Annotated in this window: 46 protein-coding genes, 1 tRNA gene and 1 pseudogene (1 of these 48 running past the window's edge); 9 read left to right on the plus strand and 39 right to left on the minus strand. The window is 63.7% G+C overall.

Going from position 1 to position 57,671, the window contains the following annotated elements:
- From ACPDIX_RS10675 to ACPDIX_RS10745, 15 genes and pseudogenes are all read right to left on the minus strand, one after another.
- A partial coding sequence (locus ACPDIX_RS10675) for a helix-turn-helix transcriptional regulator (protein ID WP_423431782.1) occupies positions 1–303 on the minus strand: 303 nt, incomplete at its 3' end.
- 664 nt (positions 304–967) lie between these two features.
- Positions 968–1,657: a hypothetical protein gene (locus ACPDIX_RS10680; protein WP_423431912.1), complete on the minus strand. Its 690-nt coding sequence runs from the start codon at positions 1,655–1,657 to the stop codon at positions 968–970.
- Positions 1,658–1,671: 14 nt separating this feature from the next.
- Positions 1,672–1,800: pseudogene (locus ACPDIX_RS10685) on the minus strand (hypothetical protein); the annotation flags it as partial.
- Between the two features lie 785 nt (positions 1,801–2,585).
- A complete protein-coding gene (locus tag ACPDIX_RS10690) occupies positions 2,586–3,449 on the minus strand; it encodes a hypothetical protein (protein WP_423431783.1) in 864 nt (287 codons plus the stop codon).
- A gap of 949 nt (positions 3,450–4,398) precedes the next feature.
- Positions 4,399–4,749, minus strand: a complete 351-nt coding sequence (locus ACPDIX_RS10695) for a helix-turn-helix domain-containing protein (protein ID WP_423431784.1) — start codon at positions 4,747–4,749, stop codon at positions 4,399–4,401.
- A 140-nt stretch (positions 4,750–4,889) separates the two neighbouring features.
- A complete protein-coding gene (locus tag ACPDIX_RS10700; RefSeq protein WP_423431785.1) occupies positions 4,890–5,864 on the minus strand; it encodes a hypothetical protein in 975 nt (324 codons plus the stop codon).
- A gap of 927 nt (positions 5,865–6,791) precedes the next feature.
- A complete protein-coding gene (locus ACPDIX_RS10705; protein ID WP_423431786.1) occupies positions 6,792–7,583 on the minus strand; it encodes a hypothetical protein in 792 nt (263 codons plus the stop codon).
- A 2,503-nt stretch (positions 7,584–10,086) separates the two neighbouring features.
- Complete coding sequence (locus ACPDIX_RS10710; RefSeq protein ID WP_423431787.1) at positions 10,087–11,175, minus strand: hypothetical protein; 1,089 nt, start codon at positions 11,173–11,175, stop codon at positions 10,087–10,089.
- A 369-nt stretch (positions 11,176–11,544) separates the two neighbouring features.
- Positions 11,545–11,964 (minus strand): hypothetical protein, encoded by a 420-nt coding sequence (locus ACPDIX_RS10715; RefSeq protein ID WP_423431788.1) that lies wholly within the window; start codon positions 11,962–11,964, stop codon positions 11,545–11,547.
- 289 nt (positions 11,965–12,253) lie between these two features.
- Positions 12,254–12,568, minus strand: a complete 315-nt coding sequence (locus ACPDIX_RS10720) for a helix-turn-helix domain-containing protein (protein ID WP_423431789.1) — start codon at positions 12,566–12,568, stop codon at positions 12,254–12,256.
- A gap of 761 nt (positions 12,569–13,329) precedes the next feature.
- Positions 13,330–13,668, minus strand: coding sequence for a transposase (locus tag ACPDIX_RS10725; protein WP_423431790.1), 339 nt, complete (start codon positions 13,666–13,668; stop codon positions 13,330–13,332).
- A gap of 78 nt (positions 13,669–13,746) precedes the next feature.
- Positions 13,747–14,031, minus strand: a complete 285-nt coding sequence (locus ACPDIX_RS10730; RefSeq protein WP_423431791.1) for a transposase — start codon at positions 14,029–14,031, stop codon at positions 13,747–13,749.
- 229 nt (positions 14,032–14,260) lie between these two features.
- On the minus strand, positions 14,261–14,389 hold the full coding sequence (locus ACPDIX_RS10735; RefSeq protein ID WP_423431792.1) for a hypothetical protein: 129 nt from the start codon (positions 14,387–14,389) through the stop codon (positions 14,261–14,263).
- A gap of 1,244 nt (positions 14,390–15,633) precedes the next feature.
- A complete protein-coding gene (locus tag ACPDIX_RS10740; RefSeq protein WP_423431793.1) occupies positions 15,634–16,809 on the minus strand; it encodes a hypothetical protein in 1,176 nt (391 codons plus the stop codon).
- A gap of 44 nt (positions 16,810–16,853) precedes the next feature.
- Entirely contained in the window at positions 16,854–17,282 is a 429-nt protein-coding gene (locus ACPDIX_RS10745) for a MauE/DoxX family redox-associated membrane protein (protein ID WP_423431794.1), read from the minus strand.
- Positions 17,283–18,151: 869 nt separating this feature from the next.
- Between ACPDIX_RS10745 and ACPDIX_RS10750 the strand changes: the two genes are divergently transcribed.
- Positions 18,152–18,526, plus strand: coding sequence for a hypothetical protein (locus tag ACPDIX_RS10750; RefSeq protein WP_423431795.1), 375 nt, complete (start codon positions 18,152–18,154; stop codon positions 18,524–18,526).
- 970 nt (positions 18,527–19,496) lie between these two features.
- On the opposite strand, the gene ACPDIX_RS10755 is transcribed toward ACPDIX_RS10750, so the two are convergent.
- The 7 genes from ACPDIX_RS10755 to ACPDIX_RS10785 form a co-directional block, all read right to left on the minus strand.
- Positions 19,497–20,528, minus strand: coding sequence for a hypothetical protein (locus ACPDIX_RS10755; RefSeq protein WP_423431796.1), 1,032 nt, complete (start codon positions 20,526–20,528; stop codon positions 19,497–19,499).
- Positions 20,529–20,852: 324 nt separating this feature from the next.
- Positions 20,853–21,167, minus strand: a complete 315-nt coding sequence (locus ACPDIX_RS10760) for a hypothetical protein (protein ID WP_423431797.1) — start codon at positions 21,165–21,167, stop codon at positions 20,853–20,855.
- Positions 21,168–21,463: 296 nt separating this feature from the next.
- Positions 21,464–21,784, minus strand: a complete 321-nt coding sequence (locus tag ACPDIX_RS10765; protein ID WP_423431798.1) for a helix-turn-helix transcriptional regulator — start codon at positions 21,782–21,784, stop codon at positions 21,464–21,466.
- 937 nt (positions 21,785–22,721) lie between these two features.
- Positions 22,722–22,916 carry a hypothetical protein gene (locus ACPDIX_RS10770; protein ID WP_423431799.1) on the minus strand — a complete coding sequence of 65 codons (195 nt, stop codon included), beginning with the start codon at positions 22,914–22,916 and terminating at the stop codon, positions 22,722–22,724.
- Between the two features lie 381 nt (positions 22,917–23,297).
- A complete protein-coding gene (locus ACPDIX_RS10775; protein ID WP_423431800.1) occupies positions 23,298–24,476 on the minus strand; it encodes a hypothetical protein in 1,179 nt (392 codons plus the stop codon).
- A 44-nt stretch (positions 24,477–24,520) separates the two neighbouring features.
- Positions 24,521–25,039: a hypothetical protein gene (locus tag ACPDIX_RS10780; protein WP_423431801.1), complete on the minus strand. Its 519-nt coding sequence runs from the start codon at positions 25,037–25,039 to the stop codon at positions 24,521–24,523.
- Between the two features lie 205 nt (positions 25,040–25,244).
- A complete protein-coding gene (locus ACPDIX_RS10785; RefSeq protein ID WP_423431802.1) occupies positions 25,245–25,346 on the minus strand; it encodes a hypothetical protein in 102 nt (33 codons plus the stop codon).
- Between the two features lie 1,252 nt (positions 25,347–26,598).
- On the opposite strand from ACPDIX_RS10785, the gene csm6 reads away from it, so the two are divergent.
- A complete protein-coding gene (gene csm6, locus ACPDIX_RS10790; RefSeq protein ID WP_423431803.1) occupies positions 26,599–27,768 on the plus strand; it encodes a CRISPR-associated ring nuclease Csm6 in 1,170 nt (389 codons plus the stop codon).
- Positions 27,769–28,023: 255 nt separating this feature from the next.
- On the opposite strand, the gene uxaC is transcribed toward csm6, so the two are convergent.
- On the minus strand, positions 28,024–29,478 hold the full coding sequence (gene uxaC, locus ACPDIX_RS10795) for a glucuronate isomerase (RefSeq protein WP_423431804.1): 1,455 nt from the start codon (positions 29,476–29,478) through the stop codon (positions 28,024–28,026).
- A 197-nt stretch (positions 29,479–29,675) separates the two neighbouring features.
- Here uxaC and ACPDIX_RS10800 point away from each other — a divergent pair, with 197 nt between their 5' ends.
- The 5 genes from ACPDIX_RS10800 (at position 29,676) to ACPDIX_RS10820 (ending at position 39,197) form a co-directional block, all read left to right on the plus strand.
- Complete coding sequence (locus ACPDIX_RS10800; RefSeq protein WP_423431805.1) at positions 29,676–32,690, plus strand: sensor histidine kinase; 3,015 nt, start codon at positions 29,676–29,678, stop codon at positions 32,688–32,690.
- Positions 32,687–33,328, plus strand: a complete 642-nt coding sequence (locus tag ACPDIX_RS10805) for a response regulator (RefSeq protein ID WP_423431806.1) — start codon at positions 32,687–32,689, stop codon at positions 33,326–33,328. The genes ACPDIX_RS10800 and ACPDIX_RS10805 overlap by 4 nt, the downstream gene beginning before the upstream one ends.
- 187 nt (positions 33,329–33,515) lie before the next feature.
- Positions 33,516–35,681: a sugar-binding domain-containing protein gene (locus ACPDIX_RS10810; RefSeq protein WP_423431807.1), complete on the plus strand. Its 2,166-nt coding sequence runs from the start codon at positions 33,516–33,518 to the stop codon at positions 35,679–35,681.
- Complete coding sequence (locus tag ACPDIX_RS10815; RefSeq protein WP_423431808.1) at positions 35,678–36,721, plus strand: radical SAM protein; 1,044 nt, start codon at positions 35,678–35,680, stop codon at positions 36,719–36,721. The genes ACPDIX_RS10810 and ACPDIX_RS10815 overlap by 4 nt, the downstream gene beginning before the upstream one ends.
- 109 nt (positions 36,722–36,830) lie before the next feature.
- A complete protein-coding gene (locus tag ACPDIX_RS10820; RefSeq protein ID WP_423431809.1) occupies positions 36,831–39,197 on the plus strand; it encodes a glycoside hydrolase in 2,367 nt (788 codons plus the stop codon).
- Positions 39,198–39,234: 37 nt separating this feature from the next.
- On the opposite strand, the gene ACPDIX_RS10825 is transcribed toward ACPDIX_RS10820, so the two are convergent.
- From ACPDIX_RS10825 to ACPDIX_RS10865, 9 genes are all read right to left on the minus strand, one after another.
- A complete protein-coding gene (locus ACPDIX_RS10825; protein ID WP_423431810.1) occupies positions 39,235–40,017 on the minus strand; it encodes a 3-keto-disaccharide hydrolase in 783 nt (260 codons plus the stop codon).
- A gap of 235 nt (positions 40,018–40,252) precedes the next feature.
- Positions 40,253–40,546, minus strand: coding sequence for a putative quinol monooxygenase (locus ACPDIX_RS10830; protein WP_423431811.1), 294 nt, complete (start codon positions 40,544–40,546; stop codon positions 40,253–40,255).
- A gap of 48 nt (positions 40,547–40,594) precedes the next feature.
- Positions 40,595–41,314, minus strand: coding sequence for an orotidine-5'-phosphate decarboxylase (gene pyrF, locus ACPDIX_RS10835; protein WP_423431812.1), 720 nt, complete (start codon positions 41,312–41,314; stop codon positions 40,595–40,597).
- Positions 41,315–41,478: 164 nt separating this feature from the next.
- Positions 41,479–42,039 (minus strand): hypothetical protein, encoded by a 561-nt coding sequence (locus ACPDIX_RS10840; protein ID WP_423431813.1) that lies wholly within the window; start codon positions 42,037–42,039, stop codon positions 41,479–41,481.
- 1 nt (position 42,040) lies between these two features.
- Positions 42,041–42,466, minus strand: a complete 426-nt coding sequence (locus ACPDIX_RS10845; protein WP_423431814.1) for an ExbD/TolR family protein — start codon at positions 42,464–42,466, stop codon at positions 42,041–42,043.
- A gap of 6 nt (positions 42,467–42,472) precedes the next feature.
- Positions 42,473–43,165: a MotA/TolQ/ExbB proton channel family protein gene (locus ACPDIX_RS10850; RefSeq protein ID WP_423431815.1), complete on the minus strand. Its 693-nt coding sequence runs from the start codon at positions 43,163–43,165 to the stop codon at positions 42,473–42,475.
- Positions 43,166–43,174: 9 nt separating this feature from the next.
- Entirely contained in the window at positions 43,175–44,035 is an 861-nt protein-coding gene (locus ACPDIX_RS10855; protein ID WP_423431816.1) for a TonB family protein, read from the minus strand.
- Positions 44,036–44,166: 131 nt separating this feature from the next.
- Positions 44,167–45,510, minus strand: coding sequence for a PepSY-associated TM helix domain-containing protein (locus ACPDIX_RS10860; protein WP_423431817.1), 1,344 nt, complete (start codon positions 45,508–45,510; stop codon positions 44,167–44,169).
- Positions 45,511–45,619: 109 nt separating this feature from the next.
- Positions 45,620–48,010 carry a TonB-dependent siderophore receptor gene (locus ACPDIX_RS10865; protein ID WP_423431818.1) on the minus strand — a complete coding sequence of 797 codons (2,391 nt, stop codon included), beginning with the start codon at positions 48,008–48,010 and terminating at the stop codon, positions 45,620–45,622.
- Between the two features lie 303 nt (positions 48,011–48,313).
- Here ACPDIX_RS10865 and ACPDIX_RS10870 point away from each other — a divergent pair, with 303 nt between their 5' ends.
- Positions 48,314–49,525, plus strand: a complete 1,212-nt coding sequence (locus tag ACPDIX_RS10870) for an MFS transporter (protein ID WP_423431819.1) — start codon at positions 48,314–48,316, stop codon at positions 49,523–49,525.
- Positions 49,526–49,533: 8 nt separating this feature from the next.
- Here the strand turns inward: ACPDIX_RS10870 and ACPDIX_RS10875 are convergent, their stop codons facing one another.
- Genes ACPDIX_RS10875 through ACPDIX_RS10905 form a run of 7 tightly spaced genes read right to left on the minus strand, consistent with a single transcriptional unit; the run spans position 49,534 to position 57,257 of the window.
- Positions 49,534–50,031, minus strand: coding sequence for a FixH family protein (locus ACPDIX_RS10875; protein WP_423431820.1), 498 nt, complete (start codon positions 50,029–50,031; stop codon positions 49,534–49,536).
- A complete protein-coding gene (gene ccoG, locus ACPDIX_RS10880; RefSeq protein ID WP_423431821.1) occupies positions 50,028–51,521 on the minus strand; it encodes a cytochrome c oxidase accessory protein CcoG in 1,494 nt (497 codons plus the stop codon). The genes ACPDIX_RS10875 and ccoG overlap by 4 nt, the downstream gene beginning before the upstream one ends.
- Before the next feature lie 12 nt (positions 51,522–51,533).
- The gene (locus ACPDIX_RS10885; protein WP_423431822.1) at positions 51,534–52,118 is read right to left on the minus strand and encodes a cbb3-type cytochrome c oxidase N-terminal domain-containing protein; all 585 of its coding nucleotides are present in this window, start codon (positions 52,116–52,118) and stop codon (positions 51,534–51,536) included.
- Complete coding sequence (locus tag ACPDIX_RS10890; protein ID WP_423431823.1) at positions 52,115–52,309, minus strand: cbb3-type cytochrome c oxidase subunit 3; 195 nt, start codon at positions 52,307–52,309, stop codon at positions 52,115–52,117. The genes ACPDIX_RS10885 and ACPDIX_RS10890 overlap by 4 nt, the downstream gene beginning before the upstream one ends.
- Positions 52,310–52,322: 13 nt before the next feature.
- Complete coding sequence (gene ccoN / locus ACPDIX_RS10895; RefSeq protein ID WP_423431824.1) at positions 52,323–54,494, minus strand: cytochrome-c oxidase, cbb3-type subunit I; 2,172 nt, start codon at positions 54,492–54,494, stop codon at positions 52,323–52,325.
- Positions 54,481–54,693 carry a cbb3-type cytochrome oxidase assembly protein CcoS gene (ccoS, locus tag ACPDIX_RS10900; RefSeq protein ID WP_423431825.1) on the minus strand — a complete coding sequence of 71 codons (213 nt, stop codon included), beginning with the start codon at positions 54,691–54,693 and terminating at the stop codon, positions 54,481–54,483. The genes ccoN and ccoS overlap by 14 nt, the downstream gene beginning before the upstream one ends.
- Positions 54,690–57,257 carry a heavy metal translocating P-type ATPase gene (locus tag ACPDIX_RS10905; RefSeq protein WP_423431826.1) on the minus strand — a complete coding sequence of 856 codons (2,568 nt, stop codon included), beginning with the start codon at positions 57,255–57,257 and terminating at the stop codon, positions 54,690–54,692. The genes ccoS and ACPDIX_RS10905 overlap by 4 nt, the downstream gene beginning before the upstream one ends.
- 405 nt (positions 57,258–57,662) lie before the next feature.
- Between ACPDIX_RS10905 and ACPDIX_RS10910 the strand changes: the two genes are divergently transcribed.
- Positions 57,663–57,671 (plus strand) — tRNA-Val (locus tag ACPDIX_RS10910) (it continues 67 nt past the right edge of the window).

The following is a 57,671-nucleotide window of genomic DNA, read 5'->3' on the forward strand; positions in this document are numbered from 1 at the left end:
CTCCCTTTCCTCACCCGGCGACCGACCCCACCACAACCGATACGCACGACAAAACGCCGACACACTCCCATACCCCAACCGACCGGCCACCTCCCCAACCCGCCGACCATCCTTCAACCACCGCCGCGCCAATTCCATCCGCTTCCTCCGCAGCCACTCCCGTAACCTCCCCCTCTCCAACACCGCAAACCGCCGCTCCAGCGTCCGCTCGCTGACCAGCAGAACAGCCGCCATCGCCTTCACACAGAAACCGCAACCCATCGCCAACTCCAACCACTGCCTTTCCCCACCAGGCAACTTCACGCCAGCCGCTCCACCTGTCCTCCGCCGGCCTTTGCTCATGCTCCGACCTCACGATCATCGCCCGGCCATCAGGCCCCCGCCACACTCCCGGCTCACAAGGGTTCACCTCCTCTTTTACCTCCCTCATGAATTTCCTCAATGGCCAAAATTGGCCATCCCCCTCACACCAGCTTTCTCTATTCACCATTTCGTTCGCTCCCGGACGACTGCCACGAGTCGGCAGCCCGAAACTGAGCAGTAGCACGAAAACCCTGACTGCCGTCGGTCTTCTGTGCCTGCTCACATCTTGCCAAACGCGTCAGTCTCCACACCAACCCGCCCCAGCCCCCAGGCACTGCCCGACTTCAAACGCTGAACCAATAGCCTCGTCAGTACGCGGCTCACAACAAGGCTTCTCCAAGCGCTGCGGTGATCCACCGTTTGCCGAGCCGCGCACGGAGCTGACAGCGCCTCACAGGACAGCCACCATCGGTCACAATAGAACCTGTCCCTAGACGGGTTTTGTACGTCGCTACAAGGCGTGGCAGGAGTGGGTGAAGTGAAGATGAGACACCTGAGACGAAGCGCCCCAGGGCATCGCAGGGAAGGGAAAGCGCCTTGTCATGGCTGTGAACACCCCACCCAGACAAAGCGTCCCCGCCGGCCGGCGGCCGGAACAGCTGCATCAACGGGAAGGCGAGAAGAGCCCTTTTGCCGGCTCAGCCCAACACCTGCCGCACCAACAGAAACGCGCAGGCCATCCGCAAATACGCCTCAAACGCCCGGCTCGACTTCTCCCACCGGATGCACAGCCGCCGAAAATGCCGCAGCCGGGTCTGCCTGCCGGCAGGCAGGCCACCGTACGCTCCACCACCCACCGCCGACGATACCGCCGCAGCGACCGGCCGTCCTGCGTGCGATCCTCCGGCCGACAACTGCTCCGGTGCGACGCCATCAGCTCCATGCCTGGAGCCGCAAACGCCCGGTCCCGTGCATCGCTCTCCCAGGCCTTGTCGCCCACCACCCGCTCCGGAACCTCCTTCGTCAACATGAAATCGAACCACCCCTGCGCCAGAGTCGACTCATACGGCCGGGCCGAAAAGCTCTGCACCGCAATCGGCAATCCCCGGGCGTCCATGGCAATGAGGATCTTCACCCCCTTGCCCACCTTCGTGCGCCCGATCCCGTCGCCTCCACCATGTGCCGGACAGAACGCCACATCCGGAAAGCATTCATACAGCCGATACTCTCCGCGCTCCTCCACCAGTTGCCCGGCCTCCTGCAACATCCGTTCGAATACACCCTCCCGCCCCCAGCGCTGGAAGGCATGTGGACGGCACTCTTGGAGCCGAATTGCCGGGGCAGGTCTTTCCATTTGGCTCCGTTGTCCGGCAACCAGAAGATCCCGGCCAGCGCCTTGCGCTTGTCGGTTCGGGGACGGCCGCCCCTGGGGTTCGTGGGAGGATCGGGAATGCGTGCGTAGAGCCAATCCAGCAACCTGTCTCTACGCTTCACCACGACACCATGTTACCACGTCAGGCATATGTGTGTTCCGATAGCTTGTACAGTGACCACACCTGTTTACGCATCACAGCGACACACGATGATTTCTTGATACGTTCAATTCATGGACGCGCTGCGCACTGAAACCGCACGCAGATATAGCTCAGCGCTGAACATCTTCTCTCAGATGTCCAGTGACGACTACATGACCCTCATATGCCTCGCCACGCACGCCCAGATCATAACGCACCTTCCATGCCGATGTCTAGGCGTCGTACATGTCCCCCCAACCTAAGCCTCTCTTCTGTTAGCTGCCATGCCAGCATCAAAGACCCATTTACGCGCCCTGCAACCCGATTGGTACATTTCTTCTCACGTGTTTCCGTCAGTTCCAGTAGCACTTGTAGCCGCCGAAAGCGCAGCTCGCGTTGGCCTGGGCCTCACAAGAACCGCTCACGCCCAGCCTGAACCCCAGCCTGACGTCGATAGGGCGACAGCTTCCGCTCTGCTGTGTGGCTACATATCCCGCTGTGCATGAATCCCATGGATTTCCTTGCTTACATTTTTGATACCGATAGATTGTGCGTATGCACGTGCCGGCTTGATTCCCATGACCGCAGGTACTTTGATCAACGACGTAGCTGTCTCCCCATCCATCGGGCCTGAGCCCATTGGGCGGATCAGCACTCATGACGCTCCACACAGCAACTGCTGCCAGCAGTGTGGCGCTTGTTGTGACCAGTTTCGTTTGCTTGCTCGTCATACGACTCCTCCTTTTTGGCTTTTCCTTTCACCCCTTTTCAACCCCGACCACCCCAACATCTGCCACACCGGCACACGGCGACGCATGCGCCCACTGCCAGCCCGACCATGCTCCATATTATCAAGGCACGCACAAAACTTTTGTGCTCGGAGCTTTTGTCGGGCTCAGATGAGCGCAAGGCAACCAGCGCAGGGCTCCCCGAGAACGGCACACCGAGTCTACCATCAAGAACATACCCGGCGCGACCCCGCATCTGAGGCCGTTCATCATTCACAGCTACCTCGCAGTCTTTAAGCCAGCGCGGCCCGGGAATCGTCGTCCCTTCGACCTCCCAACTGTTCGTTATCCAACCCTGAACGCTGTACATCGCAAACACGTCGTCTGGCGATGTCGGCCCTTCGATTTCATTCTTCGCCAGCGCGCGTCGATATTGAAATGATCGCACCCTCCTGCCATTCCCCTCCACTGTCAGGCTCGCAGCAACAAAGCCACTGCGATAAGCCGCGGCTACAAGCCTTCTCTCACCGCCCAGATGTGGCATCTTTTGCCACCCTGGAGCAACCCACCGCCATTCGTACACGTCCTCGCGCATTCGGCGCATCTCCTGCCGCACCTCAGACGGATCATAGTCCCCTTCGCCGTCATACACGCCTCGGATGGGAAACACCTTCTCGTGCCCGTGAAGCAGCTCGGTCTGTTCGGAAAGTACTGCCAGCAAAAGAACCTGAATGGCGGGATCGACCAGCCTTGTTGGAAAACGGCCCGGATACATCAGAGCAACGCCCTTTCCACCCTGCCAGCGCAGGACCCCATCCTGGTGATGCAAAGGAACCATTGCCTCAAACACATCAACGCCATCACTTCCTACACAATAGTAGGTTGTACTGACATCCCGTTGCACAAATGCCTCGATGACGTAATGTCGCCCCAGCCACCCGACGCGACACGGTGTGGGTATGGATCGATATCGCACCCTGTTCCAATCCCCGTCCAAATGGCCTACCCATTGAAGGTATCCCTCCACGCCCCCGCCACCGGAGCCCGTACTCCCACCAGCTCGGACGGTCGTTAAGCACACCGCTAGCACAATCAGTGAGCCACGGTGCAACCATTTCCACGCCGCCCACCTCATACATCCGGTCAGTAATGTTGACATGATCCGCCTTCCATTTTCCAACTTCAACGACCGGACCCCTTGCGTTGGGCCATCGCTTTCATGTCTGGGAAACATGCGAAGAGTTCGCCCTTCACATTTCCTTTCAGGACAAAACATCCTGCCGCAGACATTCTTGATCCAGACGTCCTCTCGCGCGCTCGCGAGGATCCCGCCAACAACTGCTCAGCTGGGGCTTTCCTCATTTTAACACAAGCGCTCGCATGTTCACACCTGAGTTCCTCGGATTCGTTACAGCATGTCGGATCATGACGCGCAATCGCATTTCCGAATCACGAGCCACCATCCGGAACGCCCGACCAGTTCAACTGTTAACTGCACCTCTCACACGGGAAACAGTCACCTGCCAACTGGCTACCTGGCCTCCGTGGATTACACCTCTGTTGACATTACCCACCCCTTCAGCAACCACACTTGCAGCCTATTCCTCAACAATCCCTGTCCTGTCTCTTCCCTCTTTTTTTACCTCAGCACCCAAGCCTCATCCTCGATCCTCGACAAGCTTCAACTCCGCGCTCACCCCTCGCCAAAAGGGCCTCTCCCACGGCCCCCAGGCACCCCTTTCATTGGATTTCTATCTCTTCTTTACCTCCAGACACAGGCCCGGCCAAGAAAAAAATGTTTGCATTTTCCGACATTCCCACGCCCCTGGTTCCTGCCGCCCGGGCGGTTTTCTTCAGCGCGCCCGCTCCCTTTCCTCACACGGCGACCGACCCCACCGCCGCCGGTACGCACGACAAAACGCCGACACACTCCCATACCCCAGCCGACCGGCCACCTCTTTAACAAAAGTGCCCTCCCTCAGCCACCGCCGCCCCACTTCCATCCGCGTCCTCCGCAGCCACTCCCACAGCCTTTCCTTCACTTCCCGCCTGAACCTCCTCCGCAACGTCCGCTCGCCAACCTCCAGAACAGCCGCCATCGCCTTCACACGGAAACCGCACCTCATCGCCAACTCCAACCACTCCTCTTCCCCTTCAGGCAGCCTGACGCCCACCATCCCCTTCCGGCTCCGCCGGACTTTCATGCCTGTGCAACCTCAGTGCCTTCTCCCCGAAGCCCTCCCTCGCCGCGCTAAAGATCCACACCGGCTGTCCTGCCACATAAAACCATGAAAGCTCCGGCGGGCTCGGGAATGTCTCGTCTCCAGAGGACGGCGCAGGCCGATCAGGAGCAACCCGGCCGGTTTCTCGATGTGCGCACCAGGTACCAGAGACCCGCGCCCGACATCGCCGTCAGGGCCAGAATCACGACCCACCGCCGATAAGCAGGCGTGCCGGGAACCCGTTTGACCGGCAGAAAGCCAGCCATCTCCTGCAGACGCGGACTGCTCACCGGTTCCCATATGTCGTCCCTGACGGGGTATATCAGGGGCTCCTCGCCCCGCGTCCGCCAAAAACGCCAATCCCGCGCGACCACCTCGGCCGGACGCAACCGCCAGGATGGCGTGCCTTGATTCCATCGCTCCCAGCGGACCACCCTGAACCACGCATCCAACGCCACCCTGAGCTCATCGGCCTTCCTGGCTCCCAGTCGCGGAACGAACCGTCTCAGCACCGCCGACTGCGGCCGCACCAGCTGCCCGTCACGCACGGTCTCCTGGACCTCGTACTCCATGGCCAAATACCCTCGATCCCTCGGGGGCGCAAGTCGAACGACCTTTCCGCTGGCATCGAGGCCCGTCTCGTTATACCGAAGCTTCAAGCCGCACACCCATGCACCCCCCGGCTCACAATCCCTGCGATCCACCTCGAACTCCACGCACCGGTACTCCGGGGACACCTCCCAGTCGCACCATTGCAACCGCCCGGGGCCGATTTCGCCCAAGTCGGGCTGCGGACAAAGCGCCAACCAGGCCACAAATAACGCGTTCTCGTACGGTCGTGGATACGGGGTCGGAGCCACGTGGGCTTCCAGGCGGATGGCGGAAGTGGGCTTTGGCAATGTCGTCAGCGGCTCCCCTGCAAGCAGCCTTCGCACACCTCCAGGAATCGTCATGTAGTTGTACACCAAACCCTTCACCAAGTCGGGGCTGGTATAGGCGGCCTCCACGAGCCACCAGCCATTACTGTACCAAAACTCCACCCGGCCCTCCTGCACCATGTTGCGATCCTCCCGGGTTACTGGCAGGCTCGCTTCCATTCGCACCTCCGCAAGGGCATGGAACGGGGGAACGTCAACCGATGCAGCACCCCTCGCCTCCGACCCGGTGAGAACCCATGCCACTGCGCAGACGAACCAGCCGTGAGAATGCTGTCTCATACGCACCTCTTGCTTGCCGTTTCACAGCTCACGCGCACAGAGGGTGTCACGGCAGAGGGCCGCAACCGCGGCGGTGACCGGCCCGGAGGCCACACACCTCCCGGCCCGTCGCCGAATGGCAGCCATCGGTTCCGTGGACCCTTTGCGCCTGCTCAGATGTTCGGACAATAACCACACTGCTCGCCGTACAGATACGCCTGCCGGCACGTCCCGTTTGTCATTGTCACCGAATGGATCGGAGGACGGCAAGTACAGTTCAGGTTGTCATCCACATATGGCGTCAGCCACGTGTAGATAATGGTTAGCGGCGCCTGATACATATGGCATCCCGTTTTTCCACATTCACCATCGCGCGAGTCACAGTACATTACGTTGGGCGGAGTGGATCTGATTTGCGTGCAGCTGTTGGCACACGATGCGTCCTGCCATGGCCCACAGCGCATGCCATCGACAACAACATAGCACGTCGCCATCGCGCTCCACAGAATGAACATGCACGCCACTCTCGCCAGCCCCCTGGCCTTCGGATTCCCTCTCTCCTTCGTCCTCCTTTCTCTTCGGCTGATTCCTCACGGTTTCTCCATGTTCGCCCCATCCCGGCAGCTACAGCACAGCAAGGGATGGGGAGAACAACATCCGTGCCCGATGTACGCACTCCATCCGGCACACGACGGTCGGTCGGTCCAGTTGCCCTGTCCACGCATGCCCGCTCCATGGCCGGCTGCCACAGACCTCCATTCCCGGCGGTGCCGGTGTTTCCATTTGCACATTCGCTCGCAAACCATTTTTTCAAGCGGCGGTGCCCGGTTAAAAGATCAGGTCATAATTATGCGCCTGAAAGAACGTGCACAAGCAGATCGGCATCCAGTCTTCCAGCGTTGGATCCCAGTACCCAATCAACACGAGCGGTGTCGCAGGGCCATGCTCATTCGTGTTGAATCTGACATTCATTTCCAATCTGAAATATCGCAACACGCCATTTTTCTGCAAAAGCTCCTCGGGCGAAGGCTCATATATCACCGCTCCCTCCCAGCATGACACCCCCAGGCCGGGAAACGTCCCGGCGGACGGCTGACGCAACGAGAGCCCCAGGTCGGGCCTCACGACAAACGACACTTTAATGCTCTGCTTACCGACGCCGGCGATTCTGTTCGTGCCGTTCCACATGTCCCATGCGAAGCGGAGGATATCTTCCTCGGATGTCAATGTGACACCCTTCTCAAGGGCAGCTTGTTTTGCGGCGGCTGCCAAGCGCTCGCCAACCTTGAACGGCGGCCGAACGCGGAATTTTTTGTACTCCTCGAACTGCCCGGACGAATAACAGGCGTAGAACTGTGCCACGCACGCCAGAAGCTTTCGCTGCTCGTCGGCCGTCAGTTTGTTTACATCTGACACGATCTGGTGTTCAACGATTTCCTTGAACAGCGCCACATCCAAAGGTTGGGTTGCGACTTTGGAAAACGACTCCAAGATGTGCGTCGCAAGCGCAATGTGCTCCTGTGACCGGGCGGTCTCCTTTTTCGTCCCAACCCGCCAGATGACCAGAACGGCAAGCGCAAGCGTGCTTCCGATAAAGAGAGCAGACGACAATCGCCTCATAACGTGTGTGCGTTGTCACCCTGTCGTCCCTGCGCCCATTCCGTGCCGCGGGGAGGATGACGTTGCCTTTGCAGCAGTGCTTTTCTGCCGGTGGCTGCAGCTACACTCGTCGGTCATGACAGCTTCCCCAGGCGAACGTCACCTCTATGTAGCCGGTATTCCCGCTACAGATGAAACCATGCCACCGCGAGCAGATTGTCACGCAATAGGCGCTGCCGCAGTTCTGGCCGTCCGGACAGGTCCATGTGAACGTTTTTGTCGGATTACTGCTGCAGGGATCCTGAACCGGCCCGCAGTTCACGTCGGCTTTTGCACTTGCGATGCCCAGTAGTCCAAGTAGAATCAACAAGATTGTTTTTTTTATTTTCTCTGCATGTTTGTGTTGTTTCCTTGTTCGAGATGGTTTGCATCCGCCCGCGCAGGACCTGCTGCTGAGCAGCATTACCTGTCCCAAAGCCGCTTAGTGACGTTGTTGACGTCCTCATTGTTGAATCGTTCCATTCCTTGCGTCCACACTCATGGATGGGCCTGGGTTGAGGTCCCGGTATGTTTCCGTCAAGCTCGTGACCAGCCGCCCGAGCACGGATGAACGAATCGCGCAGGACGGACTGTTCTGGCTGTTGGGCAACGGAGCCACACGCAACGATCTGCCGCGAGGGTTCGGCTCCAAAGGCGTTGCATACCGGCTTTTCCAACGGCTGGTGTGGGGGGGCCCGTTTTCGGAGTTTCGTCGCTCCAGGCACTCAAACTGGTGCGACACCAAGCAAAGCGCCGGCTTCATGAGCGTCCTCCGGATGCGGCCCTCTGTCCGGCACGGGGCGCATGACACAGCCAACCGGGCAAAGCAGCGCGGATGCGGACTGCTGCAGACCCACCAGAATCGCCCATTCCCCTGCAGAGTTGCCCGGCCTGACTTCCAGACTGCCGCGTCCGACCTCACTGGCCCCCGTTCAACACTCTCGGCGTCGGGACTAATGGCTCATCCTCGATCCTCGACAAGCTTCAACTCCGCGCTCACCCCTCGCCAACAGGGCGTCTCCCACGCCCCCTGGCACCACCTTCATTGGCTTTCTGCTCCAGTTCTTACCTCCAAACACCTACTGCGCCAAGAAAAAAAAAGTGTGCATTTTCCGACATTCCCACGTCCCTGGTCCCTGCCGCCCGGGCGGTTTTCTTCAGCGCGCCCGCTCCCTCTCCTCACCCGGCGACCGTCCTTACCACAACCGATACGCACGACAAAACGCCGACACACTCCCCTACCCCGGCCGACCGGCCACCTCCCCAACCCGCCGACCATCCTTCAACCACCGCCGCGCCAATTCCATCCGCTTCCTCCGCAGCCACTCCCACAGCCTCTCACTCCCCCACATCGCAACGAGCGCAATCGGGCTGCCCGGCACAACCGAAGGACCGAATGCGACTCTGCTTCCCTGAGCTCGCTACCGCAGTCACGCTCTCACCTGCGCACCGGCTTCTACAGAACGCTCCGTATGACCACATGCTCCGCCAAAAGGTTCTGTATCCAGCACCCTGGCGAACACTAGGGGCAATGATGTGACAACCTAACCATCCTCGGTCCACCGGGCTCGACTCTGGCGTCCTAACGGCGTCCGGCACACTCATCAGCAAGCCCACCGAAGGACACCGCTTTTTCGCTTTCCTGCCGACGTAGCAGCCTTCACATCGGCCGCTGCGCCCGAAACGCTTATCCGCCCGACGCTCATCATCATCCGCTCGCGTCGCCAAACACGGCCCTTTGTGCCTATAGGCGCACTCGACTGGCGGAGCACACCACCCACATTTCCCACCGCTGCGCACCCGCCGGGGCGCAGGCTACTACAGCAGACGATGATATCCCTAGCTCCCTTCGCACTTCATGCGCAGAATGAATGCCACCACGCCGCACCAACTGCACTCATTTCGCTGCCAGGCGTGCAGTTCCAGTGGCGTGGCCGGCCCGCAAACATCATCGCCTTAATCGCCTGCCGGTGCGCCACCTCCTTCCAGCTTCCTGTCTGACACCACACCCGCACACGTTATTGCCAAACAACGCCACGCATGCACTGCAAGAACCACGACATCTTGCCACCGTTCAGCCAGTGTTATCCGCACTGCTGCGACCCGGGTTTCAGTGGTCCGAGCAGCCATGTGTCACTGCACAGGCACCCTACCAGGAATCGCCTGCAATCCGCCGTATCCAGTCTCGAAAAGCACGGTGTGCTGGGTGCCGGGCATGTGCTCATGCCTTCCACACAATCATTGCATCCCGGGTACACGAGCCGGTAGCAGCCTCCCATGCATCCGCCGGGAATCCGGTAACAATCAATCTTCACCGTATCCGGACGCGGCATGCACGCCTCTCTGCCGTGGGCCCCGCGTACCCACGCCAGCATGAACAACGCTGACAGCATGCCAACCCACAGTCCGACAATGTGTTTTTCCATCGTTTTCATATTTGTCCTCCAGACCATTTGTCACCTGATGTGGCTTTGTAGCAACGCGGTTAGCGTCTTCTCACGCTCGAGGGTTTATACGTCAACCAGGCCATACACAACATAACGATCATTGCCATAATGATGACCAGCCTCACAAGGTTGGTGTTTCTTACACGTTCGGAGTGTCTTACCAGACCCGACATGGCCGCTTTCTTTTCCTCCAGAATGGCACGCAGTCCCGCGTCGCTGGCAGCCGGCCAGACCCTATTCGTAATAATGTACCCAATGTACTCCACCTCACCATGCGGATCATAAAGCCGGTAATCCGTCACGCCCAAACGCCCATCAATGATCGGCGGCCCTGCGTGTGTAACGCGCTCTGTTATACCAAGGACGCGGCCGCTTATGCGCAGCCGCGGTCGATCTGGAGGCTGCTCCTGCGTCTCACCATGGAAAGCAAGGCTGTACTTCTCGAGTACAAAGCGCCCGGGCAGCCACACACTTCCCACCGGTCGCCAGTCCTCGGCCCGATACGCACCGCCAACCTGGCCAACCTTGACTTTGTCCAGAAGAGCCACCGAATTCCGCCACACTAGTGACCTTACCAATTGCGGATGTTGTGCCGCGCGGCGCATTCGGTTCTTGTCCACCACGAATCGCACAGCTACAGGGACCCGGTAGCTCTCATTTGTAAAGCTGCCCTCGATCCTGTAAATGTGCGCAAGCGGTTCGCTATCGGCAGGAGCCCACGAAGCCGACAGTTCGGCATCACCCTCGACGAATCTGCTGCCGGACGCGTAGGCGAACCACACAGCTTGCGCCCAGGGATCCACGTGCGCTAGGGAGCCGTGCCGCGCCACAATGCCTGCGCCATTCCTTGCCCTGGGATGCTGCAGAACGGTAAACACATCGATCCCATCGCTACCGTACTCGATCCAATAGTTGGGCCCGAACGTGGTCATAATATACCAGTAGCGATTTGACACAGCCACGCGGAACAACACATCCGAAGGCACTTCCTTGTCCGGCTCCGGCAGGACATTTCCCTCATCATCGTACATCTCTCTGGATACCACGCCCTCTACCTCAAACACTGCTTCTGCCCGCAGCGGCATGCAGTTGATCATGAGCGCAACAAGGCTCGCCACCATGGCCATCCCGTTTCTGTACATGGGCGCCCACCGTGACCACGAATGATTATGTGCGTAAACGCGGCATGTTAACCGGGCCTTTGCCCATGTTTCCGCAACCATTGCAGCTTCATGGCTACACATCCAATACCGCCAGGCGTCGACTGGAATGATGCGTGACAGCATCGATGTCTTCAATGCTTCATTGGAATGTGTCCTTCTCGCAGCCATTGTTCAGGCCGCTGCGCCGTTACTGGGTCTGGATCCACCCGCTTGCAGGTTGAGCAGGCGAACGCCGACAGCTAACATCCACATCTTCATGCCCGCTCCTTTGCTTTCCGGATTTCCGGTGCGCCACACCTGCCACTCAACGTGCTGAACCGTCGCTTTCGGCGCTCACAGGCACGTCGTGCCCTCTTCGAATGGCTTGTCTGACAAACCCACCCAACAGCTACGAAAGCAAGCCCTGATTATCTGTCGCTCCTTTTGCCGTAGCATTTCCCTCATGCCTGTAACATGCCCCGCACACCCGAACGGACCCTCCCAATTTATCCACCACAAGCCCATCCGATACAACCCAACATTCCCGGCCAACCAGCCCACCAACACACAACTCAACCGCTCCCGCCGCCCCACCAAACACACACCCGCCACCACCAACTCCACCAAACCCACTCCCAACATCAACTGCCGAAACGTCAACCCAAACAACGGATCCCGCCCCCCCGACACCCGCGCCTCACCCATCGCACTCCACAACTTCGCCAAACCCGTCACCAACAACACCACTCCCGCACTCCTCACAAACCACTTCACCCACCCCCCTCCCCTCAGACGCCCCCGCAAACCCCCAACCCCCGCCGCCTGCAATCTCCGGCCTCCAACATTCTCAACTCCGCCACCCATGGCTCATCCCCGATCCTCCACAAGCTTCAACTCCGCGCCCACCCCTCGCCAGCAGGGCGCCTCCCACGCCCCCCTGGCACCCATTTCATTGGCTTTCTGCTCCAGTTCTTACCTCCAAACACCTGCTGCGCCAAGAAAAAAAAGTGTGCATTTTCCAACATTCCCACGCCCCTGGTTGCTGCCGCCCGGGCGGCTTTCTTCAGCGCGCCCGCTCCCTTTCCTCACCCGGCGACCGAGCCCAACACCGCCGGTACGCACGACAAAACGCCGACACACTCCCATACCCCAGCCGACCGGCCACCTCCCCAACCCGCCGACCATCCTTCAACCACCGCCGCGCCCATTCCATCCGCTTCCTCCGCAGCCACTCCCACAGCCTTTCCTTCACTTCCAGCCTGAACCCCCTCCGCAACATCCGCTCGCAAATCTCCAGAACAGCCGCCATCGCCTTCACACCGAAGCCGCACCTCATCGCCAACTCCAACCACTCACCCTCCCCAACAGGCAACTTCACCCCAGCCACTCCATCTGTCCTCCGCCGGCCTTTCCTCATACTCCGACCTCACATCCATCCCACGCCAATCAGCGCGTGCCACACAAGGGTTCGTCTCCTCTTTTACCTCCCCCACCAACACCCGCAATGGCCAACATTGGCCATCCCCCTCTCACCAGCTTTCCGTATTCACCAGTTGGTTCGCTCCCGGACGACTGCCACGGGTCGGCAGCCCGAAACTGAGCAGTAGCACGAAAACCCTGACTGCCGTCGGTGCTCTGTGCCTGCTCATGTCTTGCCAAACCCGTCAGTCCCCACACCCACCCGCCCCAGCTCCAGGCACTGCCCGACTTCAAACGCTGAACCAATAGCCTCGGCAGTACCCGGTTCGCGACAAGGCTTCTCCAAGCGCTTCGGCGCTCCAGCGTTTGCCTCGCGGCGCATGGAGCTGACAGGACCCCACAGGACAGCCAGCATCGGTCACAATAGAACCCATCCCTAAACCGCTTTTGTACGTCGCTTCCCGGCGTGGCAGGAGTGGGTGTAGTGAAAATGAGACGGCCCACACGAAGCGCCGGAGGGCATCGCAGGGAAGGGAAAGCGACTTGTCATGGCTGTGAACGCCCCACCCGGACAAAGAATCCCCGGTGGCCGAAACGGAACAGCTGCATCAACCGGAGGGCAAGAAGAGCCCTTTTGCCGGCTAGGCCCGGGACTTGCCCGACCGGCAAGAACGCGCAGGCCATCTGCAAATACCCCTCACACGCCCGGCTCGACTTCTCTTACCGGATGCACAGCCGCCGAAACTGCAGCAGCCGGGCCACCGTACGCTCCACCACCCACCGCCGACGATACCGCCGCAGCGACCGGCCGTCCTGCGTGCGATTCTCCGGCCGACGACTGCTCCGGTGCGGCGCAATCAGCTCCATGCCTCGCGCCGCAAACGCCCGGTCCAGTGCATCGCTCTCCCAGGCCTTCTCGCCCACCACCCGCTCCGGAGCCTCCTTCGTCAGCATGAAATCGAACCACCCCTGTGTCAGAGTCGACTCATGCGGCCGGGCCGAACAGCCCTGCACCGCAATCGGCAATCCCCGGGCGTCCACGGCAATGAGGATCTTCACCCCCTTGCCCACCTTCGTGCGCCCGATCCCGTCGCCTCCACCACGTGCCGGACAGAACGCCGCATCCGGAAAGCATTCCTACAGCCGATACTCTCCGCGCTCCTCCACCAGTTGCCCGGCCTCCTGCAACAGCCGTTCGAATACTCCCTCCCGCCCCCAGCGCTGGAAGGCTTGGTGGACGGCACTCTTGGAGCCGAATCGCCGGGGCAGGTCTTTCCATTTGGCTCCGTTGTCCAGCAACCAGAAGATCCCGGCCGGAGCCTCGCGCTTGTCGGTTCGAGGGCGGCCGCCCCTGGGGTTCTCGGGAGGATCCGGAATGCGTGCGCGAAACCAATCCAACAGCCAGTCTGTAAGTTTCAGCACGACTGCAGGATGACTAAGTCACAAATACTTGTCAATGGTTGTCGGATGGGTTCTAGTGACACATGTACCTGAGGATTTTGCGCCTCGCATCGGCCTTGGGGGTGACGATGCACCCGCGCCATGCGATCCCGCTGACGTTTGGGAAACCACATCTCGGTCTGATTGAGCCACGAACAATACGTCGCGCTATCGTGCTTGTGCACGTTCGGGCGTTGCTTGAGGAACCCGGTCACCCGCCTGGTCGGCGGCCCGGGATGTTATCTACAATGATGTGAATCTCTCGTTGCATGGGCTGGGAGACAACGATATCCGTCAGAAAGGCCACGAACGCGGTGCTGGTGTGTAGCTCGGCCGTCATGCCACCGACCGTCCCGTTTTCCGTGTCCCGTGCCTGAATCGTCCTGTTCTCATCGGCCGAGTGGACGGTGCCATGGACGCGCGGCCGTACAATACAGGCCCAGAGTCTCAGCGACTTCGCCGCTAACGTCTGGATCTGCGCTGGCTTAGTATCCACCCATCTAATGGCCTTGGCGGCCGGCTTTGCCCGAGACGCGGGCCACCCGCATGCACATCGTGCCAAGCTGCCCGGCGAGCGATCGCGTGTTCCACTGCGTCGATCCGTCCGCTGGTTTGCGGTGTAGCGTCCGGTCGATGATACGCGCATCACATCGTTCCGATCTGATCACGGGTCGGGTCGTCGTCCTTGGTGGAGGGCATACAAGCCTCCGAGCCGTTGACCCGTGAAGTGGGCCCGTCAACCACGAACGCTGTTGACGCGCCAGCCAATCGTCAAACGAACTCTCGACCCCTCCGATCCAACCGCACGATCCACGACGTTACCAAGGGGTTGCACCTGTTCCGCCGGAGCCTTTCGGCTCCACGCGCTACGTGTGCGCGCGCAGCGCCCGGGTGCACTGTCCACAAAACGCCGTGCCTTGATGCCCTCACCGACTCACTTAGCCGTCACGTGCCAATGTTGCATTGGACCAGATGAGCGATCACACCACCACTGGTTGCTTTTCCTGCTCTTCGTTCCAACTGACACGACATCCGCTCGCCGCACGCCGTCTCGTGCCGATCCCCAGCTCGGGCATGCGCGCATACGCTAGTTGCATGTTTGCGCACCAGGGTATTCCTTTCTTGTCCAACTCCCACCACAGACACAGCCACCTCCGGCCACCTTGACGCACCCTGTCGACAACAAAACCGCGACACATGGCACACTCGGTGGATTGCACGTATCCTTACCTTGCACGCAATCGTTACATCCATTCCATTGTAACCGATAGCACCCTCCCGTGCAGCCAGTTCCTGCGGGCCTACACGTGTTATTGAACACCGTGTATGCTCGAGCCACGCATGCTTCTTCGCCTGGCGTACCCCGGATGTAAAAAGCAGTCAGCATGCCACCCAGAACTGCCATTATCGTGATAATCCCAGTGCACCTCATCGTTTGTTTCCACATATGTCACTCCTTTCCTCTGACTTTTTGCACGCTTTCGCCTACTCTCCGCGCAGCCACGCTGCTGCACAGACATTCTCCCGAGACAATGGCTCGCTCTGCATGATCAGCTCGGTTTCTTCTTTTCACAGAATCTTCTCTCACAGCATCCTTTTCCAACGGCTTCGCAGCATCCACCACCCTACCGCCATGCTTGTCAGCATCATTGCACCGAACATCACCATCCGCCAAGCAACTGCCGACCTCTCCCCGCCCTGTTCCCTCAGTCCCGGATACCCATCCAAGGTCCGCCGCCGCTGTTCAAACGCCGCCCACACAGCAGGATTATTAGTAGCCGGCCAGACACCGTTGGTTACGCGATACTGAACGTATTCAAGGCCCACCCGCAAATCGTGAAGCCGGAAATCAGTCACGCCCTGTTTTCCTCGAAGCAATGGCGGGCCCACATGTCCCACAGCGGCTGCCACGTTCGTAATGTGCCCGGTGTAACGGAGAAATACGCCGTTGTTCCCCAAAAGAGGTTGCCGCTCGTCACCCCGCCACCTGTGATACATGATCTCGAGCTCGAACCGCGAGGGCACCTGTACTTCGCCGACACGTCGCCAATCCCATGCACGGTACACCGCCCCGGTGGTGCCCGGCTTCAGTTGCGCAAGCCTTGCAACATCCTCCTTCAACACCTTCGGCGGCCACAATTGCGGATGCTGCGCCGCCTGCTGAAGCCTGCGCTCGACCACCTCAAACCACACGAACGCCGGCAACCGGTACTCCTCATTCGTAAAACTTCCCTTTAGCTCGTACACGTGGGCAAAGGGGTCCCAAGCAGTCATTTCCCACGGTACTGCCAGATCCCGGCCGTCGTTGGTCAAGAAGTACTTTCCGGAGCAGAAAGCGAACCACAGCAGTCCGCATTCATGCATCACATTCTGGGGCGTCACGCCCGGTGTCACCGCAGCCGGCGCTCCGTGCGGTTCGGGAAAGTAGTGAATGCGATAAACATCCTTGCCGTCACACCCAATCTCCTGCCAGTGGTCAGGGCCGTACTGCAGCGATATAAACCACTGGCCATTTGACACACACACAAGAAACGGAACTACATCCGGATATTCCACAGGAGTCACTCTCGGGTCGAGTGCCTTCACGACCTTTGCAATCTCCTTCGGGTCGCGACGGAGAACCGAACCATCCGGTGCATATTCCTCCACACGGACCACTCCCTGCAGCTGGAAGGCTACCGTCCCGACAGCAGCCCCGCTCTCCACCAGACCCGCGAGTGCCACGGCCGCAATCCAACCACCACAACGTCGCCAGCTCATAACACGCGCCACACTTCCGCAGCTCCCCTGTTGGCATCTCCTGCTCATCCTTGCCCAACCCCGCTTCCTCGACCATGCCACAGCCCCGCCAGCGCACCCACAAGCAAATACCCCAGAACAAACTTCATGACCAGATCAGCTGCCGTAGGCGACACACCCAGCGCGTCCGTCAAGTGACCCAGACACCCACAGGGCCGCTTCCAGCCCATCCACCACAGCCCCAGCCGGTACAACGCAAAGTTCCCAGACAACCAGCCCACCAACACCAAACTCAACTTCTCCCGCTGCCCCACCAAACACACACCCGCCACCACCAACTCCACCAAACCCACACCCAACATCAACCGCCCAAACGTCAACCCAAACAACGGATCCCGCACCCCCAACACCCGCGCCTCACCCATCGCACTCCACAACTTCGCCAATCCCGTCAACAACAACACCACCCCCGCACTCCTCACGAACCACCTCACCCACCCACCTCTCCCCAAACGCCCCCGCAAACCCCCAACCCCCGCCGCCTGCAATCCCCGGCCTCCAACATTCTCAACTCCGCCACCCATGGCTCATCCCCGATCCTCCACAAGCTCCAACTCCGCGCCCACCCCTCGCCAGCAGGGCATCTCCCACGCCCCCCTGGCACCCATTTCATTGGCTTTCTGCTCCTGTTCCTACCTCTCAGACACATCTCCAGCCAAGCATAAAAAACTTGCATTTTCGGACATTCCGACGCACCTGGTTCCTGCCGCCCGGGCGGTTTTCTTCAGCGCGCCCGCTCCCTTTCCTCACACGGCGACCGACCCCACCATCGCCGGTACGCACGACAAAACGCCGACACACTCCCATACCCCAGCCGACCGGCCACCTCCCCAACCTGCCGGCCACCCCTCGACCCCGGTCGCGCCACCATTCGTGTCTCCCACCGCTCCTCCAAGGCTGTATGCCCGACGGGCAAATCAGTTCACCCCTCAGTTCGAACGGCAGGCCTTTCGGTCCGCGGCCGCCTTCCCCATCCCGCCGTGTGGAGGTCCCCCCGGCACCGCACTCGCCGTCCATTTTCGCTTCTTGAACTCCCGCAGACACCAAGCGCCGACCCGCCGCTATGGCTCCAACTGGCCCTCCGACCCCGCCTTCCGGGCCGCTTTCACCCCCAAGCCACCGGTCCAGCTCCTCAGTCCGATCCACCAGCCGGACGCGCCTCCCGCTCCCCCACCTCCGCCACAACCGTCTCCGCCCTGTGCCGAGCCACGCCGCCTACATATTAGGCCTGCTTCATCTCACTGCACGGACGTCTTCCAAAAAGAGCCTGATCCGACCGCCCCCTTTCTCGCTGCACCGGAGCATGAACCGAACCTCAACGGCCTCTGAAAAGCCCTGCATGCGTCGGGTGCGCGTCCGGCTGATCGAAGAAAGCGAACGCCTCCGCTTCGACAAGCTGCCCCAAAAGCCTCACTCTATGCACAGCGCCCGCCTGGTCAGACGCTGCCTCCGCCAAGTGACCGGGCTCGACTACCACTGGGTGGCCCGGCTGAGCTTCAGCGGGGCGGATCCGCACGTCAAAGCCCGGGATCAGAAGATCGGCCGGACTCCGCGCCAACGGGTCCGGCGACTGCTTCTGGCGGTCAACGACAGCCATTTCCCGGTCCCGGCCCATGCGGGAAGCCAAGCGTGTGCATGTGATACCGACCTTGAGGAATGTGCTGCCGGGACTTTTTGAGCTGCAGAAGCGCCGTGGCCGGTACGTGGGCACGGAGTTTTCCGGCCCGGCGGCACCGGCTGACGATGGATCGGATGATCCGGTTGATCATCCGACGGCCATGGGGCGCCAGGGAGCTTTGGAGGCGGCAAGCTGCGGTCGGAGGGGCCGCTGATGCGCCCCCTCTGGGATGCCTCGTACCGGACCCGCCAGCCGCCTCTGGCTGGGCTTGCGGCCCCGGGACATGCGGGTTGCCGCCACGCCAGGTTTCACCAGAGGTTTGTCATCGGAGCGCCCGGCGCTCCCGGCCGCCTGTGGCCCAGGCGAATGGCACGGAGCTCCTCAATCTCCGCTTTGTACGCTTCACAGTTGCAACATCGCCGTTGCGACACCCGCTGCCGGCACCTCTGGATCTCCTTCGTGCCGCCCTTCAACACGGCACAAGATGGGCTCATTCGGATCCTCACGGCATATTTCGGAGTAGCGCAATGGCAAATACTGCTGCCAGGACGAATCATAGGACGTCCACACGCACGTGCCTTCACTGCATGTTCCGCGTGTGAACAAGACGATTCGAGCCGGCACCATTGTGATTTCTGGCACACACCGATGGCACGGGGCACACCCACCACAAAATACGGGAAAGTCCGCAAAATAAATACTGCACTGCTCCCCCGGGTTTATAGGAACGCCACCCATGGGAGTACATCGGAGGCAGTATATTGTCAATGCGTACGACTCAGCCCGGTGGCTACATGGAACTGCACCCAGTCCGATTGCTGCAATAAACGCAAGCGTTGCGTTTTTGATCATCCTGCTCCATTGTCCACGCTGTTGCCAGCATGCGCGACTCGGTATGTAGCTTTTCATCTCTGTCCTCCGTGTATTTTATTCAGCTGCCATTTGTTTGCCGGCAACCTTTGCACGGCGCCTGACAAGTGGCACAACAATGATCGTTCCGTTTGTTGCTTTTGGTTGTTTTCTTCAGCTTTCACGGTTGGCCACCTTTACGTTCTTCGCTCCGTTTACCAAGTTTGTACAGCAGAACACCCAGCGTTAGGCATGCCACCACCAGAAACATTAGGCCCCGTCTGACATCCGGCGACGACTCTTGCAAAGGCTCCACAATTCCGGCATACGCCCGCCTGGCGATTTCCAACCGGTTCGACCACGTGCGGATCGTTCGTTCATATACGGGCATGGCCATGACTTCGGCTACGTCCGGCCAACGGTTGGTGGAAAAGTATATCACGCACACGGGGTGGTTGGACCACGCAAACCGCCAGTCTGACACGGCACCACCTCCTGCACGCGGCGGCGGTACCAAGATCTCCTCATTGAACTCTGCAAACGTTTTCGCGACGATCTCGACGGTGTACGCCACCTCGGGCGACCCCACAGCCATCAGCGCGCCGGGGCCACCGCCACCGCCGGGCAAAGGTCGAAGCCTGTAGATCTCCAACTTCGACCGCTTGGGCAGGCGATATCCGCCGCCGTCCGTGCTCTCCTCCACCTCGTAAACGATGTTCGTATATCCCTTGTCGTAGGGACGGGGAAACACCTGACCAGTCTCGATCACGCCCAATGCATGTGGGATGCGGATCATCCCATCATGCTTGCTCACAAAACGAACGGGAAGCTTCGGCTCGTCCGGACTCGTTTGCCACCATGACAACTGCCTGTACTCCAATCCCGGTCCCGCCCACAGCATCGCCGGAAAACCCGACACCACGGAATCTGTCACGGGCACAGCAATCGGGCGTCCCGGCTGGTCCGACAGGTATCCACTTGAACAATAGGCGAGCCATATGGAACCGAGCAGGGGGTCATGATTGGGAATCGGCAGGGGCAGGATCAGCGCGTTGCTGTACTTCGGGCCATAGCGTTCGACCTGATAAAGCCCCTGCCTGCTGGCCGCCACGTGAATGCTGGGAGCGTCGGCCCGTGGTCCCGACTCATCCAGCGGCACTGCATCAATCCGCCACCGCCCATCCTGAACCGCGACCCGAAATTCGTATCGCATGCTCACACGGCCATTGCTTTCGCGTCTGGTCGCCACGCCGTTCACTTCAAATCCCGCCTCTGTTCGGCACGCCACGAGACACAGCAAAGCTGCTGTTGCGCGGCTCAATCCCGTCTTTCTGCAAGCAGTCATGGGCCCACAGTGCAGACGCCCTTCCTTCCCCTCTGCTGTATGGCATCGGGCCGTGAATGTGTGAATAAAAGTGCAACAGCGCCCGGACCGTCGCACAGAACGTGCCTCATCCGGATAACCGGTTTGTATCCGCCTCATCGTCCATTACTGAAGACCGGAGCACGCCACAAGAGCCGGGTGTACCGAGCCGGGTCACTCCGATCGGGCAACCGGCATGGACCGCACGGGCCGCTTCCAGCCCAGCCACCACAGCCCCATCCGGTACAACGCAAAGTTCCCAGACAACCAGCCCACCAACACCAAACTCAACCGCTCCCGCTGCCCCACCAAACACACACCCGCCACCACCAACTCCACCAAACCCACACCCAACATCAACTGCCCAAACGTCAACCCAAACAACGGATCCCGCACCCCCAACACCCGCGCCTCCCCCACCGCACTCCACAACTTCGCCAATCCCGTCAACAACAACACCACCCCCGCACTCCTCACAAACCACCTCACCCACCCACCTCTCCCCAAACGCCCCCGCAAACCCCCGCCCCACACCGCCTCCACCGCACCCCCCCTCAACCTTTTGTACCTCAGCCGCCATGGCCCAGCCTCCATCCCCTGTCAGGTCGTGACACCACCCGATCACCAAACCCTTTCCATCAAAGCCTCCCCCCGACCTCAGGCGCCCTGCTCCCCTGGATTTCCAGTTCTACTCATCGCCGCGTGGACGCTCCCTGCCAAGGAAAAAAAGTTTGCATTTTCGGACATTCCCATGCCCCTGGTTCCTGCCGCCCGGGCGGTTTTCTTCAGCGCGCCCGCTCCCTTTCCTCACCCGGCGACCGACCCCACCTCCGCCGGTACGCACGACAAAACGCCGACACACTCCCATACCCCAGCCGACCAGCCACCTCCCCAACCCGCCCACCATCCTTCGACCACCGCCGCGCCACCACCATCCGCTCCTTCCCCAGCCAATCACGCAGCATCCCCATCCCCTCCCGCTCAAACCACCCCTCCAACGTCCGCTCGCTCACCCTCAACTCCCCGGCCATCCCTTCCACACAAAACCCATACCGCAGGCCCAACTCCAACCACCGTTCCCCTGCCTCGGCCAGCCTTGCCCTCAACCGCCTACCCCTCTTGCCCCACACCCTCATGCCCCACACGCCGCTCCTCTCCCACGCGAGCGCCCACCACGCACCTCTCCGGCGCCCCCCTCTCTCACCAATCCCCAGGCCCATTCACATGCCCTCCCAATCAGTCGTTCACGCGCTTTCCTTACCGCCTCAAGCCCCTTCCACCCAACCCGCCAGAACCGGCAATGGCCAGAATTGACCATCCCGCCCGGCATCCCCACCCCCACACCACCGCGCTTCCCGACAGGCCACAGGCGGGCCACAAACCCCTGTCACACCGCTTATCGAACCGTCCGTGATAGACTCTGCGTTCCATGCCTGCTAGAGCGACTTGGATCCGACGACCCAACGTGGGTAGAGCAGAATGAGAATTAAGACCGCGCTTGGCGCGGCGAGCCTGCCGATTGCGTTGCATAGCTGCTTGGTGTGGACGCACAACTCCACCACGAGGACCGGCTTCATCCCTCTCATCCCAAATCCGGAGCTTCCAGAACAAGTCCGGACACAAGGGCTGTGCCGACGACGCACCGACTCAACCAGTCCAAACTCATGCGCGAACCCCCTGCGCAGTTTCAGCCTCTTCGCCGGCCGCAGAATCATACGCCTGCCGGCCGATCCGGCGGTCTCACTGGTGACGGATGGTGGAGTGTACGGCGGCCCGGCTACAGCACTTCCGGCCGCTTTACATCCGCCGGGAGAAATCAACCCGGGGGCTTGCTGCGTACTTGCGAACGGACTGCACGTTCTTGCCGGTGGGGCAAGTGCTCACCCCGGTCGCAAACGGATCGCACCCATGCCTGCCTAAATGGGGCCGGAGCAGTTGCGCCCACCGGCAGGCGCTTCGCACTTCTTGCGGCATGGCAGCGGCATCCACGCAAGCTCCACTCTCCAAGGCCGCCTCCCACCTGCAGCTTTAATACCATCTACATCAAGCCGCACCACTCTGCCAGAACTTGGACCGGCCCATGGTAAGAGCCTGAAGGATGGCTTCTAGTCGCAGATTTGCGCGCCGGCCGTGATCTTCGTGGTCCAATTGCCGGCACAGATGCACCCACCTCCAGCGACCTTCACGCACGTCGTTGAGGAGAATACCACCCAACACTGTGATATCGGCGGATTGCAACTCGAGCTACCCTGAATACAATCATTGCAGTTGTCGTACCGCAATCGATAGCACCCGCCGGTGCATTCGTCGGGTCCCAGCGAGCGGCAGGTCTTTCTGAACATGGTCCAGTCTCGCGCAACACATTGTTCTTCTCCTGCCCCGCTCGTGCTACGCACATACCACACGCTGCCGCAGAGAACCAGCATAATAGCAACAGCTCCGAGGTACCGGCTTTTACTTTCCTGCCTCCTCGTCTTCATGTCAACTGCTCCTTTCTCAACTACCATGCAGCCGAGGTGTTTCACGTCCCGTTTCGGCTCGCCCGCCCCGCCTTGAAAAACCGGGCCATGCGGTCAAGCGGCCGAAACACCATACTGTCCCTCCTGCCCACTTGGTTTATTAAACCCGTGATCGTGTACGTCCGACCCACAACCACGCCCCGATACCCAGGTTCGCGGCGATTATCGCCGCGATCACAGCCACACCCCGCATACCCGCCGGCGTGGTCCGTCCACGAATGCCCGTCTCACGGAGGCTCATCAATTCGAAGCGTCGGCGCTCGAACCTGGTCCACACGGTCGGATCGTTCGTGGTCAACCAGACTCTGTTGGTTATGGGGTAGGACACGTATTCAAGGCCCACCTCCCGATCCTGCAGCCGCCAGTCTGTAACGACGAGTTTTCCCAGAACAGGTGGCGGGCCCACATGTCCCACAGCGGCTGCCACGTTCGTAATGTGCCCGGTGTAACGGAGAAATACGCCGTTGTCCCCCAAAGGAGGTTGCCGCTCGTCACCCCGCCACCTGTGATACATGATCTCGAGCTCGAACCGCGAGGGCACCTGTACTTCGCCGACACGTCGCCAATCCCATGCACGGTACACCGCCCCGGTGGTGCCCGGCTTCAGTTGCGCAAGCCTTGCAACATCCTCCTTCAACACCTTCGGCGGCCACAATTGTGGATGTTGCGCCGCCTGCTGAAGCCTGCGCTCGACCACCTCAAACCACACGAACGCCGGCAACCGGTACTCCTCATTCGTAAAACTTCCCTTTAGCTCGTACACGTGGGCGAACGGGTCCATCGTCGGCAAACCCCAGGGCGCGGCCAGATCACGGCGGTCCTCCCTGGCAAAATACTTTCCGGAGCACAACGCAAACCACAGTACACCAGCCTCCATCTCCATGTGCTGCGGCGTGACGCCTGCGCTCACCCCTGCGATGTCCGCCCCGCGGACGTGTGGAAAATATGTAATCGCAAACGTATCCCGGCCGTCGCAGCCATACTCGTACCATTGGTTCGAACCGTACTGGACGCGTATGTACCACCAGTCATTAGAAATGCACACGAGGAACGGGACTGCCTTGGGATACAGCGGCGGTATTACTGTCGGGTCGAGTGCCTTCACGACCTTTGCAATCTCCTTCGGGTCGCGACGGAGAACCGTACCATCCGGTGCATATTCCTCCACACGGACCACTCCCTGCAGCTGGAAGGCTACCGTCCCGACAGCAGCCCCGCTCTCCACCAGACCCGCGAGTGCCACGGCCGCAATCCAACCACCACAACGTCGCCAGCTCATAACACGCGCCACACTTCCGCAGCTCCCCTGTTGGCATCTCCTCCTCATCCTTGCCCAACCCCGCTTCCTCGACCATGCCACAGCCCCGCCACCGCACCCACAGGCAAATACACCAGAACACACTTCATAACCAGATCAGCTGCCGTAGGCGACACACCCAGCGCGTCCGTCAAGTGACCCAGACACCCGCAGGGCCGCACCCAGCCCAGCCACCACAGCCCCAACCGGTTCAACGCAAAGTTCCCGGCCAACCAGCCCACCAACACCAAACTCAACTTCTCCCGCTGCCCCACCAAACACACACCCGCCACCACCAACTCCACCAAACCCACACCCAACATCAACTGCCCAAACGTCAACCCAAACAACGGATCCCGCACCTCCAACACCCGCGCCTCCCCCACCGCACTCCACAACTTCGCCAATCCCGTCACCAACAACACCACCCCCGCACTCCTCACAAACCACCTCACCCACCCACCTCTCCCCAGACGCCCCCGCAAACCCCCGCCCCACACCGCCTCCACCGCACACCCCTCAACCTTTTGTTCCTCAGCCGCCATGGCCCAGCCTCCATCCCCTGTCAGGTCGTGACACCGCCCAATCACCAAGCCCTTTCCATCAAAGCCTCCCCCCGCCCTCAGGCGCCCTGCTCCCCTGGATTTCCACTTCTACTCATCGCCGCGTGGACGCTCCCTGCCAAGCATAAAAAGTTTGCATTGTCGGACATTCCCACGCACCTGGTTCCTGCCGCCCGGGCGGTTTTCTTCAGCGCGCCCGCTCCCTCTTCTCACCCGGCGACCGACCCCACCACCGCCGGTACGCACGACAAAACGCCGACACACTCCCATACCCCAACCGACCGGCCACCTGCCCAAGCCTACTGCCTTACCCTCAGGCGGTTCCGAGCTCGTGCCGGTCGGACTTTACATGGCGCGCCGGGCACGGCTTCTGCTATTTGCGCCCGGCACCTCGGCTCGCCGGCCGGCGGCACAGGCCGCACGCATGGCTAACGGCCGGACCAAGGCCGGTACCTGCGCCCCTGCCGGGGCCGTCGAGTGAACGATTGTGCCGGTTTGCCTGCAGAGCATTGCCCGCGGATGGTTTTCCCGTCTGGCTGCGCGTTCTGACTTTTGCGCCGCCCGGTGACCCGGACCGCACCCGCACCGTGCAGACGTGTTCATTCATTGCCTGCCAGGGTCCCTGATCCCGGCTTCGTGTCTGCGCCTGTGCTTCTTTTCATGTGTCAACCGGCTGCGGTCCGGTTTCAGAACCGGTCGTCAGGTGCGCATCCCACTGCGCTGCCGCATCGGCGCGGGCGGCCGGGGCCCCCGCGGGCTTGACTCCCAAACTCCCTCGTTGGGATGATTGCAAGACTTCCACGCTCTTCCGTCAGGCCGGCTCAGTGCTCTGTTGGGTCGGGAGTATCTGGTTGGAGTCCTTCGAAGAGCTCGAAAGCGAGGTGGCGGCGCGATGTTCTCAGCCGGGCGCGGGGATGCCGAAGGCCATTGTGTGTGAGCTGAGGGCCATGGGTATCGAGGCGCAAGGTGACCGGGTCTCCGGTTTCGAACGCTGGGACGGCCTTTTTCAAAGGGGGTCAGGGTTGAGGAGTTGAATCCACGCGAGCGCCGGGCGGGAGGCGTGCGGGTCCCTGATCAGGTGGGAGAACTTCGGAGTGAACCTGTGGTCGGGCGGCGGGGTCGTGGTGCGGGGTGCGGATCCTGCGGGGCTTTTCAGGATTCGGCGCGGCGTCGGTCAAGTGGCTCCATCCTCCGGGTGGCGGGTCGGTGCGACGAGCCAAGGTTGGGAGCGGTCGAGCTGTTGGACCTCCACGGAGGTCCAAGGGCTTTTCCCTCGGGCGTGACATGGTCCAGACTGGGCTGCGGCAACCCGGCGGGTGGTCGGTGCCCGGCCTGGAGGCTGTGCGGCCCGGCCACCAGCAGGGGCGGCAGCTCCGGGCCGCAGGCCGGGTTTGTGCTTGTGACAAGGTTGTGTGAAGGCCATGGAGGAAGGAGGAACCATGAAAAGGGTTGGGAAAGCCGCGAAGGACCGCGCGTCCGATTCCGGGAAGGAATCTGCACCAGGAGCGAAGCAGGCACAGAAGATGCGAGGGAGAAGTGAGATGGAGGACTGCGAGCCGGATGATCGGGAGGTGGTATTGCTGGCGGTGACGGGGAGGTCGCCGGCGGTGCTGACGGAGACGATTTGGGCGCTGTCACATCCAGCGGATGGTTCGCCGCCGGTCGTGCCGCATCGGGTGGTGGTGGTGACGACGGTGGAGGGCCGGCGCGAGTTGGAGCGAGTGTTCCAGCCGTCGCAGGTGCTTGGGGGCATCAGCCCCTGGGAGGCGTTGCGGCAGTCGTTGGAGAGGGAGGGATTGCCGGTGACGGGCCGGCTCCGTTTTGGCCGGACGGGAGACGACATCCGGGTGATCACGCGGGTGAATCCGGCAAAGCAGGAGAGCGAGGAATTGTCGGACATTCGTTCGGGCGAGGACAACGACGCTGCGGCGGATTTTCTGCTGGATCAGGTGCGCGGAGTGGTGGAGAACCCGGACACAGGATTGATCGCGTCCATTGCCGGCGGGCGCAAGACGATGAGCGCGTTGTTGTATGCGTGCATGACGTTGGTGGCGCGGGAGACGGACGCGGTGGCTCACGTGTTGGTCTCGGAGCCCTATGAGGGGCTGGCGGAGTTCTGGTTTCCGGGCCAGCCCGGCGGGTTCCCGGCCGATGCCGCGGGCCGGCGGCATGATCCGGCTGCGGCCCGGGTGGAGCTGGCATGGGTTCCTTTCGTGGCGTTGCGGGAGCTGTTTGCGCGGGAGCTGGGGCGGAAGCCCGGCACGTTCACGCGTTTGGTGGAGATGTGCCGGGGGCAGATTCGGCGTCGGGCGGCCGAGGGGCTTCGGATCGCGCTGGACACTCAGAGGGCGGAGTTGGAGGTCAACGGGGTCCGGCTGGGTTTGGCGCCCACGGAGATGCTGGTGTTCCTGTTCCTTGCGCAGCGGGCCAAGCAGCGGGAGCCGGCGTTCGGGTCGTACAAGGACGCGGTGGGGGAGCTGAACGCCTTCCGGAATGAAGGGCGCATGCAGGCCGGCGGCCGGACGGGGAGCTGGTGGCAGGCGGCGTCGTTGGCTGCGGAGTGGGATGAACACGACCTGGCGCGGGCGGTGGGTTTTTTGCGGCAGAAACTGCGCGGGGCCGGAGGGGAGGCGGCCATTCTGGCCCAGTGTCTGCCGGTCAAGGGCCGATGTTCCCTGGACGTGGAGGGGGCGTTGATTCACATCAAGTGAGACGGAGGCTGGCGGTCTTGTGACGAGGGGAGAGGATCCGGGTGCTGGGCTCGCGAGGGCAGGACCCTTGGTCTGGCGAGGGCTGCGCCCTGTGCCTTGGGCTGCCGGGGAGGGGTTGGCGCTGGAGGGGTCGTGCGGGACCGTGTGAAGGGACACGCCGGGGGAGCATCCCGAAGTCGGGCTTGGTGGAGTGGCAGCGGGAGGTTCGGGACGGATCCGCCGTTTCCGAGCGGCGCAGCGCGGGGGAACGGCGGTTCAGTTGCCGCATTTTCCGGCCCGTCGTTTTGGCGGGGACTCGGGCAGGAGGGATTCGAATCCGAAGAAGGAGCGCGCGTTGGCGTAGCAGAGGTTGCGGATGAGGGGGGCGAGGAGTTTGTCATCGTTCGGGATTTCGCCGTTTTCGACGTCGCGGCCGACGAGGTTGCAGAGGACGCGGCGATAGTATTCGTGGCGCGGATAACTCATGAAGGAGCGGGAGTCGGTGACCATGCCGACGAAGCGGGTCAGGAGGCCGAGGTTGGAGAGGGTGTTGAGTTGCCATTCCATGCCCTCTTTTTGGTCGAGAAACCACCAGGCCGGGCCGAACTGGATTTTGCCCGGGATGCGGCCGTCCATGAAGTTGCCGAGCATGGTACCGAAGACGTAGTTATCGGCGGGATTGAGGTTGTAGAGGATGGTACGGGGGAGGCTCTGCTCCTGATCGAGGCGGTCGAGGAAGAGGGCCAGGTTGCGTGCCTGCGGGAAATCGCCGATGGAATCGAATCCGGTGTCGGGGCCGAGTTCTCGGAACCTGCGGGTGTTGTTGTTGCGCATGGCGCCGAGGTGGAGCTGCATGACCCAGTTTTTTGCGGCGTTGAGGCGGCCGATGTGGAGCATGACATGGGTGGCGAAGGCGTCGCGTTCGTCCGGGCTGACGGGCCGGCCGGCGCGGGCTTTGCGGAAGATGGTGCGCAACCGGGTTTCCGTGGTGAAGGTGGCGAAGGCGCATTCGAGTCCGTGGTCCGTGGCGCGGCAACCGAGTTCGGCGAAGGCGTCGTGACGGCGTTCGAGTGCGTGGAGGAAATGGTCCCAGGAGGCGATGTCCACATTTGCCGCGGCGGCCAGTTGGTCCACCCATGCGTTCCAGGGTTGGGTTTGGTGGATGTTGAGGGCCTTGTCCGGGCGGAAGGTGGGCACGACTTTGAAGGGGAGTTCTTCGCGGGCGAGGGACTTGTGGTGGCGGAGGTCGTCGGTCGGGTCGTCGGTGGTGGCGACGAGCTGGACGTCGAATTTTTGGAGGATGCCGCGTGCGGAGAGTTGGGGTCTGGCGAGGCACTCATTGGCGCGTTTCCAGATGTCGGGTGCGGTATGTTCGTTGAGGAGGCAATTGATGCCGAAGTAACGTTTGAGTTCGAGGTGGGTCCAGTGGAAGAGGGGGTTGCGGAGGGTGTGGGGGACGGTGCGGGCCCAGGCGAGGAATTTTTCGTAGGGCGGCGCGTCGCCGGTGCAGTAGCGTTCGTCCACGCCGTTGGAGCGCATGGCGCGCCATTTGTAATGGTCGCCTTCAAGCCAGATTTCGAAGAGGTTCTGGAAGCGGCGGTCCTCGGCCAGGTCGCGGGGTGGCAGGTGGCAGTGAAAATCGAGGATGGGTTCCGGCTCGGCGTACTCGTGGTAGAGCCGGCGCGCGGTGCGCGTGGTCAACAAGAAGTCCTCGTGAATGAAGCCCTTCATGGTTTCCAGCAAAGCGCAGGGTTTGTGCCGGCGGCAAGGTGCAAATTGTGCACGAAGACCCCGGTTTTTTGCACGGGACCGGGAGGCGCCGGAGGGTGGAAGTGGCGTGCAGTTGCCAGAGAGTCCGGGTCGGGGCTAGGCTGGCAGCAGAGGCGTGCCGGCCGGGCGCCGGCACGACGGGGCCAGTTGGGCAGAACATGGGATCCGGACGTTTTTGGGCGGTGTGCTGCGTGTGGGTGGCGGGACTGGGTGTCCTGTCCGGGGCGGCGCCGCGCGGTCCGGTGGAGATGACGGTCCGCGTGTGGCGGCCGGAGGACGGGCTGCCGGATCGGACGGTGACGGCGGTGTGGCAGACGCGGGACGGCTATTTGTGGGTGGGCACGCCCAAAGGTCTGGCGCGGTTCGACGGGGTGCGGTTCCGGGCGGTGAGGCCGTGGGGGAGCGAAGCCGGGGAGCCGTTGGCGGTGACGGTCTTGTGCGAGGATGGGCAGGGACGTTTGTGGGTGGGGACGCAAGGTTCGGGCTTGTTCGTCTGGGAGGGGGAAGGCCTGCGACCGGTGGCGCTGCCGGTTGCGCCCTCGGTGCCCATTCACACGGTGACGGCGATGGACAACGGGACGGTGTGGGTGGGCACGGGAGCCGGGCTGGTGGAATGGCGGAACGGGCGGAGTCACCTGTTCAGCGTGGCCGACGGACTGCCGCACGACACCGTCAGCCAGGTGTCTTTGGCAAGGAACGGGGATCTTTGGATTACGACGGCCGGGGGGATCTGCCAGTTGCAGGGGGGACGGATCCGGCCGGTGCGGTTCGAGGCGGAGAGCACGGGGCGGAGTCCGGAGTTTCTCGGTGTGTACGAGGACCGGCAGGGCAACCTGTGGGCGTTCGGGGACACGTATCTGGTGAATCTGACCGAGGGCAAGCGGGTGAATTACTTCCGGAGCGGCGATGTGACGTCGGTCCGGATCTGGACGTTGTGGGAGGGGCGGGACGGTCGGTTGTGGATCGGCACCAGCGGGCAGGGATTGTTTTACTTCACGGGTGAACGGTTCGTGCCGCTGACGTTGCGATCCGGGACGCTTCCGAACGATGTGCGCGCGCTGTGCGAGGACCGGGCGGGGAACCTGTGGTTGGGCACGGGCAATTCGGGACTGGTATGCCTGAGTCCGGCGCGTGTGTGGTTGCATGGCGCGGAGTCAGGTTTGCCGTCGGGTCCGGCGATCCTGGTGGCCTCGCATCCCTCGGGCCGGCTCTGGGCGGGTGTGGAGGGGCATGGTCTGTGGATGCGGAGTGGCGACACCTTTCAACCGGCCGGTGGGTGGTGGCGGGGTGCGGTGAGGAATCTGGTCAGTGCAGTGGCTTTTGAGGGGCCGGATGTGATGTGGGTGGGCACGGCCGGTGCGGGGCTGTACGAGGTGCGGCCGGATCGTGTGATCCGGTACGGCACGGCCGACGGACTGGTTTCGGATGACATTGGGCTGGTGGGGACCGATCCGGCCGGGGGACTGTGGGTGGCTCCGCGTTCGGGAGGGCTCCAACATTGGAACCCGGGAGATCCGGCTGGGGCTGCGGAAACGGCTCCTGTTCCGCAGGAGCGGGTGACGGCGTTGCTGGTGGAGGGCCAGGAGGTGTGGGTGGGGACCGAGAGTGGCCGGCTGTGGCGCCGCCGGGGCGGGGTGTGGCGCGAGATTGAGCCGGGGCCGTGGTCGGAGCCGGTGGCTATTCGGTCGTTTTGCCGGGGTGCGGGGGAACGGCTGTGGGTGGGCACGGATCGGGGCCTGGTCTGCTGGACCGGGCGCCGTTGGTTGGTGCGGTCGTGGGCGGACGCGGATTGGGTTCCGGTACGTGGGTTGCAGATGGATGCACAGGGCGGGCTGTGGTGGAGTACGGGGACGTCGGTTTACCAGTTGCCGCCGGCGGCGGTGCGCCGCTGGGGGGATGGCGATTTGAAGGTGCGTCCGCGCCGCTGGCTGGTGCCGAGGAGTCGTTCCGAGGGGTCTTTGCGGTGGGGTTGGCCGCAGTCGGTGACGGGACCGGACGGACGCATCTGGTTTGCCACCGAGTCCGGCCTGGTAAGTGTGCAGGCGGAGGAGGTTCCGGAAGAGTTTCCCGCACCTGCGGTCTGGATCGAGAGTCTGGTGGTCAACGGGGAGGCCTGGCCCGTACCGCGTCCGCCGCCCGGGGAGTCGAGAGTCAACGGGGCGGGTCACTTGCGATTGCCGGCCAGCTTGCGTTCGCTGATGGTGGAGTTCACGGCGCCCCTGCCGGCCGGAGGGGAGCGAGTCCGGTTTCAGCACCGGTTGGATGGTTTCGACGTGGACTGGGTGGACGACGGTCCGGAGCGGCGCGTCCGGTATGGTCGGTTGCCCGGGGGACATTACCGGCTGCAGATCCGTGCGCGGAGCGAGGATGGCAGTTGGGAAAGCGAGGTGACGGAGCTGCGGTTGCTGGTGCCCACGCCGTTCTGGCGGAGTTTCTGGGGGATGATGTTGTGGGCGGTGTTGTTGGCTGGGAGCGTGGCCGGGGTGGTGCGCTGGCTTTCCCACCGGCGCCTGCGTCGGCAGTTGGAGCATCTGGCGCAGCAGGAGGCCATGCACAAGGAACGGATGCGGATTGCGCGCGACATGCACGATGAACTGGGTTCCAAGCTGACGCGGATCTCCTTTCTGAGCGAGCGTGCGCTGCTGGAGACCAAGGGCACCGAGGCCACGGCGGGCAAGCTGCAGGCCATTGCGGACACCTCGCGTGCGTTGTTGCAGGCGTTGGACGAGATCGTTTGGGCGGTCAATCCCAGCAATGACAGTCTCGAACATCTGGTGTCCTACCTGGCGCAGTATGCCACGGAGTACTTTCAGGGCACGCCGGTGGAATGCCAGTTGCGGCTTCCGCGCCAGGTGCCGCACGTGCCGTTGACGGCCGAGGTCCGGCACGAGGTTTTCCTTGCTTGCGAGGAAGCGCTGAGCAACGTGCTCAAGCACGCTCGTGCCACGCGGGTGCATCTGGAGATGCAGGCGCTCAACGGTTCGCTCATCATTCGTGTGGAGGACGACGGTCAGGGGTTCGAACCCGCGGCGTCCTCCCACCCCGGCCAGGACGGCCTGCGGAACATGCAGCGTCGCATGAGCGACATCGGCGGGTACTGCCGTGTCACGGCCCGGCCGGGCCTGGGAACCGTGGTGGAGCTGGGTTTCCCGCTTCCCCGAGCAGACGCATGAAGACGCGATCGGACATCATTCGAGTGGCGATTGTGGACGATGAGGCCGAGCTTCGAGAGCAGATTGCCGCCTACATTGACGCAGCAGAGGGGTTCCACTGCGTTCGCGCCTGCGCCAGCGGGGAGGAGGCGCTGGCCTGTCTGCCGGAGGACCGGCCGGACGTGGTGTTGATGGACATCAACCTCGGCAGCATGGACGGCATCGAGTGCGTACAGCGGCTGAAACCGCTGCTGCCGGAGGCGCAGATCGTGATGCTCACCGTGTTCGAGGACACCGACCGGATCTTCCGGGCGCTGGCGGCAGGGGCCACGGGGTACCTGTTGAAACGGCTGGCGCCTCCCCGGCTCCTCGACGCGATCCGCGAAGTGCACGGCGGCGGCTCGCCCATGTCGGCGCCCATCGCGCGCAAGATCGTGACCTCCTTCCAACAACCGCCGCCGCGACCGGACCCGGCGTCGGAATTGTCGCCGCGCGAGCGCGAGGTGTTGGAAGGGCTGGCCGAGGGGCGGGCGTACAAGGAGATCGCGGACAAACTGGGAGTGAGCATCCACACGGTTCGCAACTACATCCGGCGCATTTATGAGAAACTGCATGTCCGCTCCCGCACGGAAGCGGTGGCCAAATACCTGCGCCGCTAGGAAGAAGGGTTTGGATCGGGCCCGGCGGAGAAGGATTGCCCCGGTGAAAAAGCGGGGCAGAGGCCGGGCGTTTGTTGCGGCGTGGTGTGCGCTTCCATCGGTGGCGGGTTGGCTGGTGGCCGCCTCGCATGCGGAGGGCCAGCCACAGACGGACACGGCCGCCTCCTGGAGGATCGTTCCGGGCAGCATGACCACTCGATGGGCCGAGGAGGTGAGCCCGGACCGGGTCTGGGCCGAGTACCCGCGGCCCACCATGGTGCGACCCGACTGGCAAAACCTCAACGGGCTGTGGTCGTATGCCGTGAAGCCGGTTTCGCAGGCCGAACCACCCGCGGCCTGGGACGGGCGGATTTTGGTGCCCTTTCCCATCGAATCACCTTTGAGCGGGGTGGGCCGGCGCCTGCGCCCGGACGAGCGACTCTGGTACCGGCGCACGTTTCGCGTCCCGGATTCGTGGCGGGAGCGGAGGCTGCGACTGCACTTCGGGGCGGTGGACTGGTGGTGCCGGGTATGGGTCAACGGGGTTTTTGTGGGCGAACACCGGGGGGGTTACGATCCCTTCACGTTCGACATCACCCGGGCCGTGCGGTTTCAGGATGAGAACGAGCTTTTGGTGGCGGTACAGGATCCCACGGAAGGGGGTCAGCCCCGTGGCAAACAGGCGCATCGGAATGAAGGGATTTTTTACACGCCGGCGTCCGGCATCTGGCAGACGGTGTGGTTGGAGCCGGTGCCGCAGCTCTGTATCAACCGACTGGTGCTCCGGCCAGAATTGAACGGGCTGCGCCTGCGTGTGGACCCTTCAGGGTCGGACGATGAGTTGGGAGTGGTGGCGGTGGCCCGGGCGGAGGGACGGGAAGTGGCTCGTGTCACCGGGCCGGCGGCTCGCGAGCTGTGGCTCCGGATTTCCGAGCCGCGTCACTGGTCGCCGGAAGACCCGTTTCTTTACGACCTGGAGGTGGCGCTGGTCCGGCGGGGCGAACCGCTGGATCGTGTGACCAGCTATTTCGGGTTGCGGACGGTGACGCTCCGAACGGGAGAAGACGGCCGGGCCCGCATCGCGCTGAACGGTCGCACGATCTTTCAGCTTGGGACGCTCGATCAGGGTTACTGGCCCGACGGCATTTACACGCCGCCCAGTGACGAGGCCATCCGGCACGACCTGCAGTTTCTCAAGAATGTGGGGTTCAACCTGGCCCGCAAACACGTCAAGGTGGAGTCGGAACGGTGGTATTACTGGTGTGACCGACTCGGGCTGCTGGTCTGGCAGGACATGCCGAGCGGCGAGAATCATTCGCCGGAGACGCGGCTGCAGTTCGAGGTGGAACTCCAGCGCATGATCGAGGCCCGGCGGAATCATCCCTCCATCATCGTCTGGGTGCTGTTCAATGAGGGCTGGGGCCAGTACGACACGGAGCGTCTGACGGCCTGGGTGAAGGAACTGGATCCCGACCGCCTGGTGAGCAATGCCAGCGGATGGACGGACCGGCAGGTGGGTGATCTGGTGGACGTGCACAGTTATCCGGGGCCGGTCTCGCCGCCCCCGGAGCCGGCCCGTGCGGCGGTGTTGGGTGAGTTTGGCGGGCTCGGCCTGGCGGTTCCCGGGCACACGTGGTCCACGCAGTTCTGGGGGTACGTCATGCTGCCGGATGCCGCGGCCCTGGCTGCGCGGTACCAACGTCTGCTCCAGCAGGTGTGGCAGCTCCACCGCGTCAGCGGCCTGAGCGCCGCCGTCTACACTCAGACGACCGACGTGGAAACCGAATGCAACGGCCTGCTCACCTACGACCGTGCGCTGAGCAAGCTCGATCCGGCCTTTCTGCTGCGCGTCAACCGGGATCCGTCGGCACCCTGGCCGGGGCGGTTCCTTTCGCCACCCGCATTCCTCGAGCCGGTTACGTGGCGGTACCGAATCACCAGCCCGCCCGAAGGTTGGTATGACCCGGGTTACAACGACGCCGACTGGGCCGAGGGATCCGGCGGGTTCGGCACCTACGGGACTCCTGGGGCCTTTGTGCAGACGACCTGGTCGGGGCCGGACCTGTGGTTGCGCAGGGTGTTCACCTGTCCGGATCCGGTGCCCGAAAACGTGCAACTGCTGGTCCACCACGACGAGGATGCCACGGTCTGGATCAACGGGGTGCTGATTGCCCAACTGAAGGGTTACACGACGGATTATGTGGCGGTACCGCTGGGCGCCGAGGCACGGGCGGCCCTGCGCCCGGGCACCAACGTGCTGGCGGTCCATTGTCATCAAACCCGCGGCGGGCAGTATATTGATGTGGCGTTGTGGATGCCGAACGGGGAGGCCGGGAACCCGGGCCCTGCAGAACCGGGATTGAACGAGCCATGAAGGACCAACCCGCGGTGGATCGGGAGCAGAATCCATCGGCGCGCGGCTGCGCGGCGGGCACCGGGCCCGCGGCGCCCGCACAGCCTGCCGCGCAGCGACCGAGTCGGCCGCGAACATGGCCGGCCTATCTGGAACTGGCGCAGAGCGGCGAGCTGCGTCGCCGGGCCGAGCAGGCCAGGTCGGCACTGGCCGTGTGCCGCGTTTGTCCGCGCCGGTGTGAGGTGAATCGCCTGGCAGGGGAGGTGGGTTTCTGCGGAATCGGGCGTCTGGCCCGTGTGGCGTCCGCGTTTCCGCACTTTGGTGAGGAAGATTGCCTGCGCGGCTGGCAGGGGTCGGGCACGATCTTCCTCGGCGGCTGCAATCTTCGTTGCGTGTTTTGTCAGAACCACGACATCAGCCATCGGCCGGCCGGGGATTTGTTGAACGCCGGGGAGCTGGCCGCGGTGATGCTCCGGTTACAGGCGGCCGGTTGTCACAACATCAACTGGGTTACCCCCTCGCACGTCGTGCCCCAGTTGCTCGAGGCCCTTGCGCTGGCGGCGGAGACGGGGCTTCGACTGCCCATCGTGTACAACAGCAGCGGGTACGATTCGGTGGAGACCCTGCAGTGGCTGGATGGCGTGGTGGACATCTACATGCCTGATTTCAAGTTCTGGTCTCCGGAGGCGGCCCGGCGGCTGGCGCACGCGCCGGATTATCCGGAGAGGACGCGGGCTGCGATTCGGGAGATGCACCGTCAGGTTGGAGATCTCCAGTTCGACGAACACGGATTGGCCCGGCGCGGCCTGTTGGTCCGGCACCTTGTCATGCCCGGGAACCTGGCCGGAACGGCTGAGATCGCCGGGTGGCTGGTGCGGGAGATCTCGCCTCACACGTACATCAATCTCATGGACCAGTACCATCCGGCCGGTCGTGTTTTGGGTCCGGCTGGTGCAAGGCTCTACCCGGAGTTGCAGCGGCGGATCACCCGGGCCGAGTGGCGTCGGGCGCGCGAGGTCGCCGAGCAGGCAGGCCTATACCGATTCGACCATCGGGCCTGAAAGGTTCTGCCGGGTGCTGTGAGGCTGGCGATTGCTGCAAGTGGAGTGCCCGGCGGTCTGTTCCGGTAGTTGGCGGGCCTGTCGATCGGGGTTGAAGAGGAGTGTGGGGATGAGCGTCCGAGCCCGTATGAAGAAGCGCGCACGGTTTGCCGGTTTTCTGGTGCTATTGTGGCTGGCCGGGTTCCCTTGCATCTCTGCTGTCAGCCTGACCAACGGCGGTTTCGAAGCCGGTCTGACCGGTTGGCGGCCGCTTTGGACGCGTGATGCCGGTGTCGGCCGCCTTTCTCTGGACAACCACGTGGTGCACTCGGGCCGGGCAGCTGCGCGGGTGGAGCACACGGGCACGCGGGACTGGGCCCTGGAACCGGAGCTACGGTTGGCGGTTGTGCCCGGCCAGGTGGTCGGGCTGCAGGTCTGGGTGCGAAAGTCCGGGTCGGGAACCGCCCTGGTCTGTGCCTCGCTCCGGGACGCCAATGGACAGGTACAGGATTGGACGTACGGCGCCCGGCCGATCGAAGAGGCCGATTCGTGGCAGTTCATCCGCATCCGATGGGTCGTGCCGGAGGGCATCACGGAGCTGCAGCCCCGGTTCATTGGCACCGGACCGGTCACGGTGTGGATCGACGACGTTGTGTGGGAGCCAACGGTTGCGTCCACGCGCCAACCTGATCCCAGGCTGCCGGCGGTTCTCCGGTGGGAAAACGAAGTCCTCTCGATCACCATCCACACATCGCAAGCCACGCTGCAGGTGCAGGATCGGCGGACCGGCATGGTCTGGCGGCAGATTCCCTTGCACCGTGAGATGCGGGTGCTCCAGGTCCGCGCGTTGGGCGGCGGTTGCGAACTCGAACTGGAAGATCTGCGCCGGGATCATGCCCTGCGGATGACCGTGCGCAGCGTGCCGGGGGAGCCGGAACTCATCGTGGAGCTGAGTGGCTCCGGCCCGCTGGAAGACGGACCGCTGCGCTTTCCGCATCCGTTTGAAAGCCGGCCGGGGCAATACCTGGTGCTGCCCATGAACGAGGGCATCTCCTATCCGGTGGAGGACCCGGACGTGGAGCTGTTCCGACTGGTGGCCTACGGCGGACACGGCATCTGCATGGCGTTCTGGGGAGTCACGGACGGGACGGCCGGGCATGCGGCGATACTGGAGACACCGGACGACGCCGCCATACGCCTCCATCGGATTGAAGGTCGTCTTGTGGTGGCCCCGGAATGGGAAGCGCAACGAGGCCGGTACGGCTATCCGCGGCGCATCCGGTACGTCTTTTTCGACCGTGGCGGCCACGTGGCCATGGCCAAACGATACCGGAGGCACGCACAGGAGACCGGCCGGTTTCGAACATTGGAGGAGAAACGCCGGCTGAACCCGCATGTGGACCTGCTCGTGGGCGCGGTGAACGTCTGGTGCTGGGATCGCGATCCGGTCCGACTGGTGCGGGAGATGCAGGCAGCCGGCATCGAACGCATCCTGTGGAGCCAGGGACAATCCCCCGAAACCATTCGACAACTGAACGAGCTGGGTGTTCTGGCGGGACGGTACGACATTTATCAAGACGTGATGGATCCTGCGCAGTTTCCCCGGCTGCGGCACATTCATCCCGACTGGCCCGGAGGAGCGTGGCCGGCGGATCTGGTCCGCGACAGGCAAGGCCGCTGGATCCCGGGCTGGGAGGTGGAAACTCGCGACGGAACGCGCATTCCGTGCGGGGTGCTGTGTGACAGCCGGGCACTTTCACATGCCCGACCGCGCATCAGCGCCGAGTTGCGCACGCATGCTTACCGGGCCCGTTTCATTGACACCGCCACGGCCAGCCCCTGGCGCGAGTGTTATGATCCTTCCCATCCCATGACGCGGCCCGAAAGCCGCCGGCACCGTCTCGAATTACTCCGCTTCACAAGTGAAGAAATGCGCCTTGTGACCGGGTCAGAAACCGGTCACGACGCCGCCGTGCCCTGGGTCCACTACTTCGAAGGCATGCTCAGTCTCGCACCCTATCGCGTGCCCGACGCCGGGCGCAACATGAGCCGGATCTGGACCGAAGTCCCACCGCGGGTGCGCCGCTACCAGCTCGGCTGGCAATATCGTCTGCCGTTGTGGGAACTGGTCTATCATGATTGTGTGGTGGCCCACTGGTATTGGGGCGACTACAGCAACAAGCTGCCCGCCCTGTGGGATCTGCGGGACCTCTTCAACCTCCTGTACGGCACGCCGCCGATGTTCATGTTCGACCGGAAACTCTGGGCGGAACAAAAAGAACGCTTCGTCCAATCCTATCGCACGGTGTGTCCGGTCGTGCGTCGCGTCGGGTACCAGGAGATGACGGACCATCGTTTCCTCACGCCCGACCGGTCCGTCCAGCAAACCCGCTTCGGGAACGGGATCGCCATCACCGTCAACTTCGGCGACTCGACGTGGCGGGCGCCGGACGGCCGGCTGGTGCCCGCGCGCGGTTACCGGATCGAACCCGAATGAGCGGAGCGGTTTCCCGCGCCGCGCCGGCAGTCCTGCTTCAGGGCAGGTGCAACGCCCGCACCCGGATGTTTCGGAAGGCCACCGGACCGTGATCGCCCTGCAGCATCAGGGGACCGACCGGTTTTTCGTCCTCGAACAAGGCCGAGCGTGTGGGCCCGTGGACCACGACGTTCTCGTGCACCACCTGACCATTGTGCAACACCCGGACGAACCGGGCCGGTTCGATTTTCCGTCCCTCCGCATCGAACCGGGGCGCGCGGAACAGGATGTCGAACGACTGCCACCGGCCCGCAGGCAGGCTGGCGTTCACCTTCGGAGAATGACCTTCCACCTCACGGCCGTTCACCCAACGGGGATAAATCCCGCCGCACTCGATCCCGGGATACTTGTCCCGCTCCACGCCGTGACTGTCGTAGATCTGCACCTCGTACCGGCCCATGACATAGACGCCGGAGTTCGAACGCCGGGCCAGGCAGAATTCCACGTGGATTTCCGCATCCCCGAACTCCTCCTCCGACACCAGGTGCACCGTGCGGCCGTTCGGACCGTTCCAGGCCACACCCGATCCCTCCCGGGGCCGCAACCGCCGGGGATCCGCCGGATCCAACTCCACGTCGCCCACCACCTGCCACTCTCCCGTGGGTGCACGCCAGCCGGTGAAATCTCGTCCATTGAACAACTCCCGCCATGAAGCGGACGTTTCCTCGGCGGCCCGACAGCAAACCGGACCCCAGAAAACTGATTCCGGCGTCGTCCCTGCCAGCAAACCTGCGAGCACCAGCGGCCCCAGCGGGGCATGCATCCTCCATGATGGTTTCATCGAGATCCTCCAGAGATCGTTTGCGCTGCGCCCTTTGATGCGGATTGGTTCTAACTCGCGGACCTGACCGAATGCAAGCTCTCCGGTCGGCTCCAGCCGCGGCCTCCGCCACTGCGGCGGCCTGGCACGCGCTTCCAAGGCGGCGGCCGGCGGGATCGGGAACCCGCCCCCGGGCGTCCCCACCAGCCAGGCCGCGCTTTCCACGGCCCTGCTTCGCAGGTCGTCCCAGGCGGCTTCAGTCCACCTGCTCCCAAAAGGTGAGTTCCGGCTCACCTTCGACCAGCTCCGGCACACGGGCCAGAAACGCCTGGAGATGCGGTCGGCGCAGATGTTCTTCCAAGTGTGCCCGGTCGGTCCAAATCTCGTAGAACAGAAACCGGCCGGGGCGATCCTGCGACCGGTGCAAATCGTACCGGATACAGCCGGGTTCCCGGCGTGTGGGAGCGATGAGGTCCCGGAGTGCCTGTTCCAGTTCGGTTTCCCGACCGCGTCGGGCCTGTATCGAGGCGATCACGATCAACGGTTTCATGAGTGTTTCACGAGCAAAGCGCACGCATGTGGGACGCGCGGGCCGGCCTTACGACCTCCTGTCCTTTGGCAATGAAGCAAGGATCTTCTCCGCCGCCTCGCGCGGGTTGGGCGAGGCGGTGATGGGGCGTCCGATGACCAGCCAATCCGCCCCGGCCTCCAGGGCCTCTGCCGGGGTGAGGGTCCGGCGCTGGTCGCCGGGATCACTACCCTCCGGGCGGATCCCCGGCGTGACCAACTGCATGCGTGTCGGCAGCACCTGACGCAGGCCGGCCACTTCGAGCGGCGAACAGACCAGTCCGCGCAATCCGGCGCGTACAGCCAGCGAGGCCAGCCGTTCCACCTGCCGGCCCACGTGATCGTCGCAGCCCACCTCGGCCAGCGCAGCTCCATCCAGGCTGGTGAGGACGGTCACCCCCAGGACCAAAGGTGCCGTGCGCCCGGTCTGGGAGGCGGTGTGTTGGGCGGATTGTTCGGCCGCCTGCAACATGGCCAGGCCGCCGCTGGTGTGAACGGTCAACATCTGGACGTCCAACCGGACCGCCGCCGCCACGGCACGACTGACCGTGTGGGGAATGTCGTGGAATTTCAGGTCCAGGAAGACGGAGGCGCCCGTGGCCCGGATGCTCCGCACGAGGTCCGGTCCCGCCGCCGTAAACAGCTCACTGCCCACCTTGAATCCTCCCACCACCGGCGCCAGTTCGCGTACGAGCGACAGTGCCTGTTCGGCTGTGGGGACGTCAAGGGCCACCAGGATCGGGTTGCGCATGCCTGCAGTATCCGTACCCGTCGGCGACCAGACAATCGCCAAATCCCTCGCCTGACGACCGACGCGGATGAACGAGGAGTCCCCTCGCTGCAAAGAAAAGCCGGCGGTTCCGGCGGGGGGCCTTGGCGGGCAACCACCCGGTCCGATGAGGGTGGACTCGTGCTTCAGTCCGCCCCCGGGCTGTCCCGGCGCCGTTCACCCGGTGGCGGCCCCTGCCGATGTTCGCCGTGGCGCCCGTGTGAGTCCTGCCGCTGTTGGAGCCGCTGGTACTGTTCCACAAGAGCCTGGTGGTTGGTGACGCACTGGCGGTACCGGTCGGCCAGTTCCTCGAGGCGCGTGTTCAATTCGAGGATTCGGGAGGCGGCCTCTTCCAGCTTCTCATCTCGCAGACGCACGGCTTCCATCCAGTTCGTCAGTGCGGCTCGTGTCTGCCCGGCCTCGGCCATGCAACGTTCCCACTGCTCGGTGCGCTGGTGCAGCTCCGTGGTCAACCCGGCAACACGTTGCTCGCTCGCCTGGTATCGGCCTCGGAAAAGCTCGAGATCGGCCTGCGTCTGCTCCAACCGGGTTTCCAGTTCCTGCCGTTCGGCATGGGAACGCGACAATTCCTCCCGGCACTGCCGCAGGCGCAACTGGACGTCACGGTCGTGCCACCACTGAACGACGCACAGCCCGGCCAGGACCGGGATGGCCACCGCGTTGATCCACGGAAGCAGGCGTTGCATGTCAGCGTGGCTCCGCCGGCCGGGTGTGCAGGGTGACCTGATGAACGCCCAGGGCCCGGATCACGTCCAACGCCCGCACCACATCGGCGTGTCGGGCCTCCCCGTCGCCGCTGATCACGACGCGTGGATCGGATTGACCCTGCAACTGTTCCGCCAATCGGGCGGCCAGTTCGGCCGGGGCGTGCACCCGACCGTCCCACCAGATCATCCCGTTGCGGTCCACCACCAGATGAATCGTGATCCTGCCCGCGTCGGTCTCCGTGGTGGCGGCCGTGGGGAGCTGCACCGGCACGCTGTCGAGATGGGTCATCGAAAGGCTGACCAACATGAAGGCCGCCAGCAAAAAGAACATGATATCGATCAGCGGAATGATCTCGATCCGGGGCGATTGCTCGCCGGGTTCCCGTGGTCCCAACGTCACCGGCATGGCTCCTCAAAAATCCACAAACACCTGTGCGGCGGTCACGGTCACCGGCCCCCCTCCGCCCACAATCGCCTGCCAGTCCACTTGGCGGGCCCGATCCGGTTGGAGGAGCAGTTCCACGTGGTTGATCCAGCGTTCCAGGCGCCCTCTCATGCGAATGAGCCGGCGGCTCAGCCAGTTGTACGGCAGCAGGCACAGGATCGCGATGAACAGGCCCGAGGCCGTGGCGATCAGGGCTTCGGCAATTCCCCCACTGATGCGGGTGGCCGCCAAAGATTGGTCTCCCAGAAAATGAAACGACTGCATGATCCCCACGACCGTGCCCAGCAACCCCAGCAGGGGCGCCAGTGTGATCAGCGTACTCAGCACCCAGAGTCGTTTTTCGGCCTGATCCAGAAACTCGGCGGCGCGCATTTGCATGGCTCCGACGATGGAGACGTGCGCATTGCGCAGGCCGCTGCGCAACGTCACCAAAAACGGGTCCTCGGATTCACGGGTCAGTTCCACCACCCGTTCCCACCGGCCTTCCGCCACTGCAGCCAGTACCTCCTCGATCCGCCGGGGATCCAGCCGTTTCCGTAACGACCACCACCAGCAGATGCGCTCCACCAACACCGTGCCGGCCAGCAGCAAGCAACCCAGAATGGGCCACATGATGGGCCCGCCCGCCACAAACCAATGCACCACGACATTCGCCAACATGAGTCGCCCTCACGCGCGACCCGTCGAGTCCCGACGGGCCAGTTCAAAACGGATCTCCACTTCGTAAAGCCTCACCTCACCGGGCCGGAACCGCCAGTAACGACGGACCGTGTGCAGCGCCGCCTCCCGAAGCAACGGCCACGGACACCCTTCCAAGGTCTCCGCCCATAACACTCGGCCGTTCGCACCCACGCAAAACCGGATGCGCACGGTCCCTTCCTGCCCCTGGCGCCGGGCCTCCCAGGGGTACGGAGGCGCGGGCTGGCGTCCCTCACCCCTGCCCCACACCAGCGTCTGCACGCCACCCGGCATGCCGGCGCCACCGGCCAGGTCTGTCGTTCCGGAACTCTCCGTGCCACCCCGCTGCGGCCCCGTTACGGCCGCAGGTCCGGGCGCAGAAACCGCCGGCACTGCCGCGCCGGCGGTGTCAGCCTCGGAAAAGGCATCCGAGGGAATGTCTGGCAGCACGGGCAGGTCCGGCATCGCAGCAGCCGCCGGGACGGCCGGTACCGGATCCCGCGGCACGGGCGCAGCCAATCGGACCGGCTCGTCCGTCCGGGCACCTGCCGGCGTGCCGGTCTCCATCGTCGGGGATTCCAGCTGCACGTCGAGCAGCGTGGCCTGGACGGGTGCCGGCACGGGCTTTGCCACCGGCTGCGCGGGCTCCGGATAAGGTGCCACCAACCCCACCGTCCCCACCAAGACACAAAAGAGCCAGAGGGTGGTCAGGGCCGGTTGCAGCCATTCCCAACGGGACATCGTTTCCGGCAGGCGTTTCACCGCCCACCGCGCTGCCGGGCTGTCGAACCGCCCCACTCCACCGACCGGCCACCATTCCTTCACCGGCATGGATTTTTGCACCTGCAACATTTCGGTTCCACCAGTCAGCCGGGTGCGGCCTCGCCATCTGCGCACACCGTCACCGAGCATAACTGCGGGCCCGTCAGGCCGCTTGCGGTCGGTTGCGTTTTTTTGTCGGTGAATTGCACTTGATCCGACCCTCAACCGGTCCCGGAGACCGGCCCGGTCGGCCCCGTTGTCCCTGCCGGGACGGCTGTCCGCTTTGCGAAGAACCGGCGCCAGCTCAGGGCCAGTCCCGTCCACACCAGAACCACCGCACCGAGTGAAGCCGTCATGGCAATCAACTGCCCGGGCCAACCGAATGCTTCGCCGGTGTGGAGGAAGCGCAACCACGCGCGCAGTCGCCGGCCCGGGGGTTGGTCGGAAAATCTCTGGACCGAAAGGATCCGGCCGGACCGCGCGTCCGCCACGATCTGGACCGTGGCAAAGACGGGCCAGGCGCCCTTTTCTCGTACGCTGAAGCTGAGGGTCGAGAGAGCACCGCCGGATCGAGGTCCCTCCGGCCGGCCGCCCGAGGGATCCCGGTCCGGCTGACCCGGACCGGCGGTTCCCGACGGCGCGCCCCTTTCCAACCTTTCCGAATCCGCTCCTGCGGTGGTCCTGCCGTCTCCGGAGGCGGTTCTTCCCGCGCCGGGCCGGCCGCGCGGCGCCGCTCCGAAGCGAATGGTGGCCGTTTGCCAGTCCGGCACCCGCTCGCGAACCCGTGCCCACACTTCGTCCAGCGCAGCCGGCTGTCCGCCGGGTGCCGCGGCCGCTTCGGAAGACCGCGCCTCGGCTGCCGGAACCCGCGTGCCGGTCTCGTCGGTGCTGCCGATGCTTTGGACCCACCGCGCAGCCCAGGCATAGGAGATCACAATGGCGCTGCCGCTCAGCACCAGGAGGACGGGGCCGCACCACAGACCCAGCACGTGGTGCCAGTGCCAATCCCGGGCCCGCCCCCGCACACCGGGGCGAAACCACAATCGCATCCGCCACCTGTTCGCGCCGCGACCGGACGGCCACCAAAGAACGGCACCGGTGAGGATCAGCACGACAAAGGCCAGGTTGCAGGCGCCGGTGACGGCCTTGCCCCACGACCGTCGCTCGCCCTCGAGGCCCAGCCACCGGTGCCAGGCGGTCAACGCGCGCAACACCGACCTCGTCCCACGGGCACTCGCCGGTCGCAACTCACCCGTGTACGGGTCCCAGTAAAAAAGTTCGTCCCCGCCCATCATGACCTCGACCGCCAGCGAGGGATCGGCGTGGATGGTCATTGCCCGGGGCGGCCCGCCCTGTTCGGTACGAAGCCGTTCCACCAGAGATTGCAAAGACAGCGGTGCGGTGCCTTCGTTCGGTGGTTCCGCCCTACGGTTCGCACCTTCGGCCCAGGCAACCAACTGTTTCTCAAAGGCGATGAATGCGCCGGTGAGGGACATGACAAGAATCACAACACCCGCCACCACACCGGCGACGAGGTGAATCCAGAAGAGCCATCTGCGCCACATACGTGTTCCTGGTCAAACATGCAGGGCCCGGCGGGCCGCCAAACCCATCCGGCCCGCCAAACCCGTTCTTCTCTTCCCGCGGCACCGAGTTACAGGAACGGAACCTGCCTCAGAACCGGTAACCTACACGCAAAGTAACCGTCCGGGGAGCCGCCACCTGCAGATTCGCACCGGTCGTGCCATCCACGAAGATGGTCTCGTCCAGCAGGTTCTGGACATGCAACGCCACGTCCCAATGTTCATTGACCCTGTAGAACAGGCCCGCGTCCACCCGCCAGAACGCCGGCAACATCAGCGGATCCGGGCTGCTGGCGCTGCGGGCGCTGTTGCCCGCCATGCGCTCGTCCTGCCAGACCAGGCCCAGGCTGGCGCCCAGTCCCTCGAGCGGACCCCGTTGAAAATCGTAACGTGTGTACAAACTCCACGAGAACTCGGGCGTCTTGGCCACCGGCTCGGGGAACGGACCGGTTTCATAACTGGCGTCGATCCAGGCAAACGTGGCGTTCAGCCGCCAACCCTCGGCAGGGCGCACCTCGGCGGACAGTTCCACGCCGCCTGCGCGCTGGCCGCCCTCCTGGACGTAGTATGGATTGCCGTTCACATTGACGTCGCCCCGGGAAAGATCCCGCACGATGACATTGTCCCGCTCGGTCCAGAAGAGCACGGCGGCCACACTGGCACGCCCCTGTGGCAGGTCGTACTTGGCGCCCAGCTCGTAATTCACCCCGGTCTGGGGATCGAACACGCCACTGCGACCCTCGTAATCCTCCAGCGTCGGATCGGCAGGCTGATAACTGGTCGAGCAACTTGCATAGAGGGCCAGCGCGGGTGTCACCTTGCAGAGCAATCCCGCCATCGGGATGGCGTCGCTTTTTCTGGTGGGCGCGTCGGCGTAGTGCTGCTGGCCGTAGCCGATCCCGAGGGTCAGGATCCAGCGCTCATCCAAAAAAGCGGCCTGGTTCTGCGCGTACAGATTCCAATGGAACTCGTCACTGGTGGAGACCGGCCCCCAGCCGGTGGAGACGTCCCGCACCGGCTCGAGCACCTGTCCCGTGTAGATGTGAATGGGCGACTGGGGTGTGGAAAGCGGCCCGGTGGCGGATCGGCTTTCGGCGTCGTATTTCCGGCCGTTGACACCCAGTTGAAACCGATTCTTCCACCAGTCCGTGGGGTCGAATTCGAACACGGTGTTCACGTCGAACATGTGATACAGGCGGTCCGCCTGACTCTTGGACTGTGTCCGGTACACGAGATTGCTTTGCGCCAGCAGATTCCGCTGCGCCGCGCTGTTGACCACGGGGCTCCACTGGAGGATGTCCGTCTCGTAATGGTTCACGCGGTAGGCGGCGTTGACCAGCCACGCGTCGGCCAAATGCGAATGAGCATCGAACCCGGCGACAAGGAACTTGTCCTTCCGGGAACCGTCCCACAGCCGCACGCTCAAGGGCGAAAGGTCATGCTCGTGAATCGGGCCGGCCAGACCGTCGGAGGTTGAGAGGGATGTGGCGGGCGACATCACCACCCCGAGCCCGCCCGGGCGCTTGTTCTCCGAGAGCTGCACCAGGGGGGTGATGGTGTGACGGCCGTCCCGATCCAGCTTTAACGTGACCGCGGCACTGAAATAGCGCGTTTGATAGTCAACGTCCCCGGTGTACATGTCGCTGTTGTCGCCCGCGGCCACGATCCGGTACAGGACCCGTCCGTCACGATCGAGCGGCCCCGTGGAGTCCAGCTCCAGACCGTAACCGATCCGTTCGCCGGGGTCCCATCCGCCGCCGATGTAGGTGAAGCTGCTGAGATCCAGCCGGGTCAGCGGTTCCGGCCGCGGCTTTTTCGTGATGAGATTGATGACGGCGCCCGGCATCGTGGCGGCGCCGTACTGCAAACCAGCCGGACCCCGGAGGATCACCATGCGCTCTACGCCGTACAGCGACATGGGCGCCTGCCCGCCGCCGACGTAAAAACCTTGGAAACCGTCCACCAGGGTGTCGCCGGGTAACATCCGGAAGCCCCGGGCGATGTAGTGATAGGCGCCATTGCCCACGGCATTGGGAAACAGGCCGGGTGTGTAGTAGAAGGTATCCACCGGGGTGCGAAAATTCATTTCCCGGATCTGTTCCACGTCGAAGACGGTGATGCTGCGGGGTATCTCGTGCAGAGGTGCGGGCAGTTTCAGCGTGTTGTCCACCCGCCATCCGCCGGTTGCCACAGGCTCGCCTTGAACGACCATGGGAGGCAACTGCGCGGCCGGCCCGTTGGTGGCAGGCACGGTTTCCTGGCTGTCTGCCGCCCGGGCGACCTCGCACACGGGTCCGGCCATGCAGAGCAATGTGCCTGCCATCAACCAGCTCCCCAAAGAGACGCGCCGGACCGGCGAGCCGGTAACCGAACCGCGGAATCTGAGTGCCTGCCGGCCCCGCTGGCAATTGAAGACAGGCAGGTTCGAGCCCCCCAACATCATCGGTTCCCTGCCAAAGCTGACTCGCAGATGTCGTTTCATACGGGCGCGAGTAAACACCACACGGTTGGCGCGGCGCCAACGGTGGGTTGCGAAAAATTGTCGGTGCGTTGCACTTGATGAGGTTCCCCAACGCAGCGGTTCCCGGAAACAGGTGAACCGGCGGCGGATGCGACTCCCGGGCCCCGACCCGCCTTCCGTCGCAGTGGTCGGGTCCGGACTTTCAGCGTCACTCTTCGCCGGGCCGTTGCACGCCCGTGGGCCGGGCGTGCAGAATCCTTTTGCGCACCGGCGGGCGCATGGGATGCACGGGAGAACGCCGACCAGCCGGGCCGCGCGAAATGCATGGAAAGACGAGGCGCTCATCCTGTTCGTCTGCCGGCGACGGTGATCGTCCTGGGCTGCGTCAGTCTGTTGAATGACGTGGCCAGCGACATGATCGCGCCGTTGCTGCCGTTGTTCCTGACCGTGCAACTGGGCGCCGCTCCGACCGTGGTCGGTCTCATCGAGGGGATCGCCGAGACGACCTCCAGCCTGCTCAAACTCGTCGGGGGACGGCTGGCCGATCGCGGCCTGGCCTGCAAGCCCCTCACGGTGGCGGGTTACATGATCTCCAATCTTGCGCGCCCCTGTGTCGGCTTGGCGGGTCACTGGGCGGTGGTGCTTGGGCTTCGATTTGGCGACCGGCTGGGCAAGGGGCTGCGCACGGCTCCGCGGGATGCGTGGATCGCCGGCGCGGCTCCCTCCGCGATTCGAGGTCACGCATTCGGATTCCACCGGTCCATGGATCATGCCGGGGCCATGGTGGGGCCGCTGGCCGCGGCGGCGTTGTTGAAGCTGGGGGCGGATCTGCAGCAGGTCTTTCTCGCATCGGCCGTCCCGGGCGCGCTGGCGATTGCTCTGGTTGCCTTCGGTGTTCGCGAACCTGCCGGAGCGGGCCGGTCGGGCCTGTCAGGACCGGTCGAGCCCGGTGGAAGGTTGCCCCCTGCCTTCCGGCATCTGGTCGGGGCCGCGGGTGCGGTGGCGCTGGCGACGGTGCCGGAGGCTTTTCTGGTCTTGTGGCTTCATCAGGGCGGTGTGGCCACCCATCAGATTCCCATTCTTTGGGCGGCAGCCCATGCCGTGCGATCGCTCAGCGCCTGGCCGTGTGGTCGGGCGGCGGACCGCTGGGGACGGAGGAGTTTGTTGCTGGTAGGATGGCCTCTCCGGGCCGGTCTGCTCGTTCTCATGCCCTGGGTCGGGTCCCAGGGAGCACTGATGACATTGTATCTCTTGCATGCGGCCGCCACGGCGGTCACCGAAGGCGCAGAACGCGCCTTTCTCGCCGACGCGGTCCCCCCTGCACTCAAGGGGACGGCGTTCGGACTTTACCACATGGTGACGGGGCTTCTGGCGCTTCCGGCGGCGGTGGGTTTTGGCTGGATTTGGGAGCGCCTGGGCATGCACCGGGCATTCCTGGTCGCGGCACTGGTGACCGGCACGGCAGCGGTCTGGTTTGCACTGCGAACCCGCGGCCAGGGCCCTGGCACGGTCAGCCCGGGATCAAGCGGAGTCTGAAGATTCCATCAAGGGCCGGTTCCGTGGGACCCTGGGGCCAGGACGAACTCGCTGGTCTCCTCGTATTCCTCGCCTGCCGTTGTCCACAGGATGGTCAACCGCCACAGTCCGTGGGCCAGATCGCGCAAGGAAAGTTCCTGGGCCCCGAAGGCGTCCGGCTGGAGCGGAAACTCACGGTCCATGGCCGCTGCGGAGGGCCGGTACAGTGTGATGGTGCCCCGGGCGTTGTGATGTCCGGGCGGCATTTGGAGATGCAGACGCCGGGCGGCCGGGTCCACGGTCACCCGCAGACGCGGCTGCAGTGCGGCTGCACGCTGGCGGCGCGCCTGCTCGGCGTCGTGCGCCGATTCGGCCTCGTAATAGTCGGGCCGCACCAGGTCCAGGTTCGCCTGCCGGCTCAGCCAGATGAGGACGCCCGTGCCGGTGATGAACAGGGCGAAAGCCGTCACCAGCCCCAGGGGCCAGAGCGAAGGACGAGCGGGGGAAGCGGAAGCTTTCATGCTCATGGTCGCGTCGGTGACACCGGGCCGAGAAAGCTCGTACGGATGGTTTGCAGGGTTCGACCGTCGTGCTGAACGGCGATCCGGATTTCCATGGGACTCTTGTGCAACTGGCCGGGTTCGAGTTCGACCAGGACGGAGGTCTGGATCAGGTCGCCGGCCGGGACCACCAGGGGAGCACCGAAGACGGTCAAGCGACCGGTCGGTTCCAGGAGATTCAGCTCCACCGGCATGGGTTGGCCGGTTTTGTTGACGATTTTCATCTGGTAGAGGTTGCTGATGCGGCCTTCGGGGGTTTTTTGGAACAGGCTGCCCGGGGCGCGCAGCACGGTGACGTCCACCGGCGAGCGGGTGGCCAGGATGAAACCCAGAGCCGTGAGCAATCCCAGCAGCACGCAGGTGTAGAGGACCATGCGCGGGGTGATCCGCAGCCGTTCTCCGCGCTCGATACCGTTGAGCGAGGCGTATCGAATGAGGCCACGCGGGAGGCCCAACCGATCCATCACCGCGTCGCATGCGTCCATGCAGGCGGTGCAGTTCACACATTCCATTTGTGTGCCGTTTCGGATGTCGATCCCCGTGGGGCAGACCTCCACGCACCGCCGGCAGTCGATGCAGTCGCCCAGACCTGCGGCCCGCCGTTGCGCCGGTGACTGGTCGCGGCGCCAGCGGCCCCGCCGCTCGCCGCGTTTGTAGTCGTAGGCCACCACGATGGAGTGTTCGTCCAACAAAACGGACTGAAACCGGCCGTAGGGACAGATGAATGTGCATGCCTGTTCGCGGAACCGGGCGAACACGCCGTAGAAGACCAGCGTGAACAGGAGCATGAACCCCAGGCCGGTGAGGTGCCGGCGGGGATCGTCCGTGACGAGTGCCCACCAGGCCCGACCGCCCAGGATATAGGCCAGGAACGTGTTCCCGATCAGGAAGGAAAGGGCCAGGAAGATGACGTGCTTGGTGACCTTCTTGAAGAGCTTGCGGGCCGTCCACGGCGCCGCATTCAGGGCGCGTTGCTCCGGCGCGTCGCCCTCGATCCAGTATTCGATCGGCCGGAACACCATCTCCATGAACACGGTCTGCGGGCAGGTCCAACCGCACCAAAGCCGGCCGAACGCGGCGGTGAACACGGCAATGGCGGTGAAAAACAGCAGCAAGCCCAGCGCCAGGATGGCGGCGTCCTGCGGCCAGAAGACCTGGCCCAGCACCGAGAAACGTCGCTCCACCACATTGATCATGAGCACCGGGTTGCCGTTGATGGTCAGGAACGGGCCGGCGAACAAAAAGGCCAGGAGGAACACGCTCACGATCCGGCGCGCCCGGGTGTAACGCCCCTGCGGTTTGCGCGGGTAGAGCCAGATCCGCCGACCGCGTGCATCGGCCGTGGCCAGGTGATCGCGGAAATCGTCCGACCGCGGCACTGCGGGCGGGGGCGTCCGCCCGTTGCCCGTCAGGGGAACGGGACCCTGGGGAACCGGCCGGGATCGTGTGTCGTCCATGCAACGCGGATGTTACTCGTACATGCTCGGGCCGGTGGATTGGGGAGCCTGGTCCTCGCGCGGTTTGGGGTTCGGCGGGTTGCTCCCGCGCAACGTGTAAATGTAACTGCCCACCGCGTAGATTTCCCGGGGTTTCAGCACCGTTTTCCAGCTCACCATCCCTTTCTCGGGCACGCCATGGTAGATGGTGCGCAGGTTGTCCCGAAACTCCGGCCCGTGGATCCAGTAATCGTCGCACAGGTTCGGTCCCACCAAGCCACCGCCGTCGGCGCGGTGGCAGGGCGCGCACAGCTTCAGGAACAGCTCCCGACCCTGGGCGAGCACGGCCGGATCCTTCGAGGGCGTCAGCGTTTCCATCTCTTTCTCGAAGCGGGCCATGGCCGCCTGTTTGATCTGCTCGCCGATGCGCATCTCCTCCGCGTACTCTTGCGCACTGAGGTTCCCCCAGCCGAGCACGTGGTAGTACAGAAGGTACAGGACCGAGAACACGATGGTCAGATTGAAGAGCCAGACCCACCAGCGCGGCAGCTGGTTGTCCAGCTCACGAATCCCGTCGTACTCGTGGTCCAGCAGCAAGGGTTCTTTCGGTTCGCTCATGACTCGTCCTCCGTTTGGGCAGGTTTGTCAGCCGTTTGCTCCAGGGGAAGCCGCGCCGCGGCCTCCAGGTCCGAGCGGCGCAGCCGGCAGACCCGGATCAGCACCCCCACGAACACCGCGAAGAACAACAGCAACGACACCATGCCATAGATGCCGATGCCGCCGATGTTGCGCACGAAATGTTCCAACATGGACCCTCCCGGTTCACGGTTGCGCCGGTGCGGGAGCCGGCAGACGGGCCGCCGTGGCCGGCACGCCGGCCGGCTGGTGGATGTCCCGACCCAACCGCTGCAGGTAGGCAATCAGCGCGATGATCTCCCGGTCCGGTTCAGCCTCCACCGAACCGGCCTTGAGGTTCTCGACGATCTGCCGCGCCTGGGCCATGGCCTCCTCAGCGGCGGTGTCCTCGGCCCCGGGAGGGTACGGCACGCCCAGCCGGCGCAGCGTGCGGATGCGGGCCGGCAACGAACTCGTATCCAGTTTCTGCGTCAGCAACCAGGGATACCGCGGCATGATCGAGCCCGGCGAGGTGCTGCGTGGGTCGTTCATGTGATTGTAGTGCCAGGCATCCGGGTATTTGCCGCCCACCCGGTGGAGGTCGGGTCCCGTGCGTTTGGATCCCCAGAGGAAGGGATGATCGAACACGAACTCGCCGCTCTTGGAATACTCACCGTACCGCTCGGTCTCGGACCGGAACGGCCGGACCATCTGGGAGTGACAGCCCACACAGCCCTCCCGGATGTAGATGTCGCGCCCCAGCAATTCCAACGGTGTGTAGGGCCGCACGCTGGCGATGTGCGGCACGTTGGACGAGATCAAGAGCATGGGAACGATCTCCACCAAACCGCCGATCAACACCGCCACCGTGGCCAGAACAGTGAACGTCACCGGCACGCCCTCCAACCAGCGGTGTGTCCAGCGTCGGGCGGCCGCCGGAGCGGGGGCGGGTCGCAGGGCCGGCGCCTGGGCTTCCGTCTCCGGCTCGAACTGCCCGCTGCGCGCCGTTTTGTAGAGGTTGATGATCATCAGGACCACGCCGACCAGGTACAGCGTGCCGCCGATGGCCCGCAGCCGGTACATCGGCAGCAGGCGCATGGTGGTCTCCAGGAAATTGCCGTACTGGAGGAACCCGTCCGCGTTGAACTGTTTCCACATCAGGCCGGCCGTCACCCCGCTCACGTACATGGGTACGACGTAAAACATCATGCCAAGCAGGCCGATCCAGAAATGGTAGGTCGCCAGGCGCGTGGACCAGAGCCGGGTGCGGTAGAGACGAGGGAACAGCCAGTACAACATGCCGAACGTGAGGAACCCGTTCCATCCCAGGGCGCCGGTGTGCACGTGGGCGATCGTCCAGTCCGTGTAATGCGAGAGTGCGTTGACGCTCTTGATGGCCAGGGTGGGCCCTTCGAGCGTGGCCATGCCGTAGGCCGTCACCGCCACCACCAGGAATTTCAGAACGGGATCCTGCCGCACCTTGTCCCAGGCCCCCCGGAGGGTGAGCAAACCGTTGAGCATGCCGCCCCAGCTGGGCGCCACCAGCATGACGCTGAAGACCATGCCCAGCGACTGGACCCAGTCCGGCAGCGCCGTGTAGAGCAGGTGATGGGGACCGGCCCAGATGTAAATGAAAATCAGCGCCCAGAAATGGATGATGGAAAGCCGGTAGCTGAACACCGGACGCTCCGCGGCCTTGGGCAGGAAATAGTACATCAGACCGAGATAGGGCGTGGTCAGGAAAAAGGCCACCGCGTTGTGCCCGTACCACCACTGCACCAGCGCGTCCTGCACACCGGCGAAGATCGAATAACTCTTGAACCAGCCGGCCGGCAGCTCGAGAGAGTTCACCACATGCAGCAGCGCCACGGTCACCGCGGTGGCGATGTAGAACCAGATGGCCACGTACATGTGTCGTTCGCGCCGGCGCAGGATGGTGCCCAGCAGGTTGACGGTGAAGGCGATCCAGACCACCGCGATGGCAACGTCAATCGGCCATTCCAGCTCGGCGTATTCCTTGCTGGTGGTCAGACCGAGGGGCAGCGTGACGGCCGCCGCCACGATGATCAGGTTCCAGCCCCAGAAGTTGAACCAGCTCAGGGCGTCGCTGTACATGCGCGTCTTGAGCAGCCGTTGCACGGAGTAATAGATGCCGGTGAACATGCCGTTGCCCACGAAAGCGAAGATCACCGCGTTCGTGTGCAACGGGCGGATCCGGCCGAAGGTGGTGAACGGCAGGTTCAGGTTCAGCTCCGGCCAAAACAACTGGCAGGCGGCCAGCAGGCCGACGCTCATGCCCACGAAGCCCCAGAAGACCGTCGCCCAGGCAAAGGCGCGGACGATCCGATTGTCATATCGAAACGTTTCAACCGCGTTCATAGGAAGGATCTGTCGAATTTTGTTTCGGGTTCTCATCCCGTTCCCCCGGCGGCGTCACCGGCGGGTCCTCGGCCAGAATCCGGATGGCCGGCGTGGTGGTGTCACGGAACTGCCCCGAGCGGACCGCCCAGATGAAGCCCGCCAGAAACCCGGCGGCCACCAGCAGGCTCAGTGCGATCAACCCAAACACCACGCTCATGGCTCCGGCTCCTCCGACCCGGCCGACGCCGGGGTCCAACCACACCGACGGGCCAGCCACCACGACAGTCCCGTCGCCACAGCGACCACCGTCACCGAACTCAACGGCATCAGCACCGCCGCCACCAACGGCGACAATCGTCCCTGCACCGCCAGGGTCAGGCCGGCGGCGTTGTAGAACAGGGAAAGACCGAAACAGAGGTACACCACCCGCACCGCCCGGCGGCCCAGCCGCAGCAGGGCCGGAAGCTGCACCACCCGACGGGCTTCCAGAATGACATCGCTGGCAGGGCAAAACGTCCCCGTGTCTTCCACCACGGCCACCCCCACGTCGCTGGCCCGGAGGGCGCCGGCGTCGTTCAGGCCGTCGCCCACCATCATCACCACCTCGCCGCGCCGCCGCAGCTGCTCCACAAAGGCCTGCTTGTTCTCCGGGCTTTGACAGAAGCACAACGGGGTCGCCTTTCCGAACAACCGCTCGAAGATCGCACGCTCGCCGGGCTGGTCGCCGCTCAACAGGGCCAGCCGAAAACGCCCCCGCAATCCGGACACCAAACCCTCCAACCCCTCGCGCAACGCCCGTTGAAACTGGAACCGCCCGCGATACCGACCCTGCACGGCCACGTGAACCGCATGCGCCGCCCGCAACGCGCCCTCCGGCACGACCACCCCGCGCTGGCGCAGCCACCGGGCCGAACCGAGGGAGACGTCCATTCCAGCGACCCAGCCCTCCACGCCCCGGCCCGGGAACTCCCGCCACGCCTGGGGCACCGGAACGGCTTTCCGCTCAACGGATGGCCCGTCGCACCCGGGAACCGCCAGCTCACGCTGCAAGGTCAAGGTCAGTTGCCGGGCCAATGGATGGGTCGAGGCCCCGGCCACGGCAAGGACAGCCAGCCGCTCCTCCTCCCCCAGGGGCGCCCCCAACCAGCGCATGCGATCCGATCCGGCTGTGGTGAGCGTTCCGGTCTTGTCGAACACCACGGTCGTCACCCTTGCCAGGGTTTCCAAAACCTGGCTCTTCTTTAGAAACACGCCGCATCGCGCCAAACACCGCTGGACCGTCCCCAGTGCAAAGGGCGCCGAAAGCGCCAGGGCACACGGACAGGCCACGATCAACACCGCCGTGGCATGCAGGCAGGCAGCGGCCACCCCGGCCTTCAGCCCCCAGAAAAGCGCCGTACCCAGGGCCACCGCACCCACCCCCGCAACGAACCAGCGGCTGAACCGGTGGGTCAGCGTGTTCAGATCGGACACCTCCCGACCGTCCGGTTCCCACCGGGCCCACAACGAACTGAGATAACTCTGCGAGACCGGCCGGACCACCTCCACTTCGATCGGGCCGCCCATCTGCTGTCCCCCGGCGTGGAGCAGATCCCCCGGCCGCCTCACCACAGGTTCACTCTCTCCGGTTACGAAGCTGTAATCCATCTCGGCCGTGCCCCGCACCAGCCGCGCGTCCGCCGGCAACATCTCGCCATGCCGCAACCTCAACCGATCCCCCACGCCCACCCGGCCCACCGCGACGCTTTCCTCGCCCCCCTCCCCTGTGACCCGGGTGACGGAAAGCGGGAAAAACGCCCGGTAATCGCCATCGAAGGCCAGCCGCTCAAACGTCCGGTTCTGAAACCAGCGGCCGCACAACAGGAAAAAGATCAGACCGGTCAGGGAATCGAGGTAACCGGGACCACGCCCGGTCGCCACCTCCCAAACACTCTGACCGAACAAGGCCGCCATGCCCAAGACGATGGGCAGGTCCAGCGTCACGGAGCGTATCTGCACCGCCCGCCACGCCGCCCGCCAGTAATCTGACGCGCTGTAGAGCAGCGCCGGCAGACTCAACGCCAGCGAGACGCAACCCAGGAACAGACGCATCCCCGGGCTGGAGCCCTCCCCGAGACCGAGGTATCCGGGAAAGCTCAGCATCATGACGTTGCCGAAGGCAAACCCGGCCACGCCGAGCTGCATCCACAGTCGCACCGGCCTCTCTTCGCCCTCGCGGCGGCCACCCAGATCGCCCAGATGAAACACCGGCTCGTATCCCAGCGAGGCCAGCAGCGCCGCCAGTTCACTGAGCCGGAGTCGGTCGGGGGCGTATTCGACGGTGAGTTCCCGGCGCGCAAAGTTCACCTCGGAACGTCCCACGCCGCGGTGCAGGCGGAACAGATTCTCCAGCAGCCAGACGCAGGCCACACAGTGGATGCCGGGCACGCGGAGGGTCACCCGATGCATCCGCCCGTCGGAAAAATCCAGCAACTTCTCCAAAACCACCGGATCATCCAGGTGGGAAAACCGGGCCGCCTGCGCCGGTTCGGTCACCCGCAGACCCGGCCGGGTCGAGAGCTCGTAAAACCGCCCGAGACCGTGCTGATGCAGCAATTGGAAGACGGAACGACAACCCGCACAGCAGAAACGCAGGTCGCGGTCTTCCACCGCACCCGCCCCGCACGGCGCACCGCAGTGGGCACAGAAGCCGGAGGCACGCTGCTCCGCCGCCGCAACCGGCCTGACCGAGGCCGTCGGACCCGCCAGGGCAACCCTGTTGTCTTCCCCTCGCAACCCCATGAACCCCTACCCCAGAAATTCTCCCCTTGCCCTTTTCTTTGCGCGCATTGTCCTAATGACCCGCCGGTTTGGCAAGTCAGAATTTGATTTTCAGAAACCAAAATGTTTCATTCGTTTTACTTATGCATTGGGTTAGGTGGCTCCTGCCGGGGCGGGGCCGGCGGCGGGAGCGGGGAGGTGGATCGTGTTCGGGGGCTGTTTGAACCCGGGCGGCGTTGGGGATGGGGCTCGTGAGGACTGATGGATGAGTGCAGGGAGAACGGGAACCGTGTCGTGCGCCCGGCCCGTTTGCCGGCGGTGGCGGGACCGGCGGCTTTTCCGGCGGGCGTGCCGTGGGCTGTCCCCGTGCGGCGGAGGGATTGTCAAAGGGTGCGGGCTGGACTAAGGTGCGGCTGGCGAACTGGTGGGCGCTTG

The sequence above is a fragment of the Limisphaera sp. 4302-co genome, from assembly GCF_049537155.1.
Classification (GTDB): domain Bacteria; phylum Verrucomicrobiota; class Verrucomicrobiia; order Limisphaerales; family Limisphaeraceae; genus Limisphaera.

Excerpts from the sequence above, each read along its gene's own strand:
- ACPDIX_RS10680 (WP_423431912.1), bottom strand. The coding sequence starts at position 1,657 with ATGGAAAGACCTGCCCCGGCAATTCGGCTCCAAGAGTGCCGTCCACAT.
- ACPDIX_RS10695 (WP_423431784.1), bottom strand. The coding sequence starts at position 4,749 with ATGAAAGTCCGGCGGAGCCGGAAGGGGATGGTGGGCGTCAGGCTGCCT.
- ACPDIX_RS10700 (WP_423431785.1), bottom strand. The coding sequence starts at position 5,864 with ATGGAAGCGAGCCTGCCAGTAACCCGGGAGGATCGCAACATGGTGCAG.
- ACPDIX_RS10705 (WP_423431786.1), bottom strand. The coding sequence starts at position 7,583 with ATGAGGCGATTGTCGTCTGCTCTCTTTATCGGAAGCACGCTTGCGCTT.
- ACPDIX_RS10710 (WP_423431787.1), bottom strand. The coding sequence starts at position 11,175 with ATGGCCATGGTGGCGAGCCTTGTTGCGCTCATGATCAACTGCATGCCG.
- ACPDIX_RS10735 (WP_423431792.1), bottom strand. The coding sequence starts at position 14,389 with ATGACGGCCGAGCTACACACCAGCACCGCGTTCGTGGCCTTTCTGACG.
- ACPDIX_RS10740 (WP_423431793.1), bottom strand. The coding sequence starts at position 16,809 with ATGAGCTGGCGACGTTGTGGTGGTTGGATTGCGGCCGTGGCACTCGCG.
- ACPDIX_RS10750 (WP_423431795.1), top strand. The coding sequence starts at position 18,152 with ATGAACCGAACCTCAACGGCCTCTGAAAAGCCCTGCATGCGTCGGGTG.
- ACPDIX_RS10755 (WP_423431796.1), bottom strand. The coding sequence starts at position 20,528 with ATGCGATACGAATTTCGGGTCGCGGTTCAGGATGGGCGGTGGCGGATT.
- ACPDIX_RS10775 (WP_423431800.1), bottom strand. The coding sequence starts at position 24,476 with ATGAGCTGGCGACGTTGTGGTGGTTGGATTGCGGCCGTGGCACTCGCG.
- ACPDIX_RS10780 (WP_423431801.1), bottom strand. The coding sequence starts at position 25,039 with ATGGCGGCTGAGGAACAAAAGGTTGAGGGGTGTGCGGTGGAGGCGGTG.
- csm6 (WP_423431803.1), top strand. The coding sequence starts at position 26,599 with ATGGAGGACTGCGAGCCGGATGATCGGGAGGTGGTATTGCTGGCGGTG.
- uxaC (WP_423431804.1), bottom strand. The coding sequence starts at position 29,478 with ATGAAGGGCTTCATTCACGAGGACTTCTTGTTGACCACGCGCACCGCG.
- ACPDIX_RS10800 (WP_423431805.1), top strand. The coding sequence starts at position 29,676 with ATGGGATCCGGACGTTTTTGGGCGGTGTGCTGCGTGTGGGTGGCGGGA.
- ACPDIX_RS10805 (WP_423431806.1), top strand. The coding sequence starts at position 32,687 with ATGAAGACGCGATCGGACATCATTCGAGTGGCGATTGTGGACGATGAG.
- ACPDIX_RS10810 (WP_423431807.1), top strand. The coding sequence starts at position 33,516 with ATGACCACTCGATGGGCCGAGGAGGTGAGCCCGGACCGGGTCTGGGCC.
- ACPDIX_RS10815 (WP_423431808.1), top strand. The coding sequence starts at position 35,678 with ATGAAGGACCAACCCGCGGTGGATCGGGAGCAGAATCCATCGGCGCGC.
- ACPDIX_RS10820 (WP_423431809.1), top strand. The coding sequence starts at position 36,831 with ATGAGCGTCCGAGCCCGTATGAAGAAGCGCGCACGGTTTGCCGGTTTT.
- ACPDIX_RS10825 (WP_423431810.1), bottom strand. The coding sequence starts at position 40,017 with ATGAAACCATCATGGAGGATGCATGCCCCGCTGGGGCCGCTGGTGCTC.
- ACPDIX_RS10830 (WP_423431811.1), bottom strand. The coding sequence starts at position 40,546 with ATGAAACCGTTGATCGTGATCGCCTCGATACAGGCCCGACGCGGTCGG.
- pyrF (WP_423431812.1), bottom strand. The coding sequence starts at position 41,314 with ATGCGCAACCCGATCCTGGTGGCCCTTGACGTCCCCACAGCCGAACAG.
- ACPDIX_RS10840 (WP_423431813.1), bottom strand. The coding sequence starts at position 42,039 with ATGCAACGCCTGCTTCCGTGGATCAACGCGGTGGCCATCCCGGTCCTG.
- ACPDIX_RS10845 (WP_423431814.1), bottom strand. The coding sequence starts at position 42,466 with ATGCCGGTGACGTTGGGACCACGGGAACCCGGCGAGCAATCGCCCCGG.
- ACPDIX_RS10850 (WP_423431815.1), bottom strand. The coding sequence starts at position 43,165 with ATGTTGGCGAATGTCGTGGTGCATTGGTTTGTGGCGGGCGGGCCCATC.
- ACPDIX_RS10855 (WP_423431816.1), bottom strand. The coding sequence starts at position 44,035 with ATGTTGCAGGTGCAAAAATCCATGCCGGTGAAGGAATGGTGGCCGGTC.
- ACPDIX_RS10860 (WP_423431817.1), bottom strand. The coding sequence starts at position 45,510 with ATGTGGCGCAGATGGCTCTTCTGGATTCACCTCGTCGCCGGTGTGGTG.
- ACPDIX_RS10865 (WP_423431818.1), bottom strand. The coding sequence starts at position 48,010 with ATGAAACGACATCTGCGAGTCAGCTTTGGCAGGGAACCGATGATGTTG.
- ACPDIX_RS10870 (WP_423431819.1), top strand. The coding sequence starts at position 48,314 with ATGGAAAGACGAGGCGCTCATCCTGTTCGTCTGCCGGCGACGGTGATC.
- ACPDIX_RS10875 (WP_423431820.1), bottom strand. The coding sequence starts at position 50,031 with ATGAGCATGAAAGCTTCCGCTTCCCCCGCTCGTCCTTCGCTCTGGCCC.
- ccoG (WP_423431821.1), bottom strand. The coding sequence starts at position 51,521 with ATGGACGACACACGATCCCGGCCGGTTCCCCAGGGTCCCGTTCCCCTG.
- ACPDIX_RS10885 (WP_423431822.1), bottom strand. The coding sequence starts at position 52,118 with ATGAGCGAACCGAAAGAACCCTTGCTGCTGGACCACGAGTACGACGGG.
- ACPDIX_RS10890 (WP_423431823.1), bottom strand. The coding sequence starts at position 52,309 with ATGTTGGAACATTTCGTGCGCAACATCGGCGGCATCGGCATCTATGGC.
- ccoN (WP_423431824.1), bottom strand. The coding sequence starts at position 54,494 with ATGAACGCGGTTGAAACGTTTCGATATGACAATCGGATCGTCCGCGCC.
- ccoS (WP_423431825.1), bottom strand. The coding sequence starts at position 54,693 with ATGAGCGTGGTGTTTGGGTTGATCGCACTGAGCCTGCTGGTGGCCGCC.
- ACPDIX_RS10905 (WP_423431826.1), bottom strand. The coding sequence starts at position 57,257 with ATGGGGTTGCGAGGGGAAGACAACAGGGTTGCCCTGGCGGGTCCGACG.